This is a genomic window from uncultured Sphingomonas sp., assembly GCF_913774285.1.
GTDB lineage: Bacteria > Pseudomonadota > Alphaproteobacteria > Sphingomonadales > Sphingomonadaceae > Sphingomonas.
On the sequence record NZ_CAJYHX010000032.1, the window covers coordinates 56,917 to 105,743 of the forward strand.

The 48,827-nt window shown below is 67.3% G+C and carries 37 protein-coding genes and 1 pseudogene (1 of these 38 running past the window's edge); 17 read left to right on the plus strand and 21 right to left on the minus strand.

What is annotated here, in order from left to right; translation table 11 throughout:
* Positions 1-349 carry the start of a DUF5695 domain-containing protein gene (locus QZ670_RS18130; RefSeq protein ID WP_294258086.1) on the minus strand. Its footprint begins 2,396 nt before the window's first position, so the window shows 349 of its 2,745 coding nt (coding positions 1-349); its start codon is at positions 347-349; its stop codon lies off the left edge, out of view.
* Positions 350-357: 8 nt separating this feature from the next.
* Positions 358-2,700, minus strand: a complete 2,343-nt coding sequence (locus QZ670_RS18135) for a DPP IV N-terminal domain-containing protein (RefSeq protein WP_294258088.1) — start codon at positions 2,698-2,700, stop codon at positions 358-360.
* Between the two features lie 145 nt (positions 2,701-2,845).
* Here QZ670_RS18135 and QZ670_RS18140 point away from each other — a divergent pair, with 145 nt between their 5' ends.
* Genes QZ670_RS18140 through QZ670_RS18150 form a run of 3 tightly spaced genes read left to right on the plus strand, consistent with a single transcriptional unit; the run spans position 2,846 to position 7,979 of the window.
* On the plus strand, positions 2,846-5,218 hold the full coding sequence (locus tag QZ670_RS18140; RefSeq protein WP_294258089.1) for a glycoside hydrolase family 127 protein: 2,373 nt from the start codon (positions 2,846-2,848) through the stop codon (positions 5,216-5,218).
* The gene (locus tag QZ670_RS18145; RefSeq protein WP_294258090.1) at positions 5,215-6,240 is read left to right on the plus strand and encodes an Ldh family oxidoreductase; all 1,026 of its coding nucleotides are present in this window, start codon (positions 5,215-5,217) and stop codon (positions 6,238-6,240) included. The genes QZ670_RS18140 and QZ670_RS18145 overlap by 4 nt, the downstream gene beginning before the upstream one ends.
* A complete protein-coding gene (locus QZ670_RS18150) occupies positions 6,237-7,979 on the plus strand; it encodes a DUF885 family protein (protein ID WP_294258092.1) in 1,743 nt (580 codons plus the stop codon). Before QZ670_RS18145 ends, QZ670_RS18150 begins: the two co-directional genes overlap by 4 nt.
* 3 nt (positions 7,980-7,982) lie before the next feature.
* Here QZ670_RS18150 and QZ670_RS18155 read toward each other — a convergent pair whose 3' ends face one another.
* The 3 genes from QZ670_RS18155 to QZ670_RS18165 form a co-directional block, all read right to left on the minus strand.
* Positions 7,983-9,353 carry a DUF1501 domain-containing protein gene (locus tag QZ670_RS18155; RefSeq protein ID WP_294258094.1) on the minus strand — a complete coding sequence of 457 codons (1,371 nt, stop codon included), beginning with the start codon at positions 9,351-9,353 and terminating at the stop codon, positions 7,983-7,985.
* An 11-nt stretch (positions 9,354-9,364) separates the two neighbouring features.
* Entirely contained in the window at positions 9,365-11,056 is a 1,692-nt protein-coding gene (locus tag QZ670_RS18160; protein ID WP_294258097.1) for a DUF1800 family protein, read from the minus strand.
* 91 nt (positions 11,057-11,147) lie between these two features.
* Positions 11,148-11,474 carry a hypothetical protein gene (locus QZ670_RS18165; RefSeq protein WP_294258099.1) on the minus strand — a complete coding sequence of 109 codons (327 nt, stop codon included), beginning with the start codon at positions 11,472-11,474 and terminating at the stop codon, positions 11,148-11,150.
* A gap of 219 nt (positions 11,475-11,693) precedes the next feature.
* Here QZ670_RS18165 and QZ670_RS18170 point away from each other — a divergent pair, with 219 nt between their 5' ends.
* Positions 11,694-13,613 carry an energy transducer TonB gene (locus QZ670_RS18170; protein ID WP_294258102.1) on the plus strand — a complete coding sequence of 640 codons (1,920 nt, stop codon included), beginning with the start codon at positions 11,694-11,696 and terminating at the stop codon, positions 13,611-13,613.
* Between the two features lie 7 nt (positions 13,614-13,620).
* Here the strand turns inward: QZ670_RS18170 and QZ670_RS18175 are convergent, their stop codons facing one another.
* The gene (locus QZ670_RS18175) at positions 13,621-14,601 is read right to left on the minus strand and encodes an SDR family oxidoreductase (protein WP_294258104.1); all 981 of its coding nucleotides are present in this window, start codon (positions 14,599-14,601) and stop codon (positions 13,621-13,623) included.
* Positions 14,602-14,690: 89 nt separating this feature from the next.
* Between QZ670_RS18175 and QZ670_RS18180 the strand changes: the two genes are divergently transcribed.
* A complete protein-coding gene (locus QZ670_RS18180) occupies positions 14,691-15,785 on the plus strand; it encodes a lactonase family protein (protein ID WP_294258105.1) in 1,095 nt (364 codons plus the stop codon).
* Here QZ670_RS18180 and QZ670_RS18185 read toward each other — a convergent pair.
* Both QZ670_RS18185 and QZ670_RS18190 read right to left on the minus strand, forming a co-directional pair.
* Positions 15,756-17,252: a DUF4403 family protein gene (locus QZ670_RS18185; RefSeq protein ID WP_294258107.1), complete on the minus strand. Its 1,497-nt coding sequence runs from the start codon at positions 17,250-17,252 to the stop codon at positions 15,756-15,758. The genes QZ670_RS18180 and QZ670_RS18185 overlap by 30 nt on opposite strands.
* 95 nt (positions 17,253-17,347) lie before the next feature.
* The gene (locus QZ670_RS18190; protein WP_294258108.1) at positions 17,348-17,899 is read right to left on the minus strand and encodes a hemerythrin domain-containing protein; all 552 of its coding nucleotides are present in this window, start codon (positions 17,897-17,899) and stop codon (positions 17,348-17,350) included.
* 178 nt (positions 17,900-18,077) lie between these two features.
* Between QZ670_RS18190 and QZ670_RS18195 the strand changes: the two genes are divergently transcribed.
* From QZ670_RS18195 to QZ670_RS18210, 4 genes are read left to right on the plus strand one after another with little or no spacing between them, the layout of a single operon-like run.
* Positions 18,078-18,989 (plus strand): ABC transporter ATP-binding protein, encoded by a 912-nt coding sequence (locus QZ670_RS18195; RefSeq protein ID WP_294258112.1) that lies wholly within the window; start codon positions 18,078-18,080, stop codon positions 18,987-18,989.
* Complete coding sequence (locus QZ670_RS18200; RefSeq protein WP_294258115.1) at positions 18,986-19,738, plus strand: ABC transporter permease; 753 nt, start codon at positions 18,986-18,988, stop codon at positions 19,736-19,738. The genes QZ670_RS18195 and QZ670_RS18200 overlap by 4 nt, the downstream gene beginning before the upstream one ends.
* A 32-nt stretch (positions 19,739-19,770) precedes the next feature.
* On the plus strand, positions 19,771-20,835 hold the full coding sequence (locus QZ670_RS18205) for a histidine kinase (RefSeq protein WP_294258118.1): 1,065 nt from the start codon (positions 19,771-19,773) through the stop codon (positions 20,833-20,835).
* Positions 20,832-21,440 (plus strand): response regulator transcription factor, encoded by a 609-nt coding sequence (locus QZ670_RS18210; RefSeq protein ID WP_294258120.1) that lies wholly within the window; start codon positions 20,832-20,834, stop codon positions 21,438-21,440. Before QZ670_RS18205 ends, QZ670_RS18210 begins: the two co-directional genes overlap by 4 nt.
* Here QZ670_RS18210 and QZ670_RS18215 read toward each other — a convergent pair.
* On the minus strand, positions 21,437-22,867 hold the full coding sequence (locus tag QZ670_RS18215) for a carboxylesterase family protein (protein ID WP_294258122.1): 1,431 nt from the start codon (positions 22,865-22,867) through the stop codon (positions 21,437-21,439). The genes QZ670_RS18210 and QZ670_RS18215 overlap by 4 nt on opposite strands.
* A gap of 161 nt (positions 22,868-23,028) precedes the next feature.
* On the opposite strand from QZ670_RS18215, the gene QZ670_RS18220 reads away from it, so the two are divergent.
* On the plus strand, positions 23,029-24,234 hold the full coding sequence (locus tag QZ670_RS18220; protein ID WP_294258125.1) for an alginate export family protein: 1,206 nt from the start codon (positions 23,029-23,031) through the stop codon (positions 24,232-24,234).
* A 105-nt stretch (positions 24,235-24,339) separates the two neighbouring features.
* Positions 24,340-25,569, plus strand: a pseudogene (locus tag QZ670_RS18225) (MFS transporter); the annotation flags it as partial.
* A gap of 56 nt (positions 25,570-25,625) precedes the next feature.
* On the opposite strand, the gene QZ670_RS20120 reads toward QZ670_RS18225, so the two are convergent.
* From QZ670_RS20120 to QZ670_RS18235, 3 genes are read right to left on the minus strand one after another with little or no spacing between them, the layout of a single operon-like run.
* Complete coding sequence (locus tag QZ670_RS20120; RefSeq protein ID WP_365894691.1) at positions 25,626-26,603, minus strand: nuclease; 978 nt, start codon at positions 26,601-26,603, stop codon at positions 25,626-25,628.
* An 11-nt stretch (positions 26,604-26,614) separates the two neighbouring features.
* The gene (locus QZ670_RS18230; RefSeq protein WP_294258133.1) at positions 26,615-27,766 is read right to left on the minus strand and encodes a YdcF family protein; all 1,152 of its coding nucleotides are present in this window, start codon (positions 27,764-27,766) and stop codon (positions 26,615-26,617) included.
* A complete protein-coding gene (locus QZ670_RS18235; RefSeq protein WP_294258136.1) occupies positions 27,766-30,267 on the minus strand; it encodes a TonB-dependent receptor in 2,502 nt (833 codons plus the stop codon). The genes QZ670_RS18230 and QZ670_RS18235 overlap by 1 nt, the downstream gene beginning before the upstream one ends.
* Before the next feature lie 123 nt (positions 30,268-30,390).
* Between QZ670_RS18235 and QZ670_RS18240 the strand changes: the two genes are divergently transcribed.
* Positions 30,391-31,524, plus strand: coding sequence for an ROK family transcriptional regulator (locus tag QZ670_RS18240; protein ID WP_294258139.1), 1,134 nt, complete (start codon positions 30,391-30,393; stop codon positions 31,522-31,524).
* 97 nt (positions 31,525-31,621) lie between these two features.
* Complete coding sequence (locus QZ670_RS18245) at positions 31,622-32,440, plus strand: TIM barrel protein (RefSeq protein ID WP_294258143.1); 819 nt, start codon at positions 31,622-31,624, stop codon at positions 32,438-32,440.
* Positions 32,441-32,450: 10 nt separating this feature from the next.
* On the opposite strand, the gene QZ670_RS18250 is transcribed toward QZ670_RS18245, so the two are convergent.
* From QZ670_RS18250 to QZ670_RS18260, 3 genes are read right to left on the minus strand one after another with little or no spacing between them, the layout of a single operon-like run.
* Complete coding sequence (locus QZ670_RS18250) at positions 32,451-34,013, minus strand: alpha/beta fold hydrolase (protein WP_294258146.1); 1,563 nt, start codon at positions 34,011-34,013, stop codon at positions 32,451-32,453.
* Positions 34,014-34,038: 25 nt separating this feature from the next.
* Positions 34,039-34,671, minus strand: a complete 633-nt coding sequence (locus QZ670_RS18255) for a hypothetical protein (RefSeq protein ID WP_294258149.1) — start codon at positions 34,669-34,671, stop codon at positions 34,039-34,041.
* A complete protein-coding gene (locus QZ670_RS18260; RefSeq protein ID WP_365894692.1) occupies positions 34,668-34,970 on the minus strand; it encodes a PadR family transcriptional regulator in 303 nt (100 codons plus the stop codon). The genes QZ670_RS18255 and QZ670_RS18260 overlap by 4 nt, the downstream gene beginning before the upstream one ends.
* A 174-nt stretch (positions 34,971-35,144) precedes the next feature.
* On the opposite strand from QZ670_RS18260, the gene QZ670_RS18265 reads away from it, so the two are divergent.
* Both QZ670_RS18265 and QZ670_RS18270 read left to right on the plus strand, forming a co-directional pair.
* Positions 35,145-37,574, plus strand: coding sequence for an ATP-binding protein (locus QZ670_RS18265; protein WP_294258153.1), 2,430 nt, complete (start codon positions 35,145-35,147; stop codon positions 37,572-37,574).
* Between the two features lie 455 nt (positions 37,575-38,029).
* On the plus strand, positions 38,030-40,738 hold the full coding sequence (locus QZ670_RS18270) for an EAL domain-containing protein (RefSeq protein WP_365894695.1): 2,709 nt from the start codon (positions 38,030-38,032) through the stop codon (positions 40,736-40,738).
* A 319-nt stretch (positions 40,739-41,057) separates the two neighbouring features.
* Here the strand turns inward: QZ670_RS18270 and QZ670_RS18275 are convergent, their stop codons facing one another.
* From QZ670_RS18275 to QZ670_RS18290, 4 genes are all read right to left on the minus strand, one after another.
* Positions 41,058-41,465: a TadE family protein gene (locus QZ670_RS18275; protein ID WP_294258158.1), complete on the minus strand. Its 408-nt coding sequence runs from the start codon at positions 41,463-41,465 to the stop codon at positions 41,058-41,060.
* A complete protein-coding gene (locus QZ670_RS18280) occupies positions 41,462-41,965 on the minus strand; it encodes a TadE/TadG family type IV pilus assembly protein (protein WP_294258160.1) in 504 nt (167 codons plus the stop codon). Before QZ670_RS18280 ends, QZ670_RS18275 begins: the two co-directional genes overlap by 4 nt.
* On the minus strand, positions 41,962-43,944 hold the full coding sequence (locus QZ670_RS18285; RefSeq protein WP_294258163.1) for a hypothetical protein: 1,983 nt from the start codon (positions 43,942-43,944) through the stop codon (positions 41,962-41,964). Before QZ670_RS18285 ends, QZ670_RS18280 begins: the two co-directional genes overlap by 4 nt.
* 556 nt (positions 43,945-44,500) lie before the next feature.
* A complete protein-coding gene (locus tag QZ670_RS18290; RefSeq protein ID WP_294258165.1) occupies positions 44,501-45,100 on the minus strand; it encodes a TetR/AcrR family transcriptional regulator in 600 nt (199 codons plus the stop codon).
* 58 nt (positions 45,101-45,158) lie between these two features.
* Here QZ670_RS18290 and QZ670_RS18295 point away from each other — a divergent pair, with 58 nt between their 5' ends.
* Positions 45,159-46,004: an oxidoreductase gene (locus QZ670_RS18295; protein WP_294258168.1), complete on the plus strand. Its 846-nt coding sequence runs from the start codon at positions 45,159-45,161 to the stop codon at positions 46,002-46,004.
* Positions 46,005-46,180: 176 nt separating this feature from the next.
* On the opposite strand, the gene QZ670_RS18300 is transcribed toward QZ670_RS18295, so the two are convergent.
* Entirely contained in the window at positions 46,181-46,546 is a 366-nt protein-coding gene (locus QZ670_RS18300) for a hypothetical protein (RefSeq protein WP_294258171.1), read from the minus strand.
* A gap of 580 nt (positions 46,547-47,126) precedes the next feature.
* The gene (locus QZ670_RS18305; protein WP_294258173.1) at positions 47,127-47,531 is read right to left on the minus strand and encodes a response regulator; all 405 of its coding nucleotides are present in this window, start codon (positions 47,529-47,531) and stop codon (positions 47,127-47,129) included.
* Positions 47,532-47,931: 400 nt separating this feature from the next.
* On the opposite strand from QZ670_RS18305, the gene QZ670_RS18310 reads away from it, so the two are divergent.
* Positions 47,932-48,330, plus strand: coding sequence for a VOC family protein (locus QZ670_RS18310; protein ID WP_066763442.1), 399 nt, complete (start codon positions 47,932-47,934; stop codon positions 48,328-48,330).
* The last annotated feature ends 497 nt before the right edge of the window (positions 48,331-48,827 follow it).

Genomic DNA, 48,827 nt, shown 5'->3' on the forward strand with positions numbered 1-48,827 from the left:
TCGGCTTGCGCGTGCGCGACGAGGCGAAGTCCTGCCATGCCCCGCCCGCGCTGCGCAGGCGAAGGTTGAGATCGCCGATATGGTTGAAGCCATTCTCCTGCCGCTCCGCTTCGCGGCCGCCGGGGACGAAGTCAAACGCCGGTTCGGCGGCGGGCGACAGGCGGGCGAGCGTGCCGGTATCGCTGCGCAGTTCGAGCAGGAAGGCCCCCACCCGCACCGGCGTGGTGCGGATCGGCGGATAGACGGGCTTCGTCGCCTCTTTTTCCTGCGCGAGCAGCGGCGCGGCGAAAGGCAGGCTGCTCGCCCCGGCGAGCGCGGCAGCGGCGAGGAACAGGCGGGGGGCACGCATCGGGGACCTCATTTCTCGGGACGCAGCAGCGGCAGTTCTTCGTGCCAGGCGGGGGTGTCGAAGCCGATATCGGCAGGCGGCGCCTCGCCGAGCAGGTTCCGAACGAAATAGTCGCGGAACTTGCGCCAGAAGAAGGGCTGGTAGACCGCATGGGTGGTGTTGGGCAGCACCACCATGTCGACGTCGCGCCCCGCCCAGATCAGCGCGGTGGCGAGCTGGAAGCTCTCGGTCACCGGCACATTGTCGTCGATGTCGCCGTGGATCAGCAGCAGGTGGCTGCCGAGATTGGGCGCGGCGACCATGTTCGAGTTGCGCGCCCAGTCATTGGGGCTCGCGGTGCCCATCGTGGTCTCGGGCCACCAGGCCTTGTCGAGCCGGAGGTCGTGATTGCCCGAGGAGGCGACGCCCACCTTGAAGAAGCCCGGTCGGCGGATGACGAAGCGCGCGGCGTCATAGCCGCCCGCCGACCCGCCGAACACGCCGACGCGCGACAGGTCGAATTCGGGGTAGCGCTCGGCCATCTGGCGGATCAGCGCAATATGATCGTCGAGCCCGACCTCGCCCAGATTCTGGTACGCGTGCATGCGGAAGGCGCGTCCCCGCCGCGAGGTGCCGCGCCCGTCGATCATCACCACGATCGCGCCGAGCTGGGCGACGCTGGAGCCCGCGGCGGCCACGGTTGCGGTCCAGCTGGTCGGCACCTGGGTGGTCGTCGGCCCCGTATAGACATTGTCGATCACCGGATAGCGGCGGTTCGGGTCGAAGCGCGCGGGGCGGTAGATCATCCCGTAGATCGGCGTCTTGCCGTCGGCCGCGACGCCCTGGAACGGCTCGGGCATGCGATAGCCGCTGGCGAGCAGCGCCGTGGGATCGGCATGGCCGAGCTCGGTCAGGATGCGGCCGTCGGTCGCGCTGCGCAGCACGGTGCGGCTCGGCTGGGTGGGCGTCGACAGGACGTCGAGGAAGGTCTTGCCGTCGGGGGCGACCTGCACGTCGTGCTGCACCGGCTCGGGGGTGAGCAGCAGCGGCTGTTCGCCGTGGGTGCCGACCCGGTAGAGTGCGGTGTAATAGGGATTGCGGTCGTGCTCGCGGCCGACCCCGCGCACGAGGATGGCGCCCGCCGCGGCATCGACATGGTCGACCCCGATCACTTCCCACTCGCCGCGGGTGAGCGGGATGCCGCCCTCGGGAGCGTCGGGGCGCACCAGATAGAGCTGGGCCCAGCCGCTGCGTTCGGAGATGACGAGCTCGCCGCCCAGCTCAGGTGCGGGCTGGAGCGAACTCGACACCACCGAGACGCTGGGCGTCAGCGCCTCGCGCGCGACCACCGTGGCAGTGCCGGTCTCCGGATCGGCCTTGTAGACGACGAGCTGCTTGTAGCCGCGCTCGGTCCATTGCGCGCGGACCTGGCCGTTCATCCAGGCCATGTCCGGATCATAGGGATAGAGCAGCGACTCGCTGGGGATGGCGAGCGGGACCAGCCGCGCTTTGCGGCGGCGCACCGCCTGCTCGACATCGATCACCAGCCGCGTCGCCTGGGGCAGCTTCTCGGCGCCAGCGAGCGGATAGATGTAGCGGAAGGTGCGCGGGTAGATCGTGCCGGGCGGGGTCGCCTGCACCACGCCCAGCCGGATCACGTCACGCGTGTCGAGCCGCCAGGTTAGGATGCGCTTGCTGTCCGGCGACCAGCGGACCGAGACCGGCATGGTCGGGTCCTCGGTGCCTTGCGCGAGGATGTCGGCGAGCACCGGGATGCCGCGGCCATAAGGCTGGTCGCGGGTGCCGTCCTCGGTCAGCGCGACTTCGCGACCGCTCGCCACCTCGACGGCATACAGGTTGAACTCGCGCGAGACGATGCGGAAGCGGCCGTCGGGCGAGAGCGCTTCCTCGCCGTCCACCGCACCCTTCGACGCGGGGGTGAGGGTGCCGTCCCCGGCCCAAGTCCAGCGCTTGCCGAACGCGCTGAAAAGGAGGGCGCTCCCCTCCACCTTCGCCTCCTCGATCGGCAGCGCGGCGGGCTTGATCGGCTTGTCGAGCGCCTTGGCGAGCGCCGCAGCGATCGCCGCTTCCGGGGCGATCGCGCGCGACTGGCCGGTGGCGAGGTCGTAATAGGCGACGATCCGCTCCCCCTCGGGACCATGCCGATAGACGATCCCGGCGCTGTCGGTAGTGAAGCCCGCGCGCATGCTGCGATCGACGATCAGCTTGGCGAGCCCGTCGCCCAAATAGCGATCGGCCGCGGCATAGCGGGCCTCGATCGGCGCCTCCGTCTGCGCCTCCGCCAGGCCAGGCGCGAGCAGCGCCCAAGCTGCCAAGGCGCTGGTCCTGCCGAACCGAGCTGGTAGAAGCATTGCAAGATCCCCCTTCCGCGTGGGTAGACCACGCCGCGACGAGCTGGTCAAGAATGTTATACGGTATATGATGCCGTAGAGCTAAGCGCTTGACCCGCTGCGAAGGCCTCCGTAGATCGTATACGATTACTGAGGGGAAAGAGCGATGCGGCGTACGCGACGGGAAATGCTGGCAAGCGCCGGAAGCGCCTTGCTCGTGGCGGGCGCAGGCGCGGCGCCGGCCTTTGCCCGCGCAGCGGACTCGGCCGCGCTGCCGCAGAAGCTGGCCCCGCTTCCGCTCACCGCGCTCAAACTGGCGCCTTCGGACTATGCCACGGCGGTGCAGGTCAACCAGCGCTATCTGCTTCGGCTCGATTCCGATCGCCTGCTCCACAATTTCCGCCTCTATGCCGGGCTGCAGCCGAAAGGCGCGATCTATGGCGGGTGGGAGAGCGATACGATCGCGGGCCATACGCTCGGCCATTATCTCTCGGCGCTGGTGCTCAGCTGGCAGCAGACCGGTAACGGCGAACTCCGCCGCCGCGCGGACTATATCGTCGCCGAACTGGCCGAGGCGCAGGCTAAGCGAGGGACCGGCTATGTCGGCGCGCTCGGGCGCAAGCGCGACGGCAAGATCACCGACGGCGAAGTGATCTTCCAGGAGATCATGCGCGGCGAGATCAAGTCGGGCGGGTTCGATCTCAACGGCTCCTGGTCGCCGCTCTATACGGTGCACAAGCTGTTCGCCGGGCTGCTCGACGTCCATGCCGGCTGGAACAATGCCCAGGCGCTGCAGGTCACGCTCGGGCTGGCGGGCTATTTCGAGAAGGTGTTCGCCGCACTCGACGACGCGCAGATGCAGCAGATGCTGGGCTGCGAATATGGCGGGCTCAACGAGAGCTTCGCCGAGCTCTATGCCCGCACCCGCGACGCGCGCTGGATGGTGGTGGCCAAGCGGCTCTACGACGATCGCGTGCTGGGTCCGCTCAAGGCGGGCGAGGACAAGCTCGCCAATTTCCACGCCAACACCCAGGTGCCCAAGCTGATCGGGCTGGCCCGCATCCACGAGCTGACCGGCGATGCCGGCGACGCCAGGGCTGCGCGCTTCTTCTGGGAACGGGTGACGCAGCATCACAGCTACGTCATCGGCGGCAATGCCGATCGCGAGTATTTTGCAGCACCCGACAGCATCGCCCAGCACATCACCGAGCAGACCTGCGAGCATTGCAACACCTACAACATGCTCAAGCTGACCAGCCACCTCTATGCCTGGCAGCCTGACGGTGCGCTGTTCGACTTCTACGAGCGCGCCCACCTCAACCATGTGATGGCGCAGCAGAACCCCAAGACCGGCGGCTTCACCTACATGACCCCGCTGATGAGCGGCACCAAGCGCGAGTTCGCCGGGCCGGAGGCGGAGGAATTCTGGTGCTGCGTCGGCTCGGGAATGGAGAGCCACGCCAAGCACGGCGAGGCGGCGTTCTGGCAGGGCGAGGGCGCATTCCTGGTCAACCTCTACATGCCCGCGACGATCGACTGGAAGGCCAAGGGTGCGCAGTTCGTGCTCGACACCGCCTATCCGTTCGAGGGCACCGCGACGCTGAAGCTCGCGCGGCTGGCGCGGGCCGGGCGCTTCACGGTGGCGCTGCGCGTGCCCGGCTGGGCCGCGGGCAAGGCGATCGTGACCGTCAACGGCGCGCCGGCCGGCGCCCGGTTCGAGCGCGGCTATGCGCTGGTGTCGCGCAGCTGGAAGGCGGGCGACACGCTGGCGATCACGCTGCCGATGGACCTGCGCCTCGAAGCGACGCCGGGCGATCACAGCGTCGTCGCGGTGCTGCGCGGGCCGATGGTGCTGGCAGGTGACCTCGGGCCGGCGGAGACGCCGTGGACGGGCGCCGATCCCGCGCTGGTCGGGCAGGACCTGCTAGCGAGCTTCGCGCCGACCGCCGAGCCGGCGATCTTCGAGACGCGCGGCGTGGTGCGTCCGGGCGACCTGCGCTTCGTGCCCTTCTACCGCCAATATGACCGCCGCAGCGCCGTCTATTTCAAGCGGTTCAGCGAGGCGCAGTGGAAAGACGAGGAGGCCGCCTTCCTCGCCGAACAGGCGCGGCTGAAGGACGTCGCCGCCCGCTCGGTCGACGTGATGCACCTCGGCGAGATGCAGCCCGAGCGCGACCATGACCTGCGCACCGAGGGCGCGTCCTATCCGGTCGCCTATCGCGGGCGGCAGGGACGCGACGCGCGCACCGGCAGCTGGTTCGATTTCACGATGAAGGTGAAGGACGGCCCGTTGCTGCTGCAGGCGACCTATTGGGGCGGCGAGCGCGACCGCGACTTCGACATCCTCGTCGACGGCCAGAAGATCGCGACCCAGCATCTCGGCGAGACGGATGCGCCGGGCAAGTTCTTCGACGTCACCTACAAAATCCCCGAGGCACTGACCAAGGGCAAGAAGAGCGTCCGCGTCCGCTTCGTGCCGCACGACCGCAACACTGCCGGCCCCGTGTTCGGCGTCGTGCTGCTCACCGCCAAGCCGTGAGCGACGTCGCGTTGACGCTGGACGAGGTCCGCACGCTCGCCCGCCGGGTGCTGCGCGCCGCAGGGCTCGCCGAGGACCATGCCGCTGCGGTCGCCGAGACGATGGTGGCGGGCGAGCGCGACGGTTGCGCGTCGCACGGCATCTACCGGTTGCTCGTAGCGGCAAACACCATCGCCAAGGGCAAGGTAGTTCGCGATGCGGTGCCGCTGCTGTCCGAGCCGGCGCGGGCGCTCGCGCGGGTGGACGGCAGGGGCGGGTTCGCGCAGCTGGCGTTCGAGGTCGGCAAGCCCGCGCTGGTCGCCAAGGCGCGCGCCTTTGGCATCGCCGCGCTGGCGCTCAACAATGTCGTCCATTTCGCCGCGCTCTGGCCCGAGGTCGAGGCGCTGGCCGGGGAAGGGTTGGTGGCGCTGGCCTTCACCCCCAGCCATGCCTGGGTCGCGCCCGCCGGAGGCACCCGGCCCGTGTTCGGCACCAACCCGATCGCGTTCGGCTGGCCGCGCCCGGCCCCCGCGCCGCCCTTCGTCTTCGACTTCGCCACCAGCATGGTCGCGCGCGGCGAGATCGAGCTGCATCGCCGCGCCGGGAAGCCGGTGCCCGAGGATTGGGGCATCGACGCCGAGGGCCGCTCGACTAGCGACCCCGCCGCGATCCTTGACGGGGCGATGCGCACCTTCGGCGGGCACAAGGGCTCGGCGCTCGCCGCGATGGTCGAGCTGGTCGCCGGGCCGCTGATCGGCGACCTGACCAGCGCGGAATCCATCGCCGCGGACGGCGGGGCAGGGGCCTCCCCGCTCGGCGGCGAGCTGATCGTCGCGATCGATCCGGCGGGCTTTCTCGGCGATGCGGTGCTTGAGCATCTCGCCCGCGCCGAGGCGATGTTCGACAGCATCGAGGTGCAGGGCGCGCGGCTGCCCTCGTCGCGCCGCTACGCCGCCCGCACCCGCAGCCTTGCCGAGGGGGTGCGCATCCCCGACAAGCTCTATGCCGACATTCTAGCGCTGGAAGCGAGCCTTACGTCATGAAGCCCATCCTCCTCCTCACCGCCGCCCTGCTCGCCACCGCCGCGGCGCCTGCGCCCAAGCCGGTAAGCGCCGACGCGCGGCTCAAGGCGCTGATCGACAGCGAATATAAATGGCGGGTCGACCAGCAAGGTCCGGGCGAAGACAGTCCCGCGGCCAAGGGTGGCCTGCCCGATGTCGGCCCCACGGCGCAGGCGGCGCGGCTGGCGCGCTGGACCGCGACCGCGCAGGCGCTCGCCGCGATCGATCCGGCGAAGCTCAGCGCCAAGGGGCGGATCGACTATCTGGTCTACAAGGGGCAGATCGACGCGCTGCTCGCCGCGCAGCGCTTCCGCGACTATGAAAAGCCGCTCAATTCGGACAGCAGCTTCTGGAGCGACATCGCCGGCTCCGCGCGCGACGCCTTTGTCCGCGAGGACCAGTACCGGGCGTACATCAAGACGCTGCGCGACATGCCGCGCTATTTCGACCAGAACATCGCCAATATGCGCGCGGGCCTGGCGCGCGGCTTCACCCCGCCCAAGGTGACGCTGACCGGCCGCGACATCGGCGTGGCGCAGGTGGTCGAAGCGCCGCTCGAGGACAATCTGTTCTACACGCCGTTCAAGAAGTTTCCGGGTGCCATCCCCGCGGCGGTGCAGGCCGAACTGCGCCGCGAGGGTGCCGCGGCGATCCGCGAGGCGGTGGTGCCCGCGCACCAGAAACTGCTCACCTTCCTGCGCAGCGAGTATATCCCCGGCGCGCGCACCGCACTCGCCGCGACCACGCTGCCGGACGGCCAGGCCTATTACCGCTCGAAGATCCGCGAATATGTGACTCGCGACATGACTGCCGAGCAGGTCCATGCCGTCGGCCTGCGCGAAGTGGCCAAGATCCGCGCCGAGATGATGACGGTGAAGGCCGAGGCGAAGTTCGACGGTGACCTGCCGGCCTTCCTCAACTTCCTGCGCACCGATCCGCAATTCTACGCCAAGACCCCGCGCGAGCTGCTCTACCACGCCGCCTGGGCGGCCAAGCAGTTCGACGGCAAGGCCGGGCAATATTTCGGCCGTCTGCCGCGCCGCCGCTTCGCGATCGTGCCCGTGCCCGACGATCTCGCGCCGTTCTACACCGGCGGGCGCGGCGGGCCGGGCGTCTATCTGGTCAACACCTATGACCTGAAGTCGCGCCCCTTCTACCAGCTGACCGCGCTGACCCTCCACGAAAGCGCGCCGGGCCATGCCTTCCAGATGCCGCTCGCCAACGAGAACAAGGCGCTGCCGCCCTTCCGCCGCGACACGTACCTGTCCGCCTATGGCGAGGGCTGGGCGCTCTATTCGGAGAAGCTCGGCGTCGAGATGGGGATGTACGAGACGCCCTACGATCAGTTCGGCATGCTCAGCTACCAGATGTGGCGCGCGGCGCGGCTGGTGGTCGACACCGGCATCCACGCGATGGGCTGGACCCGCGAACAGGCGCAGGCGTTCCTGCGCGACAACACCGCGCTCAGCAACCACGAGATCGAGACCGAGGTCGATCGCTATATCGCCTGGCCCGGCCAGGCGCTGAGCTATTATATGGGCGAGCTCGCCTTCCTCGACGCGCGTGCCCGCGCCGAAAAGGCGCTCGGTCCGAAGTTCAACATCCGCGCCTGGCACGATGCCATGCTGCAGCTCGGATCGGTGCCGCTGACCGTGATCGACCAGCGCACCGATCAGTTCATCCAGGAAGGCGGCAAGGGCCCCTATCCCGACGAGGAGTGAGCGTCAGGCCTTGAACAGCGCCAGCGGCCCGCGCCCGGCGCTGCTCCAGGTCGACCAGTTGGGGAACACATAGGGCATGTCGGCATCGGCGACGCCGTGCCAGCGGGCGATCGCGCCGAGATATTCCTCCTGCGCCACGCCGGGTACGAAGCGACCCTCCTTGGTGATGTCGTCGGCGCCGCCCAGCACCGGATCGGGATAGCTGCCGAGCACCGCGCCGGGGGCGACGTCGCCGCCCATCACCAGATGGTTGCTGCCCCAGGCATGGTCGGTGCCGCCCTGGCCGTTGCCGAGATAGGTGCGGCCGAAGTCGCTCATCGTGAAGCTGGTGACGTTGCCCGCCAGCCCCAGCGAGCCCATCGCCTTGTGGAAGCCGGCCATCGCGTTGGCGAGGTCACCGAGCAAATTGGCATGCAGCCCCACTGCGGTGTTGCCGGTCTGCACCTGCCCGGCATGGGTATCGAACCCGCCCTGGCTCACGAGGAAATTCTGCCGCGTGTGGCCCAGCGTGCCGCGCGCGGCGATCATCCGCGCGACCACCATCAGCTGCCGCGCGACATCGCTGGTCAGCGCCGCGCCGGTCGTCGGGTTGACGAAGAAGGCGTCGGTGGCCGCGCTGCCGACCAGGATGCCGTTCGCCGTTGCGGCCTGATCGTAGTTGCGGGTCAGCGTCTGCGCGACGCCGTCGAGGATCGCGCTGCCGTCGCCGTTGCTGCCGAGCGCGGTGATCGCGCTGTTCTTGGCGCTGCTGCCGGCGGTGAAGCCGCTGCGGCCGGGCAGGCCGCCGGTGCTCGGCAGGATCAGCGGGGTGGTCTGGCGACCGAGCACCGCGACGGTCGATCCGGCCACCGACATCACCGGCGGCAGTGATCCGCCCGGCATCTTGTCGGCGATGCGACCGAGGAAGCCGTCGCGGCTGGTCTCGCGGGCCCGCAGGCCCTGCCAATGGTCCTGCTCGTCGGCATGGCTCATCAGATTGGCCGGGCGCAGGTCGGTGCGCGACTGGTAGGTCGCCTTGGTGAGCGGCGCGAACAGCGTGCCGGCGTTGAGCACCAGCCCCAGCGAGCCTTCGTCCCATACCGGGCGCAGCGCGGCCATGGCGGGGTGGAGGGCGTAGGCGCTGTTGGTCAGCGGAGTCAGCGCCGAGCGCTGGATGCCCACACTGCCGCGCGACGCCAGGTAGGTGGCGTGCCGGGCATCGGTGGGGATCACCATGTTCCAGCCGTCATTGCCGCCGAACAGGAAGATGCCGACCATGGCGCGATAGCTGCCGGTGGGGGCGGCGATGGCGGCGGTGCGGCCGAACTGGCCAAGGGCTGCGAGCGCGCCGGTGCCGGCGGTGAGGCGAACGAAATCGCGACGGGAAAGCGTCATCGGTAAATTCCTCAGCGATCGACCAGGAACATCGGGCTGGTCGCCGCGATGTAGAGCATCATCTGTGCCCGCTTGCGGGCCTGCAGCTTGGGATCAGCATTGGTGATCGCCGTGCCCGCCACCTTCAGCGCGTCGCGCTGGGTCTTGCTAAGCCCCTTGGCGAACAGCAGCAGGTCGATGCGGTCGACCATCGCGTCGACATTGTCGCCGATCGCTTCCCAATCGGCCCAGACCGGTGCCGTGCCCGAGGTGTTCGGCATGCTCGCCGCTGCGGCATATTCGCCGCGACCGGCGTCGCCGTTTACCGTCCAGTCATAGACCAGATTGTGCAGCCGCAGCTGGTTGGCGCTGGTCAGCAGCTTGGAGACGGGGCTCCGCAGCGTCGCGCTGCCGGGCAGCGGGAAGTCGTCCGGATAGAAGTTGAACACCGAAGGCGCCCGCATCACCGGCTGGCCGAAGGTCGTGTCGCGGACCTGGAAGACATAGCCGTCGGTAGTGAAGCCGATCGCGCGGGCGAGGCTGGTCATCGCCAGCACCGGCTCCTTGAGCTTGCCCGGCGTGGAGAGCTGCGGCCCGCGCGCCTCGGCATCGGTCAGGATCGCACGCACCACGGCCTTCAGGTCGCCGCGCACGCCATTGCCATTGTTGGCGAACACCGCCGCCACGCGGCCGATATAGGCGGCCGAGGGGTTGGGCGTGACGAGATGGGTGATCAGGTGCCGCGCGACGAAGGGCGGGGTGGAGGCGTTGTTGAACGCGGCATCGACCACCGCGGTCACGCTCGCCTGCTGCGTGGCACCTGCGGGCACCACCGTGCCGAGAAAACGCTTCTCGCCACTGTCGTAGCGCGCCGGTGCCGGGATCATCGGCTGGGCATAGGCGACCGCCTGCCCGTCGGTCGCGGCCGCACCGCCGACCCGGGCATAGGTCCAGCCGGTCAGCGCGCGGGCGATCTCGCGGATATCGTCGGCGGTATAATTGGGGATCGGGCCGCCGCTCGCGTCGCGCTGGAGGCTGCCGTCCATGCCGAGCTGGTCCGGGCCCATGGTGAACAGCTGGAGGAACTCGCGGGCATAGTTCTCGGAGGGCGTGCCCTTCCGGCTGTCGGCCATGTCGAGATAGTCGCCCATATAGGCGTTGAGCGTCACGCCGAGCAGCAGGTCGCGATAATTGCCGAACGCGCCGGTGAGGAACAGCTGGTTGAATGCGGCGATGCCCGCGGTCGAGCGCACCCCCGCTTCCGAGGCGACGATCATCTGCGAGAGTGCGAACGCGACCCGCTGGCGCAGCTGGTCGGGCGCGGTGATCGCGTCGGCGTAGAAGCGCATCGCCACCGGGGTGCGGGTGAAGCGCTGGGTCGAGCAGGCGGTGTCGCCCGAGGCGCAGGAGTCCGCGCGGACATCGACGGCCAGGTCGCTATAGGTGCTGCCAGTCGCGGCGAACTGCTCGTCGAGCCAAGCGTTGATGCCGAGCGCGCGGATGCGTTCGACCAGCGCGACCGTCGGGCCGAAGCTCGCCTGCTGCGCGAGGCGGACGGAGTCGTCGAGTGCGGCAGCCGCTACGGGCGCAGGAGCGGGGCTCGGCGGGGCGGAAACCAGGCCACCGCCGGAACTCCCAGCACCACCGCCGCCGTCACAGGCGGAGAGCAGGGTTATCGCCAGAGCGGCACCTGCCGCCAAGGCTCGTTTCGTTACGCTCGACACGCCCGCCGCTCCTTCGATCGCGCACTGGGAATGTCTTGGTTATTAAGGGGATAAGGTTAATTGCCGGCTCGCGGTCATGGTTAACCGAAGGTTAGCGGCAGCAGGCGGCGACCATCGCTGCGGCGCTCGCGGCATCGAGCGCTTCGGCGTGCGCGGCGCAGATCTGCGCATCGCGATCGAGGGCGAGGCTGAACGGCAGCCCCGCGCTGCGATGTTCCACTTCGGTCGCGAGGCGGCGCTGGGTGCCACGATCGGGATGCCAGCGTTGCGCCGGCGGCACCCGCTCGAGCATCGCCCGCGTCGGGCGGGTTTCGTCGAAGGGGACGACGAGGATGCGATAGGGCTGCGCCCCGCGGACGATCTCGGCAAGCCGCGCCAGCTCGCCGTGGCAGGGTGCGCACCAGGAGGCGACGAACAACAGAATAGCGTCGGGCGGTCCCGCAGGAGCCGGTGCAGCACCGAGTAGCAGGGAAATGCAGACAACCCTGCCAACTTGCCGGATCAACGTCCGCATCTCGCTCGACAATATCGCTGCGTCATGATTGGTGTGCACTTCCTTCGGGGGAGGAATAGCATAATGGCTTCGTTGATTCTCGCGCTTTTGCTTGCCGGCGGGCAGCAGGCGGTACCGCAAGCGGTGCAGGGCGCGCCCACGCTGCAGCAACTGTTCGACCAGGCCACCAAGGCCGGCGCTGGAGGCCAGTGCGCGGCCGCCGTGAAGGCGTTCGAGGCGATCGAGCAGAATGCCAAAGCGATGGCCAACCCGACCGTCCGTGCGGCGGTGGACGTACGCAAGGGCTATTGCTTGGCGCAGCTCGAACGCGCCGAAGAGGGCGAGGCGGCGATCCGCCGCGGCCTGCCGGTGCTCACGGCGAAGGGCGCAGGCTTCGCCGAAGAAGTGCGGCAGGCGCATCTCGCGCTCGGCAAAATCGCCACGCTTGCGTTCGATTATACGACGGCGGTCGCCGAATACCGCCTCGGGCTGGAGGGCGCGACCGGTAGCGACCGCATCCGGCCGCTGATGGCGCTGAGCCAAGTGACGATGTTCGACCAGGACGGTGAAGCCCTGCGCTATGCCGGCGAGGCGCGCAGCATCGCGCTTGCCGATCCTGGCGTGGAGCAGAAGGCGAAGGCGGTGGTGCAAACCCAATATGCCCGCGCCCTGCTAAACGCGGGCCGTGCACCCGAGGCGTATACCGAGCTGAAGGACAGCTTGCGCAAGCAGGGGGGCCTCACGATGAAGGTCGGGATCGCCGATGTCACAACACGCTCCGACCTAGCGATCGCCGCTTGGCTTAACGATGACAAGGACGAGGCGTACAAATACCTCGCTTATACCGGGGCGGGGCATTTCGAGAAGTCTCCCTTCGAAAGCGCGCGCGACATGAGCCTGCCACCCTGCGGGGAGACGACGGGGCTGAAGCCGGACGATATCGCGATCATCCAGTTCTCGCTTGCGGAGGACGGCCATGTCGAGGGCGTGCTGCCGATCTATGCGCCAGGGGGACGCAACGCTGCCATTGCCTTCGCGCGCGAAGTATCAGGCTGGTCGTGGAAGCCCGAAGATGCAGCGGGAGTCCCCGCGCTGTTCCGTTACACCACGCGCGTCGAGCTGCGCTGCACCACCGGTGCCGAACGCCCGGCGCTGACGCTGCCGCTCGCCGCCGCGACGGCCGAATGGCTGGAGAGCAAGGGTGTCGCCGATGCCGGCTGGAGCGCGATGCCGGACGCGAGGGCAGCACCGCTTGAGCGTACGGCACTTGCCGCCGCGCGTGCCAGGAACGACTCGGCAGCAGTGCTCGCCGCTGCCATCGCGCTGGGAAACAATCGGGTCGTCGGCGATACGGAGCGAAAGACGCTTCTGGCGGAGGCAGTCAAGCTCGGTGACGCGTTAGCCGCGCCCGCATCGGTGCGCGCCTATCTCGCGATCGAGAAGGCGGGGGCCGCGGATCGTGGGGTTCTCGGTGGGCGCAATACCGGTACGCTACGAGCGCTGCTGGCCCGTCCGGAATTCGGAGGCGATCCGCTGGCATCGGCAACGCTGCGACTGCTGATCAGCATGCCCGCCTATCGTGCGCCGAGTCCCTCTGACGCGGACGGGCTGTTGGCGACGGTCGTGGCGATGCCGGAATTGCCCGAAAGGCATCCGTTGAAGGTCGCCGCATGGCTACAGCGTGCCAACCTCGCTGCATCCAAGGGAGACCTCACCGCTGCGCAACGCGCGTTCGAGCAGACCGGCCTCACCAGCCGCCAATGCGCGCTGCTGGGCCTGAAGCCGGCTGTGCGCAGTACCGGGGACCTCAGCAACGCCTTTCCGCAGTCGGCGCAGCGCCTGGGCTTTGAAGGCTGGGTGCGAACCGAATTCGACGTCGCCACCGACGGCAAGACGATCGCGCCGCGCGTTGTGAGCGCCTATCCCGCGTTCGTCTTCGACAGCGCCGCGGCAACCATGGCCAAGGCGTTCCGCTACACCAGCAGTTACCGGCCCGAAGACGGGGTAGCCTGCACCGCGCAGGACGCCCCGATCAGCTTCCATCAGGCACGTATGGGGCAGTGATGCGCGCTCACACGGCGCCGGTGCCCCCGTTTGCGCCGAACACGCTGCCGTCGGTATAGCTGAATTCGTTCGAGGCGAGCGCCACGTAGAGCGGCGCCAGCTCGGCCGGCTGGCCGGCGCGGCCGAGCGGCGTGTCCTGCCCGAACTTGCCCATCTCGCCCGGCAGCTGACCGCCGGCGACCTGCAGCGGCGTCCAGATCGGGCCAGGCGCGACGGCGTTCACGCGGATGCCCTTCTTGGCCATCTGCTTGGCCAGCGCCTTGGTGAAGATCGCAATGCCGCCCTTGGTGGTGGCATAGTCGAGCAGCTCCTTCTCGGGCGCGAAGCTGTTGACCGAGGCTGTGTTGATGATCGCCGAGCCCGGCTTCATCAGCGGCAGCGCGGTCTTGGTGATCCAGAACATCGCGTAGAGATTGGTCTTGAGCGTGCGGTCGAACTGCTCGAAGCTGATCTCTTCGATCGACGCCTTCGATTGCTGATAGGCGGCGTTGTTGACCAGGATGTCGAGCCCGCCGAGCTGGCGGTTGGCGCGGCCCACCAGATCGACGCAGAAGCCCTGGTCGGTGAGGTCGCCCGGCAGCAGCACCACCTTGCGGCCCTCGCCGCGGAGCAGCTTGGCGACGTCCTGCGCATCGGGCTCCTCGGTGGGGAAATAGTTGATCGCGACGTCCGCACCCTCCCGAGCAAAGGCGATCGCGGCGGCGCGGCCGATGCCGGAATCCCCGCCGGTCACCAGCGCCTTGCGGCCGGTCAGCTTGCCCGAGCCGCGATAGCTGCGCTCGCCGCAATCGGGGACGGGATTCATCTCGCGCTGGAGCGCCGGCCATTTCTGGCGCTGCTCGGGGAAGGGCTTGTCGGTATATTTGGTCTGCGGATCGGGGGCCGGGCGGCCGTTCGCGGCTTGCGCGAAGGCGGGTCCGGCGGCAGTAGCGGCGCCGGCGGCAGCGGCACCTTTCAGAAGATCGCGGCGGCTCGGTTCGTCGGTCATGGCGCTGCTCCCTGTTGCATCGGGTTCAGCGCGCGGATCGGTGAAAGGTTCAGCGTTGACGGCAAGAAACCGAAAGGCTTCAATAGGATATGACTATCTCCGCATTTCCGCTGACGCGCCGCGCGCTGGTCGGCGCCGGCGTGGCGCTCGGCGCCTGCCCGACGACGCTGCTCGCCCGCACGAGCGGCGGGCTGATCGCCGGCACCTATGTGAACGAGGGCGGTCCCGGGCTGGTGCCGCTGACGCAGGGCGCAGGGGGCTGGCAGCGCGGCACGCCGGTGGCGGCGATCCGCAACGCCTCGTTCGGCGTCCGCTCGGCGACGACGGGCATGCGCTACCTGCTCGACGAGCAGACCCAGGGGGCGGTCGGCGTCTACACGGCAGGCCTCGCCAAGCTGGGCACCGCCTCGACGCTGGGCGCGGACCCTTGCCATGCCGCGCTTTCCGCTGATGGCCGTCACCTCGCGATCGCCAATTATTCGAGCGGTTCGGTCGCGCTGTTCGATCTCGACCGCACCGGCAGCCTGGCGGGCGAGGCGCGCCGCATCCAGCATGAGGGCAGCGGCCCCAATCGCGAACGCCAAGCTGGGCCGCATGCGCATTGGGTGGGCTTCTCCGGCACCAACCAGCTGCATTCGGTCGATCTCGGCGCCGACGCGGTGTTCCTGCACCGGCTGGGTACCGGCGGCAAGGTTGACACCAGCATCGCCTATCGCACCGAGCCGGGCGCAGGCCCGCGCCATCTCGCGCGCCATCCCAAGCTGCCGATCGCCTATCTCGTCACCGAGCTCGCCAATACGGTGACGGTGCTGCGCGCGCTCCCCGACGGCCGCTTCACCGCACTGGCGACGCTCTCGACGCTGCCCAAGGGCTTCACCGGCGCTTCCGCCGCCGCGCATATCGCGGTCAACGCTGCCGGCACGCGGCTTTATATTTCCAACCGCGGGCATGACAGCATCGCGGTGTTCGCGATCCAGCGCGACGGCGGACTGACCCCGCTCCAGCATGCCGGCTGCGGCGGGCATTGGCCGCGACTGTTCCTGCTGCGGGAAGGCGCGCGCGAGATGCTCGTCGCCAACGAGCGCTCGGGCAACATCGCCCGGCTGGCGATCGGCGCGGACGGCAAACTCGGCACCGCGGCCAAGGGCGTGGCGCTACCGGGCGTGGTGTTTCTCTCCGCCTGAGCCCGGGCTGGCGAGGCGCACGGTCGCCGTGCCCTCGGCCCAGACCGGCAGGTAGAGCCCCTGTCCCGAGGCCTGGAGCGTGCCCGTGCGGGTGCGCTCCAGTCTGGCGTCGATCCGCAGCACGCCTTCTCGCCGGCTGGAGATGGCGCGGCTGACCTTGCCGAGCAGCTCGCCATAGTCGCGCTCGAAATTCTGGCTGAGCGCGGCGGCGATGAAGCTGCTCATGCCGGGCGCGTTCATCAGCTGGAGGATCAGGTCGCCGCCGGTCATGTCGGTGGTGCCGCTGACGCCGAGATTCTGGAAGTCGACCTTGCGCGAATTGGGCAGGTTGACCGGCGTGGCGGTCAGCCACACCGTGCCGCGCGTCCGGCCGATATTGCCCGCCACATCCTCGGCCGAGAACAACAGGCCGACCGCCATCTGCCCGCCCTTGGTGCCGTAGATCGTCGCCTTCTCGAACGTCGCCCGCACCGGACCCACGCCGGGGACGTCGAAGGGCCGCGCCTGACGCTTGACCAGCGCCTTCATCAGCACCGGCTCCAGCTCGCGGTAATCGGCGATCACCGGCAGGAACAGCGAGACCTTGCCGGTTTCGCCCTGCAGCGGCTGCATCGGCGGCAGCGGGGTGGGGGCGGGATCGGCAGGCTTCTGGCCGACGAACGTCTCGGTGGTCGCCTCCATGCCGAGCCGCAGCTCAAGCCGTTTGCCGGTGATGGCATAGCCGCCATAGCGCAGCTGCTTGGGCGTCACCCGCATCCATACCGGCGGGTTCTCGCGGTTGAGCGACAGGGTAGTGAAGGCCGAGCGCCACGCCTCCTCGATCTTCTGGCGGACGCCCAATTTCTGCAACTCGCCCGGCAGCTCGCGCTCCAGCTTTGCGATCACGGGCGCTAGCTTCTGGTCGGCCTTGTCGGTGAACTCGATACGCTGGCCGAGGATGTCGACATGGGGGACATTCGCCCAGTCATAGTCGATGTCGATCTTTCCGCGCGGGTTCCAGTCCGGCCCGAGCGACAGCGTAATGACGGCGTGCGCCATCGCGTCCGCCGTCGCGGTTTCGCGCTTCAGCACACCGCCGATATCCTCGGCGCGGACCACGGCGTGGAGCGGCATCGCCAGTCGGATCACCTGGCCCTGGCCGCCGATCGTCATCCGCCCGCGGGTAACCTCGCCGACGATGCGGCACTTGATCGTCGGGGTCTTCACCTTGGCGATGCCGAGGTCGAGCTTCTTCGGCGGCACACAGGGCTGGTCGGGCTTGTCGATCGCCCAAAGCTGGTGCGGCACGGCGCGCTCCAGCGTGGCGGCAAGATCGTCGAGATTGGCTTCCAGCGGCAGGGTGAGGGTGGAGAGCTCCGGCTTGACCTCGATCCGGTCCTTGGCGTGGGGCGGGGCGCCGCCGCCGCGATGCCCCGAACAACCGGCCAGCACGAGCAGCAGCACCGCCGAAGTCCACCGCCCGCGCATTCCATTCCCCTTGTTGCCGATCCGGAACAAGGGGCAGAACCGCCGGAACCGGCGATCCGTTCCGGGGGCGGATCGCGCCGCCCCCGGAAGCGTGATCAGCGCGTGAAGAGCTGGCTATCCTGCCCCATGTAGCGGGCATATTCCTCGGCATAGCGCGCGGTCGCACGCTCCTGGTCGGCGGGGCCCGCGGACTCGATCAGCTTGGGATACCAAGTGCCTTCTTCCGAATAGATGTGGTGGAGCACCGCGCCGCGGATATGCTCGAGCTTGTCGTGATAGTCTTGGCTGGAAGGGTCGAGCCGCTCGAGCAGGCCCAGCTCCATCTTGGCGGCGGACTGTTCCTGATAGGCGAGCTCGGCATGGCCGACCTGGTGATCGGCGGCGAGCGCCGGATAGACCGACACTTCCTCGGCGATCGAATGGGCGGTGAGCAGCAGGCCCAGTCGTTTCTGCTCGGCGACGCGCTCGCCCGGTGCAGCGGCGCGGAGGCGCTCGAACTGCGCCTCGATCTCGCGGTGATGGCCGAGGATCTGCGACAGCCAGTCGCCGGGCCGCGCGAGCGCCTCGGCCTTGGCGGTCGCCTCGCGGCGATCCTGTTCGCTTTCGGGCGGCGTGATGGCGGCGATCGCCTGGTCAAGGATCGACATGGGGCATGCTCCAGCGTTGGTGGCAGTTGGGACCTAAGCGGTTGCAATACCGCCATGTTCCTGTTGCGAATCACAATCAGGCGGTGCGCGATGGCATGGCGGCGGGGTGACATCTGTCACTGGGCCGGCCGGTCTCCACGCGGCATCTTCGGGTCGTTCTTGAAAAGGGGTTCGACCGATGATCGACGATCTTGCCGCCGTCGCGCGGCTATCCGGCGTATCGAAGCGGCTGGGCGGGCGAGCGGTGCTCGATCGCCTCGACCTGACGATCCGCGCCGGCGAAGTGACCGCGCTGCTGGGGCCCAATGGCGCAGGCAAGACGACGTCGGTCGCGCTGCTCACCGGCCGGCTGGCGCCCGATGCCGGCACGGCCGAGCTGTTCGGGCTCGACCCGCGTCGCCCTGCCGCGCGGCGCCGGCTGGGGGTGATGCTGCAGAGCGCAGGGCTGCCCGACGTGCTCACCATCCGCGAGCTGGTGACGCTGCACGCCGGCTATTATCCCGATCCGCGGCCGATCGACGAGGTGCTGGCGCTGGCCGGGATCGCCGATCTTGCCGATCGCCGCTGCGGCGCGCTGTCGGGCGGGCAGGCGCGGCGGGTGCAATATGCGCTGGCGATCTGCGGGCGTGCCGATCTGCTCGTGCTCGACGAGCCGACCGCGGCGATGGACCGCGGCTCCGCCCGCACCTTGTGGGGCACGGTGCGCGATCTCGCCGATGACGGCGCCGCCGTGCTGCTGACCAGCCACGACCTCGCCGAGGCCGATGCGCTGGCGGACCGCGTGCTGGTGATGGACGCGGGCCGGATCGTCGCCGACGACACCCCGGCGGCGCTGCGGGCGCGGGCAGGGGGCTCGGTGCTCCGTTGCCGTTCGACGCTGATGCCTGCGGTCGCGGCGGTACTGCCTGCCGTGCGCGATGCCGAGATGGAGGGCGCGGAGCTGCGCATCGTCAGCGCCGATGCCGCCGCCACCGTCCGGGCGCTGCTCGATGCCGATCCGGCGCTCAGTGCGCTGCGGATCGCCGACGCCACGCTCGAAGACGCCATCGCGACCTTGCTCGCCCCCGTCCAGGAAAGGATCGCCGCATGACCGCCCTTGCCCTCCCGAACGGCGTCTGGCGCCGCGAGGCGCTCACCGAAGTGAAGCGCAGCCTGCGCCTGCCGCAGTTCCTCCTGCCGACGGTGCTGACACCCGCCGGCTTCTACGGCCTGTTCACGCTGGCGCTGCCGCACGATCCGGGTCCGGGCTTCGCGGCCGCGACGCTGGCGGGATACGGCGTATTCGCCGCGACCGGCCCGGCGCTGTTCGGCTTCGGCGCGGGCGTGGCGGTGGAGCGCGAGCAGGGGCTGATCGAGCTCAAGCGCGTCTCGCCGATGCCGGCGGGCGCCTATGTCGTGGCGAAGCTGACCGCCGCCGTGGCGATGACCGCGCTGGCGCTGGTGCTGATCGACGTGCTGTCGATCATCGCGGGCGTGCGGCTCTCCATAGGTACTTGGGCGCTGCTGACGCTGCTCCATCTCGCCTCCGCCATTCCCTTTGCGCTGATCGGCTTCGGCATGGGGATGCGGATGAGCGCCAAGGGGGCGGTGGCAGTGGCCAACGCGCTGTTCCTCGGCTGCTCGGTGCTGGGCGGGCTGTGGATCCCGAGCCGGCTGCTGCCCGGCTGGATGCAGTCGATCGGCGCGTGGACGCCGTCCTACCATCTCGGCCAGCTCGCCCGGGGCATTGTCGGCGCGGACACCATCGGCAATCCCTGGACGCACGGCGCGGCCATCCTCGCGATGACGGTTGCAGGCGTGATCTGGGCGTGGACCGGCTGGCGGCGGAGCCCGGCTTGACCGCGCACCCCGTCCTCCGCGAGGCTGACGCGATGCAGACCGAGACATCCTATCAGCGGTTGCGGGGGAATGGCTGGCCCTGGCTTGCCTATCTGATCTTCGTGCCCTTCCCTTGGCTCTGGGCCAAGCCCGACGCCACCACCCTCCTCGCGGCGGGGGTGGCGATCGGCCTGTTCCTGCCGCTCTATTTCGCCTCGACCCGTGTTCCGGACCGCGCGCTGATCCCGATCGCGCTGGCGATGCTGGCGCTCGGCATCGCGGTCGCGGGCCTGCCGCTCGGTTGGACGACCTTCTGCATCTATGCGGGGGTGACGGTCGCCCGGCTGCGGTCTCGTCGGCGTGCCGGGATCGGCATCGGCGCCATCGCTGCGGTCACCGCCCTGACCGGCCTCGCCTGGCACCAGCCGATCCTGTGGTTCGCGCCCGGCGTGCTGTTCGTGGTGATGAGCGGCGTCGCCACCATGTCCAGCTTCGCCTTTTACGAACGCACCCAGGCGCTGCTCGCCAGCCAGGAAGAGGTCCGCCGCCTCGCCGGCACCGCTGAGCGCGAGCGGATCACCCGCGATCTGCACGACGTGGTGGGGCGCACGCTGACGCTGGTCGCGCTCAAGGCGGACCTCGCCGCGCGGCTGGTGGACCGCGACGCCGTCGCCGCCCGGGAGGAGCTGGAAGCGATTGCCGCAGCGGCTCGCTCGGGGCTTGCCGAGGTGCGCGCCGCGCTGACCGGGCAACTGGGCGGTTCGCTCGCGACCGAGGCCAGCGCTTCGTTGGCCGCGCTGGAGACGGCAGGGATCGAGCCCGTCGTTACCGGCGACCCCGCGGCGGTGCCTGCCGATGCCGGCGCCATCCTGGCGATGACGCTGCGCGAAGCAGTGACCAACGTGATCCGCCATGCCGGGGCACGGCGCTGTGCGATCGGCTTCGAGGCGGGGCCGGACGATGCCCGGCTGGTGGTGGAGGATGACGGCGTCGGCCTCTCCTTCCGCGAAGGCAACGGCCTGCGGGGCATGCGCCAGCGGCTGGTCGCGGCGGGCGGACGGCTGGAGCTGCAGGCGCTCCAGCCCGGCACAAGGCTGGAAGCGAGCGTGCCGGCATGAGCATCCGCATCGTCATCGCCGAGGACCAGGGGCTGGTGCTCGGCGCCATCGCCGCGCTGCTGGCGCTGGAGAGCGATTTCGACATCGTCGGGCGGGCGGCCGACGGTGATGCGGCGCTCGCGCTGGTCCGCGAGCACACGCCCGACGTCCTGCTCACCGACATCGAGATGCCCGGACGCACGGGGCTGGACTGCGCGCAGGTGCTCGCGGCAGAAAAGGCGCGTACCGCGGTGGTGATCGTCACCACCTTCGCGCGGCCCGGCTATCTCGCCCGGGCACGGGCGGCGGGGGTGCGCGGCTATCTGCTCAAGGACGCGCCGGTCGACACGCTGGTCGCCGCGATCCGCACCGTTGCCGCGGGCGGGCGGGTGATCCCGCCCGAACTCGCCGCCGCGGCTTGGGAGGCAGGCAGTGACCCGCTCACCGATCGCGAGCGCGATGCGCTGCGGCTCGCCGAGGAGGGGCTGTCGAACAAGGACATTGCGCGGCGGCTGGGTCTGTCGCCTGGCACGGTGCGCAATTACCTGTCGGAAGCGGCGGGCAAGCTCGGTGCGGCCAACCGGATCGAGGCGGGCCGCACCGCGCGGGCGAATGGCTGGCTCTAGCGCTGCGAGGGGCGCGCCGCGTCGATCTCGGCACCCCAGGGATCGCGCCCCGCGACTGCCTTGCCGTCGGCGGTGAAGTCGAGGATCGTGTCTTCCTTGGGCGTAAAGCGCGGCCAGGCCGGCAGCCCGGCGCCGTTGGGATCGCCCTTCCTGGCGAAGTTGGCGAGATAGGCGCTGATCGTCCTCCCCATCTGCACGTCGCGGGGCGTGGTCGCCGCGCCATATTTGATCGCGGCATTATCGAAGAAGAAGGGGATATCGGTGGCGTGGCCGGCGCCCGGCTTGCCGATCGAGTCCGCGACATAGGAGAAGCGATACTCCCACACCGGCACCTTCTGCGCGGCGATGCGGGCGCTGGCTTCGCGCGCGCCGGCGATCATGAAGCCGGTCTTGCCGCCCATGTCCGCGCTGGTTGCGCCGATCAGCATCGGCACATGGGCGAAGTTGCCGCTCGCATAGGCCTTTTCCTGGTCGACCAGCAGCGTGCCATCGAGCATCGGCCCGCCATAGGTGCGCGGGCCGGGCTTGGGCTGGAACAGCTCGATCATGCTGAGGCCGTCGGTCACTTGCTCGGCGCTCAGCGCGCGCAGCTTGTCGAGCGCGTCGGGCGCGGCCGGATCGATGCCGTGGGCGCGAGCGAGGTTCTCGCCGATCGCCTCGGCATCCTTGAGCGTCGCGCTCTTCGCGGTCTGGGCATTGCCGCCGGACATCACCACCGCCTTGTGGAACAGGCCGCGCGCCAAGGGCGAGGTGACCAGCGTATGGACCGACATGCCACCCGCGCTCTCGCCGATGATCGTCACGTTCGTCGGATCGCCGCCGAACGCCGCGATGTTCTGCCGCACCCATTTGAGCGCGGCGAGCTGGTCCATGAAGTTGTAGTTGCCGAGCAGCCCGTCCGGGTTCGCATGGCTGAGCTGGGGCAGCGCGAAGCTGCCGAACCTGCCGACACGGTAGTTGAAGCTGACGAACAGCACGCCCTGCTTCGCCATCGCCGCACCGGCGTAAGTGGGCGGCGACGAGCCGCCGTTGACGAAGCCGCCGCCATAGATCCACACCATCACCGGCAGCTTGGCCTTGGCGGCTGCGGGCTTCCAGACGTTGAGATAGAGACAGTCCTCGGCGGGCGCGGTGCCGAGCGGCGCGGCGTCGCTCGGAAAGGGCTTCTGCATGCAGTCGTGGCTGTATGCGGTCGCCGGGCGGACGCCGCTCCAGGCCGCCACGGGCTGCGGCGCGCGCCAGCGCAAGGGACCCACCGGCGGCGCGGCGAAGGGGATACCCTTCCAGCTCGCGACCCCGTCCTCGATCGCACCCTGCACCTTGCCGCTCTGCGTCATCGCCACCGGATCGCTGGTCTGCGCGGTCGCTTGCCCGGTCAGCGCCCAGATCGCCGCCACGCAGATCAGCGCCGTCTTCGGTCTCTTCATGCTCGCTCTCCCTCTGTATCGCACCCCTGCTAACCGCATTTGCCGCCGATCGCTCTAGAATAGTGGCGAGGTGCCATTCCGGCCGATAGGCCGGACAAACTTTGTAACTGGGAGCCAGCGGCTCGGAGGGGTAGCGCCGCCGCTTCGCGGAAAGAGGGCCTATGCGTTTCTGGACTACCACCGCCACAGCTCTGGTTGTCGCCGGGCCGGCCTGCGCCCAAGACGTCGCGATCAAGCCGCTGATCGAGGCGCGCACCCGCTACGAGCATCTCGACCAGGCCGAATTTGCCAATGCCGCCGATGCCGTGACGATCCGTGTCCGCGCCGGCGCCGAGGTGAGCCGCGGCCATTGGATCGCGCTCGGTGAGGCGCAGGGCAATCTCGCGGTGGTCGGCGACTATTATGACGGGCTGCACGGCGTGGCCAATCGCCCGACGATCGGTGATCCCGAGAATGTCGCGATCTACCGCGCCCAGCTGCAATATCGCTCGGCGCCGCTGACCGTCACCGCCGGACGCCAGCGGATCACCCTCGACGACGAGCGCTTCGTCGGCGGCGCGCAGATCCGCAACAACGCCCAGACCTTCGATGCTGTCCGCACCGAGATCGTGCCGGTGCAAGGCGTCAAGCTAGACCTCACCTATGCCTGGGATGTCCGCACCATCTGGGGCACCGAGGGGCGAGGCGCGCGGCAGCGCGGGGTGGGCGGCCACAATGTCTTCGCCAATCTCGGCGCGGCGACCCCGCTCGGCACGCTCACCGGCTTCGCCTATCTGGTCGACCAGGACGAGGCCGAGGTGCAGGGCTTCCGCCTCTCCAACCAGACCTATGGCGTGCGGCTCGCCGGCAGTCGCGCCCTCGCGCCCCAGATCAAGCTGCGCTACCAGCTGAGCTGGGCGCGCCAGTCCGACTATCATCACAATCCCACCCACTATCAGGCGGACTATTGGCTCGCCGATGCGGCGCTCGACGTGCGCGGCTGGACGCTCAACACCGGCTATGAAGTGCTGGGCGCCGACGGCGGCCAAGCGCTCACCAGCTTCCAGACTCCGCTCGGCAGCGTGTTCAAGTTCCAAGGCTGGGCGGACAAGCTGACCACTACCCCGCCCAACGGCGTGCGCGATTTCTATGCAGGCGGCGGCTATGGGTGGAAGAAGCTCGGGCGGATCGACGCGCTGGCGCTGCAGGCGGTGTGGCACCGCTACCAGAGCGACCGGCTGAACCAGCATTATGGCGACGAGTGGAACCTGCTCGCCACCGCCAAGCTGCGCAAGACCCAGCTCTCGGTACGCTATGCCCGCTACGAGGCGGACCGCTTCGCGACCGACACCAGCCGCTTCTGGCTGCAGATGGACTGGGCCTATTGATGCGAGGGCGTCGCCGAACTGCAATGGAGCCGACCTAAGCGCAGAAACGCCACGGGTTTTTGCACGAAAGAGGCTCCGATCGCGACGCTCGTCACAGAAGGCCGAATGCTGGCCTACGCCTCGGGCAATTTCGGCAAGGCGCTGCTGTTCAGCGGTGCCGACCTGACGATCCTGTTCCTGCTCACCGACGTGCTGGGGCTGGACGGCGCGCGCGCGGCAGGGCTGATGCTGTTCGCGGTGCTGGGCGACCTGGTGTTCGATCTGCTCGCGGCGCGGCTGGTGCTGCGCTGGCGGGCGGCGGGGCGGGGCTATCGCTGGGCGGTCGCCTTTGCTGCGATCCCCTGCGGCGCAGCCTTCGCGCTGATCTATGCGATGCCCGCGCTGGGGCTGCACCGCGGCTGGATGCTGGCGACGGCAATCCTCGTGTTTCGCGGCGCCTATGCCGTGGTGGACGTACCCCACAACGCGCTGATGGCGCAGGTCAGCCGCGACAGTCGCGCGCGCGGGCGCGTCTCGGGATACCGCCTGTTCTTCAGCACCGCGAGTGCGCTGGCGATCGCGGGCGTGCTCACGCCGCTGGTGCAGCAGGCGGGACATGCCCGTCAGTTCGGCGCGCTGGCGCTGACCGGGATCGGGGCGGGGCTCGCCTTTGCGCTGACGATGCTGCTCTGCGTCTGGGCGTGCGGCGGACAGCGCGGCGCCGCAACCGCGCTTCGCGGCGACCGCATCGCGGTGCCGCTGCGCGATCCGATGGTGCTGGGGATGGGCGCGCTGGCGCTGATCACCGGCTTTGCCATGCCCTGTTTCGGCCGGATGCTGATGTATCTGGGAACCTATGTAATTCAGCGCCCCGGCGCGGTGACGCTGCTGCTCGGCGCGATGACCGTCGGGCAGTTCGGCGGTGTGCTGGCCTGGACCGCGCTCACCCATCGTTTCGGCAAGAGCCAGTTGCTGGCCGCAGGACATGGCGTGAGCGCCGCGGGCCTGCTCGCCTTCGCGCTCTGCACCGCCTGGCCCGTGGGGCAGATGGCGGGTGCCGCGCTGATCGGCTTCGGCTTTGCGAGCGTGTTCATGCTGCCCTGGGGGCTGCTCGCCGACGCGGTGGACGTCGTAGAGTGGCGGCACGGGCGGCGCTACGAGACCGGGCTGTTCGCCTTCTACCTGGTGCTGGTGAAGGCGAGCGGCGCGGCCTCGACGGCGATGATCGGCTGGGTGCTGGGCACGCTCGGCTATATTCCCGGCGCGGTCCAGCCGACGGGTGTCCGCATCGGCATGCTCGGCCTGGGGCTCGGCTTGCCGCTGGCGGGTGCGCTGCTCGCCATGCTGCTGCTGCGCCGGTTCACACTTGGCCATGCCCAGCACGCGCGACTGGTGTGCGCGCTGGCGCGGCGTCAGGCGGGCGCGGAGCCGGTTTCCGGATCGAACTTGGGGTTGGAAAAATCGAGCGGCGACGGCGTCACCTTGGCCGGCGGTCGTGCGCTCTCGGCCCAGGCGCGGCAGAGCATGTCGCGCAGCATCGCCGCCCCCGCCGCGGTCCGTTCATAGACCAGCGCGCGCACCTCCTGATCGGCGGCGTTGGCGAAGCCGTCGCGCTTCTCGAGCTGGTAGACGCGCTCCATCCGGTCACCCGACTGATCGAGGAAGGCGAGCACGGCGGTGAACATGTCGCCCTGCTGGTGCGCAGGCGCGGCGATCCGCGACGCGATGTCGGCCGGGGTCAGCCCGATCGCATCGACGAAGCGACTCTCGAACCGGCCATGGATGCTGCGGTCGCGGGTATAGTTGTTCGGATTGGGCCCGAGCCAGCCGTCCGAGTTGACGGAGTCGTGGAGCGGCTGCGCGCCGTCGCCGATATAATGGCCGAGGCGGATCACGTCGAACGCGCAGTGCTGCTCAGGCACCGCGGTGTCGCCGCCGCTCGCCTGCGCCGCGCGGATCGCACGCATGCAGACGATCACCCGCTCATAGGCCTCCATCGCCGCATAGGGCAGCGTGCCGGTCCAGCGGACATTGGTCCGCGCGGCGGTCGCCGGATCGCTGTCCTTGATCCTGTCATACTGCTTGTAGAGCGCGATGACGAAGGCGTAGCGCGAGCGCGGGATCGGCTTGAGGAAAGCGAACTGCTCGCGGAACCAGCCATGGTTGGGATCCTCCTCGATCTTCGAGAAGCCCTCGGAATCGCCGCGCCAGCTGTCGGGCAGCGTCGCCGAGGTCGCGATATAGTCGGCATAGCGGCGCAGGAAGGTGGGGCCGCCCTCCGGGATCGCCTGGATCGCGGCGCGGTCGATCACCGCATGCGCGGTGTGCCCCCAGGCATGGGCGACGGCGGGGGCGAGCAGCAGGGCGGCGGCCAAAGCGAAACGGCGCATGGCGGTTCCTTTCAGGGGTCGAGGGGATCGCGCGGGTCGACGCGCTCGGAGGCGCGCGACGGGCGGAACACGAGTTCGGTGGGCGAGACGCGGCGGACGATTGTGCCGGGCTGGTAGCCGAGCTCGGCAGCATTCCGCTCGGTAAACTTCGCGCTTTCGATATAGCCGCTCTGCAGCGGGTTGCAGACGATCACCGTCTCCGTCGCCAGCGGTGCGCCCATGCGCCCCAGCAGCCGGCTGGCATTGCGCAGGTTGGTGGTGGTGTGCCGGGCATAGGGCTCGCTGACGATCGCATCCGCCGGGATGCCGTAGCGCTGGATCAGCGCCTTGCGCATCTCGTCCGCCTCGGTGAACGGCGTCGCGCGCGGATGCGCCCGGCCGCCGGTAACGAGGATAAAGGCGATGTCGCCGCGTGCGAACCGCTGGGCGGCGAGGCGGAGATGATATTTGCCGAACGGGCTTAGCGGCTCGCCCTCGATCTCCGGACCCACGCCGGTGACGATCATCGCGCTGTAGCGATAGCGCTTCCAGTCGAGCGCCCTGGCTCGGGCCATCGGTGCGGCATTGGCGCCGCCGGTCAGCGGTTCGTGGCCGATCGCATCGGTGCGGTCGCTCGCATCGAGCAGCGCAAGCGCATAGTCGATGCTGGGATCGAGCCGCTGCACCGATCCGTCGCGCGGCGTCTCGGCAAGCCAGTCGGCCGCCTGGAGCCGGGCGGCGAGGTCCTTGGGTGCGATCGGGCCGGGGCCGTCGATCGGCGTCGTCGGGGTGGCGCCGAGCGCATAGACGCGCACGATCCCGTTGATGCCCGCGATCTCGCGGTCGAGCTGCGCCGGCCGTCCATCATCCGCCGTAGGGAGCTGGTTTTCGGACGCCACGGCGCTGCGCAGTGCAGCCGCCTCGGCGTCGCTCCAAAGCAGCGCCTGCGCCCGGCAGGCCAGATCCTGCCCACACGCAGCGCGACGCTCGCGCCGGGTGCGCAGCACGCGCTCCATCCCCGGCGCCTTGGCGATCCGGTCGAGCACCGCCGGGTCGTGCCCGGCGGCGTCGAGGGTCGGGAACAGCCGCGCCGACAGCGCCGCGATCAACGCGTCGTCCGCCGCCCAGGCCGGGGCAGCGACCACGGTCACCGCCAGCGCCGCGGTGGAGAGCAGTGCCCGCATCACCAGCTGCGGCTGACGATGAGGCGGAAGTTGCGGCCGAACAGCGGGCGGCCATAGATCGCCTGGCTCGTGCCCTGGCCGGCGAACTGGTCGGTGCGGGTATTGCCCTCGGTCAGGCCGTGCGCATTGAACAGATTGTCGCCGACGACCTGGAAGCGCCACGCACCCCAGTCGAGCGACGCGCCTGCGCCGATCGTCTGGTAGCCCGGCATCGCGGTGCGGTTGAACAGGTCGACATAACGGCGGCCGACCCATTCGTAGCGGCCGAAGATCGAGACCTTCTGCTCGCCCAGCTCGAAGTCGACGCTCGGGCGCAGATTGCCGAAGAACTTGGCCTCGCGGATGATTTGGTTGCCGTTCACCGCGCTGGGGTCGGCGCCCGAGCTGTTCTGGAGATTGGCATATTCGGGGTTCTGCCAGGTCACCGAGCCATCGAGCGCAAACCAGCGGATCGGCGATACGCGGCCGTCCACTTCCACGCCCTTGACCGAGGCCTCGCCGATGAAGGGCAGCGTCTGGTCGTTGCGGCCGGTCAGCGGGTTGAACGCCGCGAACGAGGCGTTGAACGGGTTGAACTTGGTGTAGAAGCCGGTCGCATAGAGATAGTTGGGGCCGAAGCTGGCCTTGAGGCCGACTTCATACTGGCGCGCCTTGGTCTTGAGGATCGTCGCGTTGATGCCGGTCGTCACGCCCAGCTGCGGCGGCACCTCCAGGTTCGAGATACGGCCATAGGCGCCGAAATGGCCGTTCAGGTCATAGTTGACGCCGACGGTCCAGTTGGTCGTCTTGGGCTTGAGCCGCTGGTCGAGCACCTGGCCGGTGAAGGCGCGGGTGGTGTCGTCGGCCAGCGTGGTGCCGTCGCCCAGATTCACTTGGGTGGTCGGCAGCGCGATGCCCTTATAGTCGTACAGCTCGGTGCGGATGCCGCCGTCGACGCGGAGGCCCCGGGTGATCTCCCAGGTGTCGTTGGCATAGAAGGCGATCATCTGCGCGTCGCCCTCGCCCTGGTTGAGCGTGGTGGTGTAGCGCAGCACGCCGTTCTGGGTGACCGAGCCGAGCACCTGGCCGGTCGCCGAATAGGCGAGCAGGTCGAGCGTGCGGGGCTGGCTGCGCAGCTCGATCAGCATGTCCTGATAGGCCTGGAGCAGCGTGTTGCCGTAGAAGGCGCTGTACACGCCGACGCGGACGTCGTGGCTGCCGAGGCCGGTCTCGAACTTGCGCGTGACGCTGAGGTCGCCCTGGACCGAGTAGAAGTCCGATTCCGAGGCGCGATACTGGCCGGACAGGACCAGGCCCGAGGCGGTCGACGGATCATAGACCGACGCCCCGTTGGTCCCCGCAAAGGCATAGCCGAGCCGCGCGACATTGGGGCCGAAAGCGGTGCGCGCGGCGGTCAGATAACCGGCGGCGAAGGTCGTCGCGTCGGCGGGGTTGGTGGTCGAGTAGAAGGCGTCGAAGCTCGACTTGCCCTTCGTCCCGCCGATCTTGGCCGAGACCTGCCAGCCGTTGAAGTCCGCATCATAGTCGATCGCCGCGTTGAAGAAGCGCATGTGGCGGCCGTTGGACAGGTCGCGGTTCATGCTCTGCAGCGCGCCCGAACCGTCGCGATACTTGATGTTGACGTTGCGCAGCGCGGGCGAGTTCAGCGTGCCCTCGAAATAATCGATATATTTGTTGAGCGAGACCGAGGGGTTGCGTGGATCGTTGGTCGGGATCGGCAGATAGAAGACGTTGTGGTCGTTGACATATTCGGCCGAGATCTTGAGCGTGCCGTTGCTCAGTTGGCGCTTGATGTTGGCGCGGATCTGGCCGCCCTTGTCGCTGGGGAAGCCGCCATAGCGATAGCCGTCATGCTGGCGGATAAAGCCGCCGATCGCGTAATAAGTATTGTCGCTGAGCGGGCCGGACTGCATCGCGTCGAGCCGATAGAGGCCGGTGTCGCCCAGCGTCACCTGCGCCTTGCCCCGCGCCACCGGGCCGCCCGAGACGGTGATGTTGTTGGCGATCGCCGCCGCGCTGCTGGCGTAGATCGGCGCCGGGCCGCCGCGGACGATCTCGACCCGCTCGGTCATCAGGTCGTAGCGGTTCATGCCTTCGCCGGAGTTGAAGAAGACGCCGTCGATCTCGTGGTAGAGCGGCAGCCCGTCCTGCTGGAAGATCAGATAGCCGCGATCGGTCGGGATGCCGCGGATGCGGGTGATGTTCTGCACCTCGCCACCGGTGGCTTCCACCTGGATGCCGGGGACGGTGCCGAGCAGATCGGCGAAGCTCTTCGGCGCGATCTTCTGGACGTCGGCCTGACTGAGCGAGTTGATCGCGTAGGAGACGTCGAAGCGGCGCTGCGCACGCGCCGATCCGGTCACGATGATGTCGCCGCCCGTATCCGCATCGGCCTGCGCCGGGTCGGCGGCGGGGGTATCGCTAGTCTGCGCGAAGGCGGGCGCGGCGGCGAGGCTCAGCGCGAGCAGGGCGCAGCCGGCGGCGAAATGGTGCTTCTTCATCGGATCGTTCCCCCGAGTTGTTCTGAACTTGGACGCGCCGATGCGCGGGGTCGATGACAGATTTATTTATTCCTGGGAAAATAAATAGCAGCGCAGGCATCCAGCGGGTAACGGCTACCGAAGATGAGACATCCGCCAATCACCCTGCTTGACGAAGAGAAGCGGCTGCTCTGGCAGCTGCGCACCCACGGCGCCCAGTCGCGCAGCGCGCTGGCGGAAACGCTGCAGCTCAGCAACGCCACGGTCTCGAAGCTGACCAGGGCACTGATCGGCCAGGCACTGGTCGAGGAGCTGCCCGCCGCGCCGCTCGCCGGGCGCGGGCGCCCGACCGTGCCGCTGCGCATCTCGCCGGCGGGGGGCTATGCGGTGGGCGTCGCGATCTATGCCGGGCTGCTGGAACTCGCGTTGGTCGATTATGCGGGCGGCGTTGTGTCGCTCACCTCGGAGAAGATTGCCCCCACCGATGCGCCTTCCTTCGCCCGGCATGTCGATCGCCGGATCCACGAACTCGCCATCGAGCATCGCCTGCTCGGCAGCCGGCTCTACGGCGTCGGGTTCAGCGTGCCCGGCCCGGCCCTGTCGCGCGACGGCAATCGCTGGCATGTCGTCCGTAACCTGCCCGGCTGGAAGGATGCGCCGCTGCGGACGATTTTCGAGGAGGCGCTGCGGCTGCCGGTGTGGATCGAGAATGACGCGACCGCCGCGGCACTCGCCGAATATTATCTGGGCGGGCTGATTCAGCGCTGCACCACGGCGGTGGTGCTCCTCCTCGGCCACGGCGTCGGCGCGGGGATCGTCCATGAAGGGCGGCTGATGCGCGGCGAATCGGGCGGGGCGGGGGAGATCGGCATGTTCTACCCCGGCGACCGGCCCCGCCCGACGACGCTCGACCTGATCGCGACGCTGCAGGCGGCGGGGTGCCCGGTGCAATCGCTCGCGGATTTCGAAGAGGCAATTCGCGGCTATGAAAGGCTCGTCGAAGGCTGGCAGGAGCGCGCCGCCGACCAACTGCTCCAGACGATCAACTCGGCGCTGGCCTGGCTCGATCCCGGCGCGATCCGGCTGATGAGCCCGCTGCCCGCGCCGATCATGCACGGCTTGGCCGAGCGGCTGAACCGCGGCGCGATCACATGGGGGGATCATGTCGCGACCAGCGAGCGCGGACGCTATCCGATCGAGATCTCGCAGCTGGGTGGCGCCGGTTCGGCGCTGGGCGCCGCGCTATTGCCGATCCACGCTTCGATCGCGCGCATCTGAGAACAGCCACGATGAATTAGATGACAAATCCGACGCATCGCCTATCCTCGACCGAAACCAAAGGAGGGGGATTGCAATGATCACGCGGCGCGGACTGATGGCTTCGTCTCTCGCGACCTGGGCGCTGTCGGCCGTGCCAGCCTGCTCGGCGCCCGCCGGACGGCTCAAGCAGTCGGTGAGCCGCTGGTGCTATCAGGACATCCCGCTCGACACGCTGTGTGCCGCCGCCGCCAGCATGGGCCTGCAAGGTATCGATCTGCTCGAACCCGCCGATTATGAGACGCCGCGCCGCTATGGCCTGCGCTGCACCATGGGCTATGCCGACCCGGGCATGACGATCGCGCACGGCCTCAACCGCCGCGAGCATCACGCGGCGTTCGAGCAGGCCTTCCGCACCGGCATCCCGCAGGCGGCCAAGGCCGGCGTGCCCAACGTCATCGCCTTTTCCGGCAACCGCCAGGGCATGTCCGACGCGGAAGGGGCGGAGAACACCATCGCCGGGCTGAAGCGGCTCGCGCCGATCGCCGAGGACCATGATGTGACGATCTGCGTCGAGCTGCTCAACAGCAAGCGCGACCATCACGATTACATGGCCGACCACACCGCCTGGGGGGTGCAGGTCGCCAAGGAAGTCGGCTCGCCGCGGGTAAAGCTGCTCTACGACATCTACCATATGCAGATCATGGAGGGCGACCTGATCGCCACGATCCGCGAGAGCCTCCCCTGGATCGGCCATTTCCACACCGGCGGGGTGCCCGGCCGCCACAATCTCGACGACACGCAGGAAGTCGACTGGCACGCGGTGGCGAAGAGCGTCGCCGATCTCGGCTTCCAGGGCTATTTCGCCCACGAGTTCATGCCGACCGGCGACCCGCTAACCGCGCTCGCCCAGGCGGTGCGCACCTGTACCGTCTGAGCGCAGCCACCTAGCGGGGCGGGGCGGTTGCAGCGGCCTGCGGCTTTTCGCCGATCACGCGATCGAGCCAATCCCCCACCAGCGCCACCAGCCGGGGCGAGCCCGCATTGGGGCCCAGCCTGGCCACTTCCTCCTCGCCGCCGGTGACCGCGCCTTCCTGGAACCAGTGGCTCAGCCCGTCGAGCACCACCACCGACCCGCGCGGATTGGCGGCGAGCGCCTTGCGCGCGTCCGCCGCTTCGACCGACGCCACCACCAGCGGATCCTTTTCGGCGAAGACGGCGAGCACCGGCATCTGCAGCGTCTTGAGATCGGACGCGGAGCGGAGCTTGTCCGCTCGCCAGACTTCCTCGGTATCGATCCTCGCGAGCGCGCCTTCGGCCAGCGGCCGGGGAAAGCCCGCGGCCTCGAACCGCGCGATCACCTCGGCGCGGCGCTGTGCGATCGTGGCCGCATCCTTGCGGTCGGCACGCGCCTGGAGCAGCGCCAGGGCCGCATCCGCCGCAGGCTCGGCGACCGTCTGCGGCCGACCGGCGGCGCGCATCTGGCTGAGCATGGCCTGGCGGAGATAGGGCAGGCCATCGCCTACCGAGCCCGCGAGCGTGACCACCGCCGCGATCGTCGGGTCGGCCGCGGCAACCGCAGGCGCGATCACACCGCCCTGGCTATGGCCGATCAGCACGATGCGGCGGCCGTCGATCGCCGGAGTGCGGCGCATCGTCGCCACCGCCGCTTTAGCGTCCGCGGTCAGCCTTTCGACGTCCTCCTTGTAGATGCCGGTCGACTGGCCGATGCCGCGCTTGTCATATTCCAGCGCCGCGATGCCGTGCGCCGTCAGGCGCCGGATGATTTCCGTGTAGCCACCACGACCGTTAGGACCATGCCCCTGGAGCAGGATCGCGAGGGGGTAGGGCGCATGGCCGGCCCCCGCAGGCAGGTGAAGCGTGCCCGCCAGCGTCACGCCCGGCTCGGAGGCGATGCGCACGTCGGTCGCCACCTCGGAGGGGCGGAAGGCGGCGAAGGCGCGCGCGATGTCGGCCTTGCCCGGCATGCCGCGCAGGAAAGCAACAGGGCCCAGCGCGACCGCCGCACCCGCTTTTCCCAACGGCACCGACAGGTTTTGCGACTTCGCCGCGAAGGCTGCCGGCGCCGTACCCTGCACCGACACAGGCTGCCAGCGCGTGGTCAAGCGGCGCTCGGCGGTCCCGAACCGGACATAGCCGGGTGCGCCGCCCTGCAGCCCTACCGTCAAGCGAACCGGTCGTGTCGCACGCGCCCAGAACACCGCGGTCACTTGCTCTCCCGCCGCAATCGCGTCGGGGATCGGCATGGTGGCGCCGCTCGACCAGGCCGCCGTCGGGTGCGGGTCGGGTTGTACAACGAGGACGCCGTACCCGGGCACCGCGCTCTCGCGCTGGTGGCGGTAGGACGCCCCCCATATCGCCCACTCGCTGGTGCCGAGCGTCCGATCCTGGATCTGCGCACGTGCCGGACACGCTGCGAGCAGGACCATGGCGGCAACCGCCATGGCGCGTGTCCGCGCCTTCGAGAAAGCTGCCTTCAGACTGATCATGCACCGCTCCCAAGCTACCGGGGGGTCAGCACCCCTCTTGCAAAAAGTCGTGCGCCGCATGCCACCGCGCGAGCACCGTCACGGCGGCGAGCTCGAACGCGAGGACAAGTGCCGGCTGCAGGATCGCGGCAACGTTCAGCGCCGCACAGGCCGTAACGAGCAGCAGCGTCGTCATGGTCGCCGCACCGATGCAGGCGGTGGTCGCAACACGCCGCCAATCCTGCTCCAGCACCCACCATGCAAGGGGCACATGGCACGCGGCAAGCTGCAGCATGGCGAGCGTCAACGCCGGCGCGATCGCTTGCGAACCGGCGTTGAGCAGGGACCCATCAGGTCCGCTGCCGGAAATCAGGCCCGCCAGCCCGCCGCGTCCCTCGACAAACGGAAGTCCGTATAGCGCGGCCAAGAGCAGTACCGCCGACACCGGAAGAAACAGCCCGAACGCAACGCCGTAGCGCGCCAGTGCGGACCTGCCCTCCCGATGCTGCGGCAGGGTTCGCCACGCCGCAGCCAGGCAACCGAGCGCGAAGCGCAGCGGCCGCCGGTCGTCTTGGGCCGCGTCGAGCTCGCCCACCATCGCCTCTGCCCAGGCCCTGCGGTGCGCGCCGAGGCTTTGCACCGCCAGCGCCAAGATCCATCGGGACAGGACCCGGGTCATGCCGGGAACCGCGCGCCGCCCGGCGCGCTCCCCACTGCTGCGCATTCGCGCGCCAGTGCTACGCCCTTCGCGGTCAGCCGATAGGCGTGGCGGGGCGGGCGCCCTGCCTGCTCGGGCGCACGCCATTCGGCCTCGACCAGCCCCTGATCGGTCATGCGCATCAACAGGGGATAGACCGTGCCAGAGAGCAGCCCGGTGGCCTTCATCAGCTCATAGCCGTGCCACCACTGGGGTGCACGGCCGGCGAGCGCCGCCAGCAATTTCAGCATCTGTGGGGAAGGGCGGCGGTTGCGCGGCATCGGCTGAATACGACATATGTAGACTTAACTGTCAAGCGATTGTGTTTTCCGGACCCAAGCAAGCTGGGAGTGACGTCGGCTAGATCGCGACCTGGCCTGGCCGTGGCGGGGCCGGCACGGGCGCAAGAGAGGAGAGGGAAAGAGAGGCGCGGTAGTCCAATGGTCCTATAATGGGTGAAGCGCGCCTTCCGCGCCGGGAGGACGATGCGAGCAGGCGCGATCATAATTGGTGTGGCGTTTCTGATCGCAGCGCCTGCCTGCGCGGAGGTATCGTTTGCTGAGCAGCAGGTAGCGCGCGCGATCGACCGCATGTTCGCCGACCCCAAGACTGCGCTGGCTGCCGCGCAAGCTGCCCAGGGCGCCGCGAAGATGGGGCCCGTGCCGCCCCCCCTCGCTGCCAAGGCCCGCTGGCTCGAAGGCGAGGCACTGTCACGGCTGGATCGTGATGCCGAGGCCGAACCGTTGATCGCGCGCACCTTGGAGGAGGTGCGAATCCGCTGGCCCAATTCGCGTCTCCATGCCGACCTGCTGATGACCTGGGGCGGCATCCAGCAGAATCGCAGTCACGCCGCCGCCGCGCTGGATGCTTTTCAGCAGGCGCATAACCTGTTCCGCAGCCTGCACGCGCCGCGCAAGCAGGCCATCGCGCTCGTGATGATCGCCAGTCTCTACAACCGCGCCCGCGACAACGAGTCGGCGCTCCGCTATTTCCAGGCGGCGCTGGACGTCGATTCCGGCGATCGCAACCTGCGCATGTCGATCTTCAACAATCGCGGCAACGCGCTGCTCGACATGGATCGCCCTGGCGCCGCCATCCGCGAATATCAACAGGCGCTTGCGCTCGCGACCGCATCTGGCGAGCCTGGACTGAAGGTGCCCATCCTCAACAATCTCGCCCGCACGGCGCTGAAGCAGGGCAAGCTCGCCTCCGCACGACGCTACAGCGACGCCGCCGCGGTCGCGAGCCCCGGTCACAGTTCCGAATATGACGGCAGCCTCCACGCATTGCGGGGGCAGATCGCGCTCAGGCGCGGCTTGATAGGCGACGCGGTGACGGAAATCGACGCTGCGTTCGCGCATATCAGCGATGTCAGTTCCCCCGTCTGGCGTGAGGTGCACGAGGCTGCGGTCGACATCTATACCCGAGCCGGCCGGCCCGCCGATGCGCTGGCGCACCTCAAGGCGCTGAAGCGGATCGACGACGAAGTGACGAAGATCGCAACGGACACCAATACCGCCCTGCTCGCCGCCCGGTTCGATGCGACCAACCAGCAGCTCCGCATCGAGAAGCTGCGCACCAACGAGGCCAATCAGCGCGCCCGATTTGCCCGCGATCGCGCGCTGTTCCAGCTGCTGCTGGTCGGTGGGATGCTGTTCGTCGCGGTTGGAGGGGCAGCACTGCTCGCCTTCGCGCTGGTGCACATCCACCGCAGCCGCCGGGAAGTGCGGATCGCCAATCGCGACCTCGCCGCCAGCAATGCCGAGCTCGGCAAGGCGCTCGCCGCCAAGCGCGAGTTTCTGGCCACCACCAGCCACGAGTTCCGGACCCCGCTCAACGGCATCCTGGGTATGAGCGAAGTGCTGCTTGCGGACTCCACGCTTGGCGAAGAGGCTCGCGCGCGGGTCGCGGTGCTGCAAGACGCCGGCCGCTCGATGCAGAACCTGGTCAACGATGTGCTCGACATGGCCTCGCTCGACAGCGGCAAGATCGCGCTGGAACACGCGCCGTTCGGACTGCGCGCGCTGATCGAGAACGTCGCCCAGCGCTGGGCAGTCGAAGCGGCGCAGCGCGGACTGGCGTTCACGTTGAACTGCGCCGACTGCCCCCAGACGCTGACCGGTGACTCGCGAAAGATCGGCCAGATCATTCACCATCTCCTCTCAAACGCGGTCAAGTTCACCCACGAGGGTGGCGTTGCGCTTACCGCCTCCTCCCTGGACGGGCAGCCTGGCGCCGAGATTGTCGTGGCGGATACCGGCATCGGTATCGCGGCGGAACAGCAGGTGCTCGTTTTCGGCAAGTTCTACCAAGTCGATGGCGGCACCACGCGCGCGCATAGCGGCATCGGCGTCGGATTGGCGCTAGCGCGCACCTTTGCCACGGCGATGGGCGGCACCCTCACGGTCGAGAGCGCGCTCGGAGCCGGCGCAATCTTTCGACTGCGCCTGCCGGAGGGCGCATCGGCCTCGGCGGCGGAGATCGAAGCAGCTCGGCCGCTCACGGGGCAGAGGTTACTTCTTGTCGAAGCTAACCCGCTTGCGCGCGCCATGACGCTGCATGCTTTGCTGCAGGCCGGGTTCGTAGTGGATGCCGTGGACTCGGCAGATGTTGCACTTACGCACCTCATGACTCGTGCTACCGATCTGATGCTTGTCACCGCGGACCTCGCATCAGCGGCGGATCTGGCGGCATTGTTGGCCGCTGCGCGCAGACGGGAGGTCGTCACCACCGTCCTCTTCGACCCCGGCAATGCCATCGGCGCTCCAACGCTCGAGGCCGCCGACTTGCATCAGTACGTTGCGAAGCCGGTCACGATGGGAGCGCTCATTCAACGGCTGCGGCACCCCGTGGGCCAGGCCGCCGGGATGACTGCTTGGCATTGAAGATCTTTCGATCGACGGCAAATGTTTCGAGGATCGCACGGGCGAGACTTCCCTCCGCGTTCATATTTGGCCTGAACGCGGTCTGCCGGCTTCGGGCAGCAGCCGGCCAATGCCGGTCGTCCGGGCCGCCCCACCGCGAGCGTCTGCTCACGACGGAGGCTGCCGTTGATCCGTGTCGAAACAACCGCACCCAAGGCGCGTACTTCAGAGGAAGGCTTGCTCCTCCCAATAGCTTCCGCGCAGGCGTTAACGCCTCCGGCAAACCCGGCGGAACTGATTCCGCCGCCAAGGGCCGCCGATCTGCAAAGCGCGGGTGGACCGCCCAAATTTCAGGCAGACAAATGTTAAGGGCTTGACCGTAGGACTGCGCGACGACCGAAGAGGTTATGATGTTCGCGATAGCTTATTGTATTTCCGAGAAACATGATCTGCGGCTCGTTGGGCTTGCCGGAGCGGTGTGCCTGCTGACGGCGCTCACCGCCGTGCTGATGCTGCGTCAAAGCACACGCGCGCCGCGCAACGGGGCGATCTGGAAGGCTGCAGGCGCACTGGCGACCTCCTTCGGCATCTGGGCGACGCATTTTATCGCGATGCTCGGCTATGATCCGGGCTTTCAGTTCGGCTTCGGCGTCGGGCTGTCCGCGGTATCGCTGCTTCTCGTCGCCAGCACGATCGTCACGGCGTTTCAGCTGGTGACGCGCCGAAGCACAGTTGCGACCCTCGTCGCTGCAGGCCTGGTTGCCATGGTGGGCATCGGCCTCATGCACTATGTCGGCATGGCAGCTATCGATATGCCCGCTCGGATACGATGGCATCCTGGCTATGTCGTGCTGTCGATTCTTTGCGGCGCGGCGCTGTTCGTGCCTGGACTGGTCCTCGCCGTCCAGCGCACCACCGCCTGGAGCGGCGCGGCAGCCGCGCTGCTGATGACGCTGGCGGTGGTGAGCCTGCATTTCACCGGCATGACCGCGATCCAGCTGGTCCCCTGGGCACGCGAGGGAATGGGCGCAAATCTCTCGCCGCGATCGATGTCGTTCGTGCTCGCGATCATCACCGTGCTGCTGTTGGCAATGTGCCTGTGCTGCGCGCTGATCGCCCGCCGCACCCGCGCGGCGATCGCGGTTAGCGAGCGCCAGTTCAGCATCCTTGCCAAGGGCATCTCCGACTGCGCACTGTACATGCTCGACACGCAGGGACGCGTCGCCAATTGGAATACCGGCGCGGCGCGGCTCAAAGGCTATGCCGAGGCGGAAGTCATCGGCAGCCACCTGTCGCGTTTCTACACCCCGGAAGATCGTGCGCGCGGCGCGGCAGATGCCGCGCTTGCCACGGCGGCGGCTGAAGGCAAGACCTCCGGCGAGGGCTGGCGACTGCGCAAGGACGGCTCGCGCTTCTGGGCGCATGTGACGATCGAGCGCATGCTGGACGAGAATGGGCGGCTGATCGGCTTTGCCAAGATCACCCGTGACATGACGCAGGCAAAACTGGACCGCGACCATGTCGCCGAGGCACAGCGCCACCGCGATGCGGCACTGGAGCACATGCATCAGGGCCTGTGCCTGTTCGATGCGCAAGAACGCCTGATTCTGCGCAACGATCGCTTCCTGAAGCTCTGGCAGCTGGGCCCCGATGCCTGTCCGCCGGGATCCAGCCTCACCGAGGTCACGCGCCAGGCCCTGGAGGCGCGGGTGGGCGGCCCTGTCCCGGCAGCACGCGTGGCGGAGGGCCGGAGCCGCATACTTGCTGCGCTCGAGGACGGCGGCGATCCGCAGATCATCGCCGAATATGACGCTGATTTCGTGCTTTCGATCGACAGTCGCAGGCTGCCGGACGGCGGCTGGGTTACCACCTTCGAGGATATCAGTGCGCGGCGACAGTCGGAAGCGCGGATCGCGCACATGGCACTTCACGACGCACTGACCGGTCTGCCCAACCGTGTTCAGCTCTACAGCTGGCTCGATGCGGAGATTGCCCGGGCTGCGGCAGGCGGCGCGCACCTCGCGGTAGCGGCCATCGATTTGGATCGCTTCAAGGAGATCAACGACTCGCTCGGGCATGCCGAGGGTGACCGGGTACTGGGCGAGATCGGCGGGGCCCTTCAGGCAGCCCTGCAAGATCAGGAGATCGCCGCGCGCGTAGGCGGCGATGAGTTCGTGGTGGCCAAACGCTACGACAATCCGGCAGAATTGGAGGGCTTTGTCGCGCGGTTGGAGGGCTGCCTGTTCAGCGGGTTCGCCGCCCAGGGCTCTCTAGCGGTCGGTGCAAGCTTGGGGGTAGCGGTGTTTCCCAGTGACGCCATGGATCGCGAGACGCTGCTCAACAATGCCGATCTCGCCATGTACCGCGCCAAGGGAGACTTCGCCGAGCGGATCTGCTATTACGAGCCTGGCATGGACGAGCAGGCGCGACACCGCAGGGTGATTGCGAACGATCTCCGCTACGCTGCCGCGCGCGGCGAGCTGCGGCTGCTGTATCAGCCGCAACGCTCGCTCCAGTCAGATACGCTGATCGGCTATGAAGCGCTGCTCCGCTGGGCGCATCCGAAGCTCGGCGGGATCCCGCCAATGGAGTTCATTCCGATTGCCGAAGAGACCGGAGAGATTATCCGGCTCGGCGAATGGGTGCTGCGCACCGCCTGCACCGAAGCAGCGGCGTGGCCGAACGCGCACAAGGTGGCGGTCAACCTGTCGCCGGTCCAGCTGCTCAAGCCCGACCTGCCGGAGGTGATCACCGAGATCCTGGTGGAAACCGGCCTGGCACCGACGCGGCTAGAACTGGAGATCACCGAAACCGCGCTGATCGCCGACAAGGCCCGCGCGCTCCACGGCCTGCGACGGATAAAGGCGCTGGGGGTGCGAGTGGCGATGGACGATTTCGGCACGGGCTATTCTTCGCTCGACACGCTCCACGCCTTTCCGTTCGACAAGATCAAGATCGACAAGTCGTTCCTCGCCGAATCCGAACGCAGCGAGCAGGCACGGGCGATCATCCGCGCCATTCTGGCGCTGGGCCGCAGTCTGTCGATTCCGGTGCTGGCGGAGGGGCTTGAGACCGATGCCCAGCGGGATCTGCTGCTGCGCGAGGGCTGTGCCGAGGCGCAGGGCTATCTGTTCGGGCGTCCAGCGACGATCGAGATCGGAGCGATTGTTCAGGCAATGGGCTGAGTGAAACGGGACGGGTTCTTTCATCAGTCGACGAAGGGGGAGGGCTGGTTCACTGTCGATAGAAAGATAGAACGAGCTCCGCTTCGAAGGTTCGCATAATCAGTGTTATTTATACTGCACCACTCGAAAACATATGGGCACAAATTGACCGTGCTGTACTTGCCCTAGCTTGGGCTCGGGCGGGCTTGTGCGCTTCCACATTGGCGATTGAGCCATGAATGCAACATATCTACAGAGATCGTTGAGTTACAGGAGGGCGCCATAGGCCCGAACTCACGGGAATGGGGCGCATGTTCCGAGGAGAAGCTCTCCCTGAAACTCAAGACAGCTTCGGAAAGCAGCCATGCGCCTGAACGCTCGACGGCAGAGCCGCGATAAAGCCCGATAGGGGCGAAGCGAAGTCGTAGCGGATCGTCACCTGCACTGCCCCCGGATTGCCGTCGCAGGTCGTGCTGGCATTATAGCTTACGAGAGCGGAATTGAGCCGCAGGCCTCGTCGCAGCCCGTGCGCGGTGGCGAAACCCTTGATATCGTTCTGGGTCTTGCAGGAAGATGCCAGTGCCCCGCAGCGGGCCGCGCTATAGGCGGTCTCCGTCAACGCCTGCTTCACCCATAGCAGGCGCCCTACCTCGATGATGCCGAACAGCATCATCAAGAACACGGGGGCCAGCAATGCGAACTCGATCGCAGTGGCACCGCTGCTGTCATCGCCGAGCCGCCGGCTCATTGAAGCCGTACCGCAACGGATTGCACGATCTGCGTCCCGTTCAACATGCCCCGCGGCAAGACGACGGCCCGGTACCGGGACGACGCGGTTATCTGCAGATAATAGCCTGCGGTCGATGCGGGCGTGTTCCCCGACGGGCAGCTGCTTCCGCAGGCAGCACTCATATAGCTTCCCGTGGTCGACAGGCAGGCGCAGCTTCGCCCGGTGTTGACGCAGCCGTTCACGGAGCCGTTGCAGCTCACGCTGACCTGCGGCGGATCGGACAGATGCGCGGCGTTCTGAATATAGGTCGGAAGGGCCTGAAACGGGACGGCGGACCGGTTGGTGAATGCAGAGATAGACCCGGCGGATACTGCTGCCGCCAATTGGCTTCGCTGCACGAAATAGCTGGCGAAATCCAGCGCCACCAACGCGCACAGGAAGAAGAACAGCGTCAGCAGCGCAAACTCGATCGTTGCTGCGCCCTGCTCGTCTGACGTGATTCTCCGCTTGCGGCTCATTGGACAAGGCCTATCGCGCTGGTTCCGCCATTGCCGCTGCCGCCAACGATGCTCGAGCATGCGGACCCGGCCGCCGCGCCCCCGCTGGCAGTGATGGTGCGGGCGATCAGCATGAAGCACTGGCCGTTGGACAAGGTCGTGCTGCCGCCCGACATGGTCAGGTCGGAATTGGGAAGATGGACGGCCCCCACGAAGACATTCTGCGCCCCTGCGGCCCAGTTCGTTGTGCTGCCGGTCAGGCTGTCGATCAGCAGGTCGGCGATCGCGCCGCCGGCGACGCTGGTGCTGCTTGCGACGAACTTGGTTCGCGCCCCGCCCGCGAGATTGACCGTGCCGGAAAGCACGAACGAGACGTTGATCCCGGCCAGATCATAGCCCGAAACATCGACCCCCTCCAGCGTCGACCCATAGGTCTGGCCGGTGACCGCCGATTTATAGGGCCAGGTCGTGCCGCCGGTACCGTTGGTGAAGTTTCCCGCGATGGTGTAGCGGCTCGTGGCGAAGAGCACCGAGCCGGCGACGTTCAGATTGCCCTTGATCAGATGGTTGGCCGTGCGCCCGAACACGATCCGGCTGCCGCCTGCCGTCGCAATGTCGCCGCCCGCGCTGAACGCGCCGTCTCCCATCAGGAAAACAGCGCTGCCGGACAAGGTGATGGCCTTGCCCGTGCTGTCGGCGCCGATACGATAATCGCCCGCTGCCGCGGCGACCGTGGAGTCGCCATCCACCAACATGCCGGACACCACATCCAGGTCCCCCGCGCCCATCTTCAGCGAACTTTCACCGCCGAGAGTGATGGCCCGGAAGGCATGGTTGCCCGAGCCCAGGGTCAGCGTAGCGCCGCCCCCGAGCGACAAGGTGCCGTTCATCGTCACCGGGCCGTTGCCGAAACTGTTCGGGCCATAGAAGCCGATAGCGCCGCTGCCGATCGACAGGCTGCCATTTCCCATCGTCACGCCGCTCGATCCGCTGTCGAAACCGCCATTGACCGACAGATTCACATCACCAAAGACGACGGTGGAACCGCCGCCGATCGTGAGCCCGTTGGCAACGGTGATCGTCGAACCGCTCGCGAATTGAACCTTCACCCCGCCATCGATCGTCAGTTTGCCGATCGTGTACTTGCCGACGGGAACGACGAAATTGCCGGAATTGCCTCGCTCAAAGCCAGCGACGGTAGGCGAAGGCGAGAAGCCGAACGTCCAGTCCGATCCGGACGGCGTAGCAGGGTTGCCGATCGCGCGAGCAGCCACGCTGGATCCGATGATCTGACGCGCCGCGGCGAGGTCGGTATTGTCGCCCAGCGGGTCGATAATCGTCGTTGCCGCATTCACCTGCTTGTCCGCTGGCGGCACGTTCGTGTTCCAGGACGGGTTTGTGAAACTGCCAGCGTATCGAAGCAGCGATGTGGTCAGCGTACCCCAGTCGTTCAGGATGCTGCCGGCGCCCGAGACGATGTTCTTCGCCGCAATGCGGGTACCCCGGTTCTCGATATTGGCGACGGCGGCAACCGAGCAGTCCGGCGTGTCGATCGTGGCGCCGCCACTGGTTGCGATGCCCACGCCCGAAGACGCAAGCGCAATGATGCAGGGCGGTGCGATCGCGCTGGTGGCGCTGAGGGAAGCAATCGAGGTCGCTCCGACATCATAGCTTCCACGATATCCAAGCGCCTTCGCGATCGCAAACGGCACGGACGTGGTGATGGTAACCTTGACCGACTTTGCGCCGGTCGTGGGCGTGTCGTTGAGGATCGTTGCCGTCACCCGCGCGCCGGATACGCCGTTGGCAACGGCCAAATCTTGCGCCGTCGGCAACAGGATGGCCGCATTGGAATTCGCGCCTTGATAGGCGAGGGCTGCGCTGAGTGCTGCCGCATCTGCCGTGCGCTGGTTGCTGATCAACTGACTGTAGCCGCGTGCCAGGTCGACCGAGACGGCGCCCGTCGCGCACAATATGGGCAGGGACAGCGCCCCGATCACAGCTACGGTTCCGCGAACATTTGCATGAAATGCTGTCGCCCAAGCGCGAGGAATTGATGATCGGTCGCGACGCATCGCCGCTATGTATTAGGAATACATATATTTTTTGTTAATCGGAGAAAAAGGTGCGCCGCCAGGTCGCCGGTGTCGTGGTATTTCAGGATTGCGCAAACTGTTGATTACATCTCTGGGGATATTGCAATCGTATCTGGAGGCGCAATAAATATCCTAACATATTCAATTATGCGACAATACCGTAAGGACGCTTACGGGCTGAGCGAGTTGAGCTCGCAGTAATGTGCCGGGCGCTGCAACACCCAGAAGAATATTCCGCTGACGAAGTGAGGCGCTTTATGTTGCAAACCATGCTCGGTGCGCCCTGCGATGTATCTAGGCCGGATACTAGGCTTCGAATATGTGGGCGTGGAGTCTGCCCGATGAATGACCCACCAGCAGGTGAGGGCCCTTGACCTTCACCATGTGCGGCAGGAATCCGTCACCGGGGCCGTCTTGGTGAGGATGACGTTCTGGGAATATGCGGTCGCTGGCGGAAAGGTCATTGCTGCCCGGTGAAGGTCGGTATCAACGCATCCGCGATTTTAAGGGCTGCCGGGCCAAGCTCCGCATCGGATAGCTCGCCCGCCGACCAAAATGACAGAATGCCTCGGAAGGCAAAAGCAAGCTGTCGGGATAGCTCGTTTTTGTCAGCCTCGCGTGGTGCTCGCCGATCCTGCTGACCTTCAAGAGCGACTGCCCAGAAGGCCGTGGATCGTGCCAGCGCATCCGCCTGAACAGGACCCGCAGCGCCGATCGCCCCCATCACCGCGCGGTTCACGGCCGGCTCGTCCAGCATGACGGACACCGCCACCTCGATCGCCCGGCGAACGCGACCCGCCACATCCGCAGAGTGCGGCGCGGCGGCATACCGCGCCGCCATGGCCTCCATACGGCGACCGGAAAGAGCGTGCATGATCCCGGCCTTGCTGCCGAACTGGTTGAAAGGAGTGGCGAAGCTGACCCCCGCTTCCCCAGCCAGCTCCCGCATCGAAAACTCAGGCTTGCCGTCGCGCAGCAGCCGCTCCGCCGCATCGAGCACGCGCTGACGGACAGGCTCCCCTTTTCCACCAGTGGGCCCGTTGGTCTTGCGACACGTCATAGATTTCCTATATCATGATATACTTGCACGGCCATTCCGCCATCCCGGAGTTTATCGTATGCGCACCTCCTCCCCCAAGACTTTCCTCATTACCGGCGTCAGTTCGGGCTTGGGGCGCGCTTTCGCACAGGGCGCTCTCGATGCTGGCCATCGCGTTGTCGGCACGGTGCGGAGGTCAGAGGATGCCGAGGCGTTCGCGGCGCTCGATCCCGACCGCGCCCATCCACTCGTCCTGGACGTCACCGACTATGATGCGATCCCGGTAGCTACTGCCAAGACTGAAAACATTGTGGGTCCGGTCGACGTGCTGGTAAACAATGCGGGCTATGGTCACGAGGGCGTGTTGGAAGAGTCCACGATGGACGATCTTCAGCGCCAGTTCGCCGCCAATGTATTCGGCCCCGTCGCAATGATGAAGGCGGTCCTGCCGACGATGCGCGAGCGGCGCCGTGGCCACATCGTCAACGTTACCTCAATGGGCGGTTTCATAACCATGCCGGGTATCAGCTTCTATTGCGGCAGCAAGTTTGCGCTCGAAGGAATTTCGGAGGCGCTTGGCAAGGAGGTTGCCAGTTTCGGGATCCACGTCACCGCGCTTGCGCCCGGTCAGTTCCGTACCGACTGGGCGGGACGATCGATGGACCGTACCCCGCGCAGCATTCCCGACTATGACGAGGTAATGAATCCACTGCGCGAAGCTCGCCAGGCCAAGAGCGGCAATCAGCCAGGTGACCCGTCAAAGGCCGCGCAGGTGTTGCTTTCACTGGTCGAAGCCGAGAACCCGCCTATTCGCCTCTTCCTAGGTGACGATGCGCTGGGACTGGTCGATCAGAAGCTTGAAGCGATGAAAGCAGAACGCCACCACTGGGATACGCTTTCGCGTTCAACCAGCTTCGGGGCTTAGCCTTTCCGAAAAAGAATGTTTTTTGCGATCGGTGCCCGGCGCGCAATTCGCAAGCCGTTCAGCCCATTCGCGTTCCCAACACATGTCTCGGATTGCTATTTCCCCGGATGGCGCCTCGGGCATGAGAAATTGGAACGGATCCCGGTCAGCAATGGGCAGCTTTCGGGCCCCTCATTCTACGGCCTCAACGGCCGAGGTTCGACCGGCGCGGACGGCGGCGTTTCTGCCGCCGTGCTGGTAGCAGGCTCGCCGATTTCATCGCGACGAACGCGCTTCAGCTCGGACGCGCACAGGCGACTGAGCCCTTCGACGCAAGAGGTAGGGGAGGAAGGTGTGTTGGCGCAGATGATGTCCACGTCGAGCTTGTCGAGTGCGCGGCCCAGGTGCGACAAGCCATCGCCGTCGGCCGTCGCACGGTTGTTCCGAAAGGCGCTTTGCTTGTCCGAATAGAAGGCGATCGACTTGCCGAGCCGCTCGAGATAGGTGCGTGTCGGCTGCAGGTAGGAGAGGGCGCTCTCGCTCGGCGCCATTTCGAGGTGCATCAGCTCGCTCCTCGCATCGTCGATCCAGGTCGACGGCTCGGACGAGCCCGCAGCGGTCGAGCCGCATCAAGGTGTCGAACCGATAGATTTCGGTCTCACTCGTCGTCAGCATCGCCATCGCTGCACACCCTCATTGTCCAGGGCGCCCAAGGCACCGCTGTGCCACTTCTAATTTTTTGCTGAGCTGTACCATTTGTACGTTGCGCTTACACCCGGTGAGCTTTCCATTCGAAGTGCGAAAACGGCTGTAGCAGCAGGGGCTGCGCGGAGCCATCCTCCTAGCGCAGCGCTGCCCCTGCTGGTGTCTTGGATTTCCGGCTCCTGTCCCCGGACCCGCTGCGTACGCGGCGGGCCCGGTCACACCGCCTCAGCCGATGATGCTCGTGCTATTGGGTAGGGCGTCGACGGCAGCTTCGGCAGAGAAAGCGGACCGGCAGCTCGCGCCCAGTTTCAGTCATTCCATGGCGGCGGCTCGAACAACGTCGAGCCCGTAAAGCCCAAAGTAGCTGTCTTAAACTCTAGTGCCCATGCGGCTCAAGTATGTGTCCCGCACCTCGAAAGGGGGTGCAGGACGGCAATGTCACAGACCGGTGCTCGCCTCGTTGATTAGCGTGGATATTGCAGTCAGAAGCTGCGCTGGAGCGAACGGCTTTTGAACCAAGATGCTCTTGGGAACGCCTTGAGCCGACCAATCTTCCGCGCTCTCAGCCGTCATGTAGACCACCGGCAGATTAGGTTTCAGCTCTCGCGCGCGACGCGCAACATCCCATCCTGTTGAGCCGGAGCCAAGTCGAACGTCAGTGATCAACCCGGCGATGCTATCTGCATCAGCTTCGAGAATTCTTATGGCATCCTGCGCGTTACTCGCGTCAACGACCTCAAATCCTCCATCATGCAATGTATCTTGGGCGTTGATGAGAAGCATCGGTTCGTCCTCTACGAGCAGGACGAGAATTGTGATGTTCATTATATGTGCTTCTTTCATGAGGTCTGCAGGCGTAAGCCCTTGACCATGCGTTCAATCTGACCGCGCTCTTCAAGTAGCTGGCGTTCTGCGGCGGCAGCACTCAGGAATACTCCTCTTGATCTGCATCACACGCTGTACAAGCGAACGTGCACATGGTTCCCAATGCGCAACGACAGCCTACGGCTAATGTCGCATTTTGGATCATCGCGCGGTCCAGCGGCGTGTGGCGAAAAGGCGCTTGATGCGTCGGAACCGTCCGTCCGGTGCAATCGTGGTCCGCTGCCCGTGGATTTTCCACCATAGCGGCTGTCGCCCCAATAACGGACATTCCACGGGCCGGGGTGACCGCGGTACACGCGCAGGTTATGTGAGACTGCTAATAGCGATCGGAATTCGATCAGCCTTCAGGAGAGTGTCTGTGCTTTTTCACACCATGGTCGGATCGAACGACATTGAACGCTCCAAGCGCTTCTACGATACGGTACTCGGCATCTTGGGTGCAGGGGAAGGGACGCGGAATATCGCCGACAGCGGCCATACACGTCTGATCTACAATAACGGCAACGGAACCAACTTCATCGTCAGCCAGCCCATCAACGACGAACCGGCGAGCGTTGCCAACGGAAGCACGGTCGCTTTTTCCTGCGACTCGCCCGAACAGGTAAAGCAGCTTCACGATACCGCCGTTGCCGCTGGCGGGACATCGATCGAAGCTCCGCCCGGACCGCGCGAAACGGCCTCGATGGGCACCATCGAACTGGCCTATTTTCGTGACCCCGACGGCAACAAATTGTGTGGAATTCATTTTCCTGCATGATCCATCCGACCGGGGTTCGCTTCTGATCAGAAGCGGCCCCCGATTATGCGATCCTGCGAAAGTCCGCTTTCCCCTAGAAGCGGATATGGGACCGGCGGAGATACCCTCCGCCGCGTCCACGTTTTTCTGCCACGCAGCGTACCGATAATACCCGCATGTAGCGAGCCGGTACCCACGTCCGCTTTCGCCCAAACCCGGACGTTCAGGCTGGCGATCCGGGCGCCCAATAACGGCCATTCGTTAAGCGCGATCTTTCCCGTTTCTCCGTCTTCGATTGGCCATTTCGGAAAAAAGGAATTGGGAACAGGTTTTGGGAAAGCGTAACCCGCAGGCGTCCGTCAGCGCGATCGAGGCGGTAGGTTCCCGCCCGACGTTCCTTTACGGGAACGCCGATCAGGCTCTGGTTAGCTCAGTTTTGCGCGTGATAGTCCAATGCTCCAGTCGTTTGTAGACGATCACCTTGTCGCCGATCAGATCTCCATGCCGGCGACAGAAGA

Coding starts and splice junctions, on each gene's coding strand:
- QZ670_RS18220 (WP_294258125.1), top strand. CDS start 23,029: ATGCGTTTCTGGACTACCACCGCCACAGCTCTGGTTGTCGCCGGGCCG.
- QZ670_RS18280 (WP_294258160.1), bottom strand. CDS start 41,965: ATGAGCCGCAAGCGGAGAATCACGTCAGACGAGCAGGGCGCAGCAACG.
- QZ670_RS18175 (WP_294258104.1), bottom strand. CDS start 14,601: ATGACCGACGAACCGAGCCGCCGCGATCTTCTGAAAGGTGCCGCTGCC.
- QZ670_RS18305 (WP_294258173.1), bottom strand. CDS start 47,531: ATGAAAGAAGCACATATAATGAACATCACAATTCTCGTCCTGCTCGTA.
- QZ670_RS18195 (WP_294258112.1), top strand. CDS start 18,078: ATGATCGACGATCTTGCCGCCGTCGCGCGGCTATCCGGCGTATCGAAG.
- QZ670_RS18155 (WP_294258094.1), bottom strand. CDS start 9,353: ATGACGCTTTCCCGTCGCGATTTCGTTCGCCTCACCGCCGGCACCGGC.
- QZ670_RS18205 (WP_294258118.1), top strand. CDS start 19,771: ATGCAGACCGAGACATCCTATCAGCGGTTGCGGGGGAATGGCTGGCCC.
- QZ670_RS18250 (WP_294258146.1), bottom strand. CDS start 34,013: ATGATCAGTCTGAAGGCAGCTTTCTCGAAGGCGCGGACACGCGCCATG.
- QZ670_RS18150 (WP_294258092.1), top strand. CDS start 6,237: ATGAAGCCCATCCTCCTCCTCACCGCCGCCCTGCTCGCCACCGCCGCG.
- QZ670_RS20120 (WP_365894691.1), bottom strand. CDS start 26,603: ATGCGCCGTTTCGCTTTGGCCGCCGCCCTGCTGCTCGCCCCCGCCGTC.
- QZ670_RS18215 (WP_294258122.1), bottom strand. CDS start 22,867: ATGAAGAGACCGAAGACGGCGCTGATCTGCGTGGCGGCGATCTGGGCG.
- QZ670_RS18290 (WP_294258165.1), bottom strand. CDS start 45,100: ATGACGTGTCGCAAGACCAACGGGCCCACTGGTGGAAAAGGGGAGCCT.
- QZ670_RS18255 (WP_294258149.1), bottom strand. CDS start 34,671: ATGACCCGGGTCCTGTCCCGATGGATCTTGGCGCTGGCGGTGCAAAGC.
- QZ670_RS18245 (WP_294258143.1), top strand. CDS start 31,622: ATGGCTTCGTCTCTCGCGACCTGGGCGCTGTCGGCCGTGCCAGCCTGC.
- QZ670_RS18300 (WP_294258171.1), bottom strand. CDS start 46,546: ATGCACCTCGAAATGGCGCCGAGCGAGAGCGCCCTCTCCTACCTGCAG.
- QZ670_RS18260 (WP_365894692.1), bottom strand. CDS start 34,970: ATGCCGCGCAACCGCCGCCCTTCCCCACAGATGCTGAAATTGCTGGCG.
- QZ670_RS18240 (WP_294258139.1), top strand. CDS start 30,391: ATGAGACATCCGCCAATCACCCTGCTTGACGAAGAGAAGCGGCTGCTC.
- QZ670_RS18295 (WP_294258168.1), top strand. CDS start 45,159: ATGCGCACCTCCTCCCCCAAGACTTTCCTCATTACCGGCGTCAGTTCG.
- QZ670_RS18230 (WP_294258133.1), bottom strand. CDS start 27,766: ATGCGGGCACTGCTCTCCACCGCGGCGCTGGCGGTGACCGTGGTCGCT.
- QZ670_RS18190 (WP_294258108.1), bottom strand. CDS start 17,899: ATGTCGATCCTTGACCAGGCGATCGCCGCCATCACGCCGCCCGAAAGC.
- QZ670_RS18140 (WP_294258089.1), top strand. CDS start 2,846: ATGCGGCGTACGCGACGGGAAATGCTGGCAAGCGCCGGAAGCGCCTTG.
- QZ670_RS18200 (WP_294258115.1), top strand. CDS start 18,986: ATGACCGCCCTTGCCCTCCCGAACGGCGTCTGGCGCCGCGAGGCGCTC.
- QZ670_RS18180 (WP_294258105.1), top strand. CDS start 14,691: ATGACTATCTCCGCATTTCCGCTGACGCGCCGCGCGCTGGTCGGCGCC.
- QZ670_RS18135 (WP_294258088.1), bottom strand. CDS start 2,700: ATGCTTCTACCAGCTCGGTTCGGCAGGACCAGCGCCTTGGCAGCTTGG.
- QZ670_RS18210 (WP_294258120.1), top strand. CDS start 20,832: ATGAGCATCCGCATCGTCATCGCCGAGGACCAGGGGCTGGTGCTCGGC.
- QZ670_RS18185 (WP_294258107.1), bottom strand. CDS start 17,252: ATGCGCGGGCGGTGGACTTCGGCGGTGCTGCTGCTCGTGCTGGCCGGT.
- QZ670_RS18235 (WP_294258136.1), bottom strand. CDS start 30,267: ATGAAGAAGCACCATTTCGCCGCCGGCTGCGCCCTGCTCGCGCTGAGC.
- QZ670_RS18275 (WP_294258158.1), bottom strand. CDS start 41,465: ATGAGCCGGCGGCTCGGCGATGACAGCAGCGGTGCCACTGCGATCGAG.